This is a genomic window from Brucella cytisi (genome assembly GCF_038433355.1).
Classification (GTDB): Bacteria; Pseudomonadota; Alphaproteobacteria; order Rhizobiales; family Rhizobiaceae; genus Brucella; species Brucella cytisi.
In genome coordinates this window covers 1-57,671 of the sequence record NZ_JBCAUP010000010.1, presented here as the reverse complement: position 1 = coordinate 57,671, position 57,671 = coordinate 1, and the positions used below count along the sequence as shown (strand labels likewise).

Here is a 57,671-nt window from a genome sequence, read left to right as displayed (position 1 = left end):
GGTGTAACGGCGAATACCACCGAGAACTGGTATCTGAGATCAACTTTGGTTCGTGGAAGCGAACCGCCTGCTTCGACGGGGGGAACATCCGTTACGCCGGAAGAGCCCGAAACAACTGCGCCGCCATCCGCACTCGAGCAGCCTCCAGCGACTTTGCCTGTCGATCCGGATACAGAAACTCCGGTAACAGAAGATGCTTCCGCTCCCGATTCGCCTCCACCTCCCGTATCGGCGGAGGCTCCCAATCCACCCGACAATACGACGGGTCAACAACAGAATGTTGACCTTCCATTCGATGGAGCAGTTCCGCCTTCACCTGGCGCAACGAGGGTTAAGGGCGACGTGATTTCTCTCTATCGCAAGGAAGTGCCGGTTTATTCAGCTTTGCCGCCTGTGGCGGACCATCTGGCGCTTTCTACTCTCGGTACGTTTCATGAACGTCGGGGTGAGCAGGATTTGCTGAAAACTGCCGGATATCTGCCTGCGAGCTGGGGCAGGGTCTTCGGGCAGGATATTGATATGAAATGGCGGGGAACGGTTGCACCGGGTCTCGACGGAAAGCTCTTTGGTATTCAGGCGGGACAGGATATTCTGGGTCGCGAGACGGATGGCGGACATTTTGACCGCTTCGGTCTGTTTTTCGGTTATGCCCGCGCAACAGGTGATATCACCGGGCAAGCTCTTGGCTGGAACGATCTCGCTGTTGGCGATCTCGAAGTTACGGGTACGAGTTTCGGCGGGTACTGGACTCATATCGGGCCGCAAGGCTGGTATCTCGACGCCATACTTATGGGAACGTGGTTCGGTGGTGATGCAACCTCGAATGAAGGTCAGAGTATTGACCTCGACGGGCATGGGGTTACGGCTTCGCTCGAAGGAGGCTATCCTGTCGCCCTGAGCGAAAGCTGGACACTGGAGCCGCAGGCGCAACTGATCTGGCAGCATCTCTCGCTTGATGATCAGGCCGATCGTTATTCCTCGGTAGCGTTTGATACAGATGATGCGTGGACGGGCCGGATCGGGTTCAGATTGCAGGGTGAACAAGAAACTTCGGTCGGAAAATTACGGCCATATCTGAAAGCCAATCTCTGGCAGAATTTTTCATCGGATCAGACTGTACGTTTTGCCACCGATCCGATTGTGACTGATCTCAAGGGCACATCGCTGGAACTGGGTGGCGGGCTGACCTTGGACATTACCGAGAAAGCCAGTTTGTTTGCGACTGCGGACTACACGACCAATCTTGGTGGCGAACGCAACCGGATATGGGAGGGTAACTTGGGGCTGAATATAAAATGGTGAAGGCAATGGCGATCGGAAATGATCGCCGAAATGACAGAGGAGGGAACAACGGTAATGGGTAGACGTGCATACGAAAAGCTCGCGAGAATCTGTGCATCCCTAAACACATCCGAGCAGGAGCTGGCCCACTCTCTCGGTATTTCGCGAGTTGCGCTGAAAGCGATAGATCGCACTGATGCGCCGCTTTATCTTCGATTGGCATTGGCCGCTCTGGTATCGGAAATGGATCCGGATCAAGTGCTGAACTCCAAACGAGGGAGCTCAGAAATGGAAGCACCTCGTCAGCTCCTGTCGGTGAGGTGATCATCAAAAGTTATGGGTTTCAAAGGTGTTGTGGTGGCAAAATCTTTCGCCTTGCTTCTTTTGATTGGACTGTTCTGTTTCCCGCAATTGGCTGCCGCGTCCTGCACGCGTGCAGCCGGTGCTGCGGATATGATGACGCAGCGCCAGCTTTCGGCACTGCGCGCGCTGGAACGCAGCCGTGGTTGCAAGGGTGGCGACGAACGCGGCGGTTTTTTCAATCCTTGCCGCGATCTTTCTCAAAGAATAGCTGAAATACAGCGGCAGCTTTCATCCAGTTCGCTTTCTTCCCGATCATGCGTAGAACAACCGACTGCCAGTCCGGCAGCAAAAGTGAAACTTGACCGTCCCAAAGTTGCGTCTGTCGCAACGAACGACAAGCCATGGGTGCCGAATGGTATCAAAGGCGCTCTGACTTATTGCGTGCGTTTGTCGGATGGTTATCTTTTCCCAGCTCCGCATTCACAGTTTCAGAAGTCCGACAGCGTGACGGAAACAATGGCACAATGCCGTTTTATTTGTCAGGGGGAGAATGTCGATCTCTACGTTCTGAATGATCCGAACGGCGAAACGGCCGATATGGTGTCGGTCTCGAACGGTAAGCCCTATGTCGAGTTGTCTACCGCATATAACTATCAGGGAAGCGGTGATTTCAGAAGATGCAACTGGGCCGGTTATGTCGACAAGATCAGTGAGCTGCGGGCCAGTAGCAAGGGTGGTCGCGCGCTCAAAAATGTCGTTGTTCCCATGCCAGATGCTCGACCGAGTCGTAATGATGACGTAGCTGCTTCAGCGGCGTCTTTTGCTCCCATAACAGACCGTAGTGTACGTGTTGTCGGCCCTGCCTTCATTTTTGATGACGGCGCGGGAAACATGAAGCTTACTGCACACTGACGGTGATGAACCAAATCCTCAAGTTCAATTTGAATGAGACGTGTCGCGATTGGGACTGAACCGCTCGCTTTCCGTCTGTAACCTCCCTGAAACGGGCGTTGTCAATTTGCGTCCGGAGACCATCGATCATTGCATTGTTTGAAATCTGTCAGTGTTGTTCGACCTGGAGGAGGTAGACATGAGCAAGAACCGTGGCGTCGTTTATTTGCGGCCCGGGACAGTCGAAGTGCGCGATATTGAAGATCCAGCGTTAGCGGCACCGGACGGGAGGAAGCTGGACCACGCCGTTATATTGAAGGTAATCTCGACAAATATTTGTGGTTCCGACCAGCATATGGTTCGCGGACGCACGACTGCGATGCCCGGTCTCGTGCTGGGGCATGAAATTACCGGTGAAATTATTGAAAAAGGCAGTGATGTCGAGATGCTCGATGTGGGCGACATCGTTTCAGTCCCGTTCAATGTCGCTTGTGGTCGCTGCCGCTGCTGCAAATCCCAGGACACAGGTGTTTGTTTGACGGTCAACCCGTCGCGTGCCGGTGGCGCCTATGGATATGTTGATATGGGAGGCTGGATTGGTGGGCAGGCCCGCTATGTCATGGTGCCCTATGCCGATTTCAATCTGCTCAAGTTCCCCGATCGCGAGCAGGCGATGGAAAAAATCCGCGACCTGACGATGCTTTCTGACATCTTGCCCACCGGCTTTCACGGTGCGGTGAAAGCCGGCGTCGGGGTTGGTTCGGTTGTATATGTCGCGGGTGCGGGACCGGTGGGGCTTGCTGCTGCGGCATCCGCTCGCATTCTGGGCGCTGCGGTCGTTATGGTCGGTGACTTCAACAAGGAACGGCTCGATCACGCGCGGAAAGTGGGCTTCGAACCAATCGATCTTTCGGCAAGTGATCGTCTCGGCGACATGATTGCAGAGGTCACAGGCAGCAACGAAGTGGATAGTGCTATTGATGCTGTTGGGTTCGAGGCGCGCGGTCATAGCGGTGGCGAGCAACCGGCGATCGTGCTGAACCAGATGATGGAGATAACTCGTCCCGCCGGGGCAATTGGTATTCCGGGGCTTTATGTCACCGAAGACCCTGGTGCTGTCGACAATGCTGCGAAACAAGGCAGCTTGTCGTTACGGTTTGGTCTCGGTTGGGCCAAGGCGCAGTCATTCCATACCGGACAGACACCCGTTCTGAAGTACAATCGCCAACTGATGCAGGCGATCCTGCATGGACGTCTGAATATCGCCGAGATCGTAAACGCTCAGGTCATTTCACTTGAGGACGCAGCGAAGGGCTATGAGAGCTTTGATCAGGGGGCGGCGAAGAAATTTGTTCTCGATCCGCATGGCCTTGTGAGCAAGGTGGCCTGATTCAAGTCGATTTCGAAATGCAGGAAGGGCGCTCTCACGAGCGCCCTTTTCGTTTGTGATTGCTTCAATCTGTAACGTTACAGATTCTTTGATCTTGAGTGTTTCATCCTGAATCTCTCACAAGATGAAACACGAAATGATACCTTCGCACGTAAAAATAGTTTTCAGGAAAGCTGTAGACAATCAATCAGTTAAACTCCGCCTGAGTGCTAAATCCCACTTGTCAGAAATTAAGGACTTGCAAGCGATATTGTTTTGAATACCATATCTGTAACGTTTCAGATTTGGGAGGATATGGAATGTTATCAGAAAGAGCAAAAGTTCTCGCCACATCCGTTTGTCTCGCTATGACAACGTTGACAATGGCAGATTCAGCTTCTGCGGCTAATCTTGAAGTTACGCATTGGTGGACATCTGGCGGTGAAGCGGCAGCTGTCAAAGTTCTCGCTGAAAAATATGATGCGCTCGGCGGCGACAAGTGGGTCGATGGGGCGATTGCCGGTAGCGGCGCTACGGCCCGCCCGATCATTATCAGCCGTATTCTCGGCGGTAATCCAATGGGAGCGACCCAGCTCAATCATGGACGGCAGGCTGAGGAACTGGTTCAGGGCGGATTGATGACGGATTTGACCGAGCTGGCCGAAAAGGAAGGCTGGGCCAACTTCATTCGCCCGAAGAGCCTCTTGGAATCCTGTACTTATGAAGGGCGCCTCTACTGTGTGCCGCTGAACATTCACTCGTGGGAATGGATGTGGATCAATCCGCAAGCCTTTCGCGAGGCCGGAACCGAACCTCCAAAGAACTGGAATGACCTTATAGCTGCAGCTCCCAAGCTGAAGGAAAAGAACATTGTGCCGTTGGCGACCGGTGACGGTTGGCAGGTGAATGGCATGCTGACTGTCCTGACAACTGCGATTGGCGGTAAGGACCTCTATCTAAAGGTCAATAAGGACAAGAACGCCGATGCGGCACGCGGTCCTGAAATGAAGAAGGTTTTTGAAGCGCTGGCTCAGGCGCGCTCACTGGCTGATCCGGGTTATGTGGGCCGTTCATGGAACGAGGCGACCAACATGGTGCTGACCGGCCGCGCCGGTACGCAGATCATGGGAGACTGGGCGCAAGGCGAGTTTGGGACAGCGGGCAAGGTTGCAGGCAAGGATTATGACTGCTTGCCAGGACTCGGCGTTCATCAATATCTGGATACTGGCGGTGATGCGATCTACTTCCCGAAGAACAAGGACCCGGAAGTCACCAAGGCACAGCTCAAGCTGGCAAGCATGCTCATTTCCAAGGAAACGCAGGTTGCCTTCAATCTGGCCAAGGGTTCGCTGCCGATCCGTGGCGATGTGGATCTCGATTCAGCCTCGAGCTGCATGCGTGCGGGTATCGATATTCTGAAGAACCCGGACAACATCGTTCCCTCTGTGGAGCAGTTGCGTGCGCCGGATACCCAAGGGCAAATCGAAAGTTTGGCTGCCGAGTTTTTCTCCAATCCAGACATGACGGTCGATGATATTCAGGAACGTTTTGCGGAGATTATCGAACAGGCGCAATAGTCACGTTCAAGTCCTGCGCTGTCGATGAGGACGACAGTACACGACACTCCGAGAACCGGAACAGGGAGGAGTATCATGGCCGTCATGGAAGAGGGCAATCGTGGAAAGCCGTTGGGAATATTTCGAAATCTGAATGCAAAGGTTGCAGCACTTCCGATGATCGCGACGGTTCTCGTGGTCTTCATTGGCTGCACGCTCTGGACGGTTGTTTATTCCTTCACGTCCTCCAAATCGCTGCCTATGTTGAATTTTGTCGGTTTCGATCAATATACGCGCCTGTTTTCTGCAACCCGCTGGCATGTGTCAGTCCGCAATCTGGCGATCTATGGCGTCCTCTGCATGGGCTTTTCCCTTGTGGCCGGGTTTGTCCTTGCTGCCCTGATGGACCAGAAAATCCGCTTCGAGAACACATTTCGCACGATTTTCCTCTATCCCTATGCCCTGTCGTTCATTGTGACGGGCCTTGTCTGGCAGTGGATTTTCAATCCGAAACTCGGACTGGAGAAAGTCATTCGCGATATCGGCTTCGACAATTTCCAGATGGCTATCCTGTCGAGCCGCACCTACGTCATCTATGCAATTGTCATTGCCGGGCTCTGGCAGATGACGGGGTTGGTCATGGTTCTGATGCTGGCCGGGCTGCGCAATGTCGATGATGAAATCTGGAAGGCTGCACGAGTTGACGGCATTCCGAAGTGGAAAGCCTATCTCTTCATCATCCTGCCGATGATGCGCCCTGTTCTGGTGACGACCGTCGTTCTTATCGCGACAGGCATTGTCAAACTATACGATCTGGTGGTTGCCATGACCAATGGCGGTCCCGGCATAGCGTCGGAAGTACCCGCAAAATACGTCTACGACTTCATGTTCGGCTGGGCCAATTTGGGGCAGGGACTTGCTGCTTCTACCGTCATGCTGACCACGGTTCTGATCATTCTCGTTCCTTGGACAATGCTGGAATATAGCCGAAGGAAAGCGCGATGACTGAAGCTGTCCTCAACAGGAAGAGGCCTGCCGAAACTGAGGCAGCCGCAGCTCAGGCTCGTCCGGCACAAAAGCGGGCTTCACAGCCGTGGGGTCGTAAGCCAAAACGGCGCTTTGCGCCCGCCACCATCATGCTCTACAGCATTTTGTTCGTTGCAGCTGTCTATTATCTGCTGCCGCTCTACGTGATGGTCGTCACATCCCTGAAAGGCATGCCTGAAATCCGGCTCGGTAACATCTTTTCACCACCAGTCGAGATCACATTTGAACCATGGGTCAAGGCATGGAGCCAGGCTTGCACCGGCCTTTATTGTGAAGGCATCAGCGCGGGTTTCTGGAATTCGATCAAGATCACCGTGCCGAGCGTGATCGTTTCCATCACCATCGCTTCAGTCAATGGTTACGCGCTGGCCAACTGGAAGTTCAAAGGATCGGAAATATTCTTTTCGGTCTTGTTGTTTGGGGCATTCATTCCGTATCAGGTCATGCTTTATCCCCTCGTGATCATAACCCGCGAGCTTGGTATATTCGGCACGCTGACCGGCGTTGTCTTCATCCATACCATCTTCGGTATGCCGATCTTGACGTTGTTGTTCCGCAACTATTTCGCCGGCCTGCCGCCGGAACTCTTCAAGGCAGCGCGTGTCGACGGAGCCGGGTTTTGGCGCATTTTCTTTCAGATCATGCTGCCGATGTCACTGCCGATCTTCGTGGTTGCAATCATTCTGCAGGTGACCGGTATCTGGAACGACTTTCTGTTTGGTGTGGTGTTTGCAGGAACGCAGAATTTTCCGATGACCGTCCAGCTGAACAATATCGTCAACTCCATGCAGGGCGTGAAGGAATACAACGTCAATATGGCCGCCACCATTCTAACCGGGGCCGTGCCATTGCTCGTCTATTTTGTTTCTGGTCGGTATTTTGTACGCGGCATTGCCGCTGGCGCAGTGAAAGGATGAATTCATGAACTCCAGCGTTTCCATCCAGGATCTGTCGCTCGGCTTCGGCTCGGTCAATGTGCTGCAAAATCTCAATCTGGAAATCGGGGAGGGCGAATTCCTCGTTCTTCTGGGGCCGTCCGGTTGCGGCAAGTCCACTCTGCTCAATTGTGTAGCGGGCCTTCTCGATATCTCCGAAGGCAGTATTTTCATCAAGGGGCGCAACGTTACGTGGGAAGAACCGAAAGATCGCGGCATCGGCATGGTGTTTCAGTCCTATGCGCTTTATCCGCAAATGACTGTTGAGAAGAACCTTTCCTTTGGTTTACGTGTTGCCGGGCTACCCAAAGGGGAGATTGATAAACGCATCAAACGCGCGGCCGAAATTCTGCAGATCGAACCCTTGTTGCAGCGCAAACCTTCGGCACTGTCCGGCGGACAACGTCAGCGTGTTGCGATCGGTCGCGCGCTGGTGCGCGATGTCGACGTGTTTTTGTTCGATGAACCGCTTTCCAATCTGGATGCAAAATTACGTTCTGAGCTGCGCGTTGAGATCAAGCGCCTTCACCAGAAACTCGGCAATACCATGATCTACGTCACGCACGACCAGATCGAAGCCCTGACATTGGCGGACCGCATCGCAGTCATGAAAGGTGGGGTGGTCCAACAACTGGCTGATCCGTCGACGATTTACAATCGCCCAAAGAACAGGTTCGTAGCGGGTTTTCTCGGCTCGCCGTCGATGAATTTCTTTACGGGAGAAATTAGGGCTACAAATGGCAAGCCAGTCTTCCATGTTGGAGAGACCGCCGTTCAGCTTGATGGATATGACGGTGGGCTGACACCCGGACGTAAGGCCACTCTCGGGGTTCGTCCTGAGCATACTAGACTTGATGTCGAAGATGGTTTTGAGGCGACCGTCGATCTGGACGAGCCGATGGGCGCCGACAGTTTGGTCTGGCTTCGCCTGAACGGACATTCGCTATCCGCACGGGTGGAAGCGGGTAAGCGCTATCGGGCAGGTGAGAAGGTCAGGATTGGTTTCAAGCCGGATGCCCTGTCGCTTTTCGATGCGCAAACGGAGGAGAGGCTTTAGATGAATAGCGAAGAACGCTCCCCTTAAGAGCCTCTCCTGCGAGAGGCGAAGCTATTGGCTTTCAATGGACGGCACGAGGGCTTGCCTCGGACTGTGCGAGGATTTTTTGCTCGCTAGAAAGCCCGACACAATTCTGGATAGAGTTCTGAGGACGAGGACATGAACGGATATTCCTATCAACTTTACAGCTCCCGCAACTTCCAACCGTTGGAACGCACGCTCACCATGCTGCGGGATCTCGGCTATCGTTGGGTGGAAGGCTATGGGGGGATTTATGGTGATCCTGTTCGATTAAAGAAGGACCTCGACGCATTGGGGCTTTCCATGCCTACCGGGCACTTTGGTCTGGATATGCTGGAGAACGAAGTCGACCGTGTTCTAGAGATTGCCAAGGTCGCCGATATGAAGGCTATTTTCTGCCCATATCTCGATGCAGACCGCCGCCCGGATAGTGTTGCCGGTTGGCGGGAGTTCGGAAAACGCCTTGCTATCGCTGGAGAGCATTATCGCAAGGCGGGCTACGCATTTGGCTGGCACAACCATGATTTCGAATTCCGCCCGTTGGCCGACGGTTCCGTGCCACAAGAACATATCCTCGATGCTGCGCCCGATCTTGCATGGGAGGCGGATATTGCGTGGATTATCAAAGGTGATGCCGACCCGCTTGAATGGATCAGGCGCTATGGCGACCGAATCCTTGCGGTCCATGTCAAAGATATCGCCTTAGCTGGTGAAAAAACCGACGAAGACGGCTGGGAAGACGTCGGGCATGGTACTGTGGACTGGGCTGAGTTGTTTACGGCTTTGCGCAAGACGCCTGTCCGCTATTTCATCATGGAACACGATAATCCGTCGGACGACACCCGATTTGCGAGCCGTTCCATCGAAACCGTAAAGAACTTCTGAGTTGGAGAACGAAATGACCAAGGCACTTGGTGTCGGCATTATCGGTTGTGGCAATATATCCGCTGCCTATCTGCGGCTGTCTCCCATGTTTCGAGGTATCGAAATAATAGCATGCGCCGATATAAATCCTGCTGCAGCAGAAGCGCGCGCAGACGAGTTTGGTGTAAAGGCGCAGACTATCGACGAGCTGCTTCAGAATGACGGCATTGATATCGTCGTCAACCTGACAGTTCCCGATGCTCATTATGCTGTCACGAAGCAAATTCTGGCCGCAGGCAAACATGCATACTCAGAAAAACCTTTGGTTCTCTCGATGGAGCAGGGGCTGGAACTGAAAGCGCTTGCCGATGGTCGCAACCTGAAAGTGGGGTGCGCGCCGGATACGTTTCTGGGTGGAGCCCATCAGCTTGCGCGGCGCGAAATCGATAATGGTAATGTCGGTCGCATCACCTCCGGTACATGCCATGTAATGAGCCACGGCATGGAGCATTGGCATCCGAATCCGGACTTTTTCTTCCGAAAGGGCGGTGGGCCGATCCTCGATCTTGGACCGTATTACATCGCCAATCTCGTTAATCTGATTGGCCCCGTGAAGCGCGTCGCCGCTTTGACTTCTGCAGCTACACCGACGCGGACGATTAGCTCTGAACCACGCAAGGGCGAAGCCATTCCAGTGGAGACGCCAACGACCATTCACGCATTATTGGAATTCGAACAGGGCGCAACAGTAACACTGTCAGCCAGTTGGGATGTCTGGGCGCATCGCCATGCGAACATGGAGTTGTATGGCACCGAAGGATCGCTCTACCTGCCCGATCCCAATTTTTTTGGCGGAGAAGTTCAAATGGCGAAGCCGGGCGAACCAGCAGAGCCAGTTAAAAATTGGGAGCATCCATTTGGCGTTGCCAATGAACAGCATTCTCAAGGTATGATGGCTAACTATAGAACGGCTGGTCTGGCAGATATGGCGGCTGCTATTCTGAATGGTCGCGATATACGTTGTTCACTGGAGCGTGCACTGCATGGGGTCGATGTCATGCTGGCTATTCTAAGATCAGGCGAGGAAAAGCGCTTCATCGACATCGAAACGCGTTGCACGCGCCCGGAAGCATTGAACATTAAAGCGGCTGAGGCTTTGTTGCTGCCAGTTGAAAATGGAAAGAAACGGGTGGCAAACTGACTTTGCATCGCTCCTCCCGAGCGATAGGAGGCTATTCCGGTCCTACGGGTCCGGAGTGGCCTCCGCCCATTTTATCCGATGGTCTGCAGGGACCTGACATCGATGCCGTTAATCCGACCCAGGATGGCTTTGCCAAGCTGCTGCCCGGCCAGCTTGAAACTTTCCTCGGCGACAATCAGCCCCGGGCGAAACCAATGCAAAATCTGCGTCGATTGTTTGGCTGCGACATCGACTTCATTACCGATACTCAATCCCGCATCTTCTACACCGGCAACAATTGCCAGAGCGGCTGCGCTGCCAGAGCAGATGATACCGTCCGGTCGATCAGGTCTTTTCATCAATTGAGCAATATGCTGTCGCAAATCCTCAAGCGGTGTATCGAGATCAACGTCTTCGAGCGGCGATCCACTACAGTGAAAGGCACGCAGACCTTCATAAAATCCACCTACCATATGCCGGTAATAGGTGAGATGCGCGGGTGGAGTCAGTAAAGCGAGTCGCTTTCGTCCGCGCGCCGCCAGTTTGCCAACCATATCCAGCGCGAAAGTGAAATTATCAAAGTCGTGAAAAGGGTGCTCAATGCCCGTATCAGTGCGACCATGGGTGGCGAACGGAAAATCATGTTCCGTCAGATAATGGACGCGTTGATCGTCCGGTTCTGTACGCGAGAAAATAATACCGTCAGCTGAGCCCGTTTCCACGATATAGCGGATCGGTTCGATTGGCGCCCGCGAATGAAAATAGGGCGTCAGAATGAGGTGGTATTGCGTTTCAGCCAGAACATCCGCGACACCATGAATGACCTGGCTGGTAAAGCCCATGATCTCATCTTGCGTATTGAGGACCAGCGCAATGACATTCGTCTTGCCGGTTCGAAGACGCACACCGGCACGATTGGGACGATAGCCGATCTGTCGGGCGATCAGTTGTACGCGTTTTCGTGTTTCCGGACCGATTTCCGGTGCATCCTTTAAAGCACGCGAAACCGTGGTCACGCCAAGGCCGGTCATGAATGCAATTGTCTTCAGCGTCGGACGTTCATTTTCAAAGAACGATTTGGCTGGATTTAGCGGCTTGGAAGCCTGCGGGCTCCGTTTTTCATTCATGCGTATTTCGTCCGGCAGCGAGGAACGATGTGTACGGAAAAAAGCTAGAATTCGCTTTATCTATCAATAGCTTATTTTAACGTACTTGTCATCTTTTATGATGTTGAATCAATATTTCCAGATACCATTTCGAACGGTTTTTATTGCGCTCCGCACGTACTCGCTGAGGCATGCTTTCCATCGTCTCGGTGCTTGTCATTGCCAGCGATAAGAACTTTTCCTTGAACGCTGTTTTGACTAGATTGTCATGAAGAAATTTCAGTATAATAGGACAATTCTGGATATGTCATGATGGAGTCGGTAGACGCATGTGGGAACCCATGTTGGAAATGCGCAAGGGCGTCACCAAGCACAGGCTTTTGACAGATAAAATTGTCGACGATATCGAGAAGGGCGTTCTTTTGCCCGCCACGCGCATGCCGACCCATCGCGATTTGGCGCACAAGCTCGGGCTTTCGGTGCAGACGGTCAGTATCAGCTACAAGGAGGCAGAACGGCGCGGTTATTTGCGTGGTGAGGTTGGCCGGGGAACCTATGTCTGCAACCGGGTGACGGAGCGGGCTGATCGCTTCATGCTTGATCGGGATCCCAGCGGGACGGCGGATCTTTCTATCATTCGGGCCGTCTATACAGAATCCCACGAGAATGCCTCGCGACGTCTGCTCGAAGAAATGAGCCAGTCGGACAATGCGAGCTTCATGCGTCCATGTCGACCTATTGCGGGGCTGGACCGACATCGCGCGGTCGCGCGCGACTGGCTGCGTGGCCTGTCGGTTGATGTTGATCCGGGCCGGATCATTATTACGAATGGCGCTGCTCATGGCTTGTTTCTGGCAGTCGCAGCGGTTGTGCAACCGGGTGAGGTGGTGCTGACGGAAAGCCTGACCGATCATGGCATCATAGGTCTTGCCAATGTGCTTGGCTTCACGCTGCGTGCGCTGCCGACGGATAGAGAAGGTATTCTGCCCGATGCCTTTGAAACTGCGTGCAGGGCGGGAGATGTAAGGGCGCTGGTGCTCATCCCGACGCTTGGCAATCCGACTAGTCATTTGATGGGCGCTGAAAGGCGCATTGCTGTCGCGGATATTGCCCGGCGATACGGCGTTTGTGTCATCGAGGATGAAGTCTACAAGCCGATCCTCGAAGAGCATCTGCCGTCAATGCCGGAACTGCTGCCAGAACTGGGCTTCTTCGTAACAAGCTTCACCAAGACGGTTATGACCGGCTTGCGGACAGGCTATCTTGTGGTGCCAGCGCATTATTCCATCCGCGTAACGTCGATTTTGCGCGTCACGAGCTGGAGCGGCGTCAATCTCGTTGCAGAGATGGCCAGCCGCTGGATCGAGGACGGAACGGCGACTGAGCTGCTGGATATTCAGCGTAGCGAATTGCGTTCAAGGCAGACATTGGTAGCCGACATTCTTGAACCTCACATTGCAGGCAGCAATCCGCTGTCGCTTTGTGCGTGGTTGAAGATCCCGCGCAACTGGTCGGAGGATGGTCTGGTCCGTGCTCTGGCAAGCAAGGGCGTTGCTGTCACACCTTCTGATCCATTCGTGGCGGGTGGTGAGCGGGGGGATGGGGGCATCCGCATCTGCCTCGGCGGAAGGCTTTCGCGATCTGCCTTGCAGACAGCTCTTGAAACTATTCGCGAAACCTTCGCGCAACTACCGCCGGTCTATGATGTCAGTTCTATAGCCTGAGTGCTATAGAACTGATTGCAGAAACTCTTTCGTCCGCTCTTCGGTCGGAGACTGGAATATCTGTTCTGGCGTGCCCTGTTCGCAGATGCGTCCCTTGTCGAAAAAACAGACACGATCAGACACTTCGCGTGCAAAGCGCATTTCATGAGTGACGAGGAGCATAGTCAGATCATGTTCTTGTGCCAGACTGCGAATGACCGCCAGAACTTCGCCGACAAGTTGCGGATCAAGTGCCGATGTGGGCTCGTCAAAGAGTAGAACACGCGGACGCATAGCCAATGAACGCGCAATCGCAACGCGTTGCTGCTGGCCACCTGAAAGCTGTGAAGGGTAGTGATCTTTTTTGTCTGTCAGGCCGACAAGAGCGAGAAGATCGAGTGCACGCGCCTCGGCTTCGTCCCGCTTCATACCGAGAACGTGAACCGGCGCTTCGATGATATTGCGCAGCACAGACATGTGCGGAAACAGATTGAAGCTCTGGAACACCATGCCAACATGCGATCTGATTTTACGCAAGTGGGCTTCACTCGCCCGAAACTGTCCTTTGCCGTTTGGTTGGTGATAGGACATATCTGCGAGTTCGAGCGTACCCTCCTGAAACGGCTCCAGTGTCATGAGAATACGGAGCACCGTTGATTTTCCCGATCCTGATGGACCGATCAGCGTTACTTTCTCGCCTGTCTTGACCGAGAAATTGAATTGATCCAGCACAGTCAGTGCGCCGAAACGCTTGGCTACGTCCTGAAAGCGGATAATTTCCTGGGTCATTTGAGGGCGATCCCGTTCTTTGGAAGTGTGCGTTCGAGCAGGCGTATGAGCGCCGAGCAGATAAGTGTCAGGATGAGGAAGATCAGGCCGACCATCGACAGCGGCACCAGATATTCGAAGGTGCGGTCGCCGATCAGATTGGCGAGGTTCAGCATGTCGACGATACTGACGACAGACAGAACCGGGGTCTCCTTCAGCATGGAGACGAGGTAGTTGCCCATGGCCGGGATGATCCGGGGTATGGCTTGCGGAATGACAATGTCGCGATAGGTGCGCCAAGGCGTAAGGTTCAGGGCGCGCGCTGCTTCCCATTGTCCGCGCGGAATGGCCTCTATACCTCCGCGGTAAACCTCCGACGTATAGGCTGAATATTGAAGGCCAAGCGCCAGAGCGCCGGTCAGGAAAGCAGGCAGAACAATGCCATAGACAGGTAGCACGTAATACAGGAAAAACAATTGCACCAGCAACGGCGTATCGCGCAAAAATTCCACAACGACCACGGTCGGCCAGGATATGATTTTGTATGGGCTGCGGCGCAGAAGCGCAAAGACAAGGCCGAGCACCAGTGCAATAGCAAAGCCGGTGGCTGCCGCTTTCAGGGTTACCGTCAGACCAATTGCCAGAATTGGCAGAATGGAAATCGCAAAGGAAAGCGTGGACGAGGTGTCCCATGCATAGCCGTAGATCATGCGAAACCTCCTGCCATTGTCTGGCGTTTCAGTCGTCGCTCAAGCCAGCGAATAGCGGAGGCGAGCACCAGAGCCATTGCAAAATAGCCGAGTAATGTCAGCGAGTAGATCGTTACATTGTCCAGCGTCAGATTGCGCAAACGCTGGGCCTGGAAAGTCAGATCGCTGATGGCGATAAGCGAGGCGAGTGCTGTATCTTTCAGATTATGAATAGCCAGATTGCCGAAAGCCGGCATCATCTCGACAACCGCCTGTGGCAGGACGATATGAAACAATGTGTGGCCTCTGCTGAAGTTGAGGGCTCTTGCGGCTTCATGTTGCGCTTCGGGAACAGCCTGTAAGGCACCACGCACGACCTCAGCACCATAAGCACCAATGTTAAGGCCAAGCCCCATAATTCCGGTCGTGATCGGATCGAATGAAATGCCGATCAATGGCAGGGCGTAATAGAGCCAGAACAATTGCACGAGCAGGGAAGTACCCCGGAATATCTCGATATAGATCACCGCAATCGTGGAAAGGATCGGCCCACCCGCAAAACGGGCAATGCCGGCAGCGAACGCCAGCAGGGTGCCGATAGCCATCGAACTGAGGGCAAGAACGACGGTGATTTGTGCGCCTTTGAAAAGGGCGGGAAGATACTCCGTCCAGTGCATATGGTCTTCTCCCGATAGAGATGAGACAAGGCCCGCCGAACCAATCATCATGGCACGGCGGGCGATAAAAGCGTTACTTTGCGTTGCAGAGGCTGGCCGTATCAACAGTCCGCGCCGCTTCGACGCTCTCTTCGCTAAGCCCATAGGTCATCAGGATTTTCTTGTAGTCATCGGTCTTCTTGAACTCGATGAGTTCCTTGTTGAAGGCGTCGTAGAATTCCTTGTCCTCTGGACGGAAGCTGAAAGCGCCGAAACTGCGCGCGGACTTGCCATCCACAACCGGGTCGGTAAACGGATGTGCCTGTTCCAGTTGTGGCGAATTTTCAACGAGCTTGGCCACTGTCAGCTCTGTTGCGGCATAGGCATCCGCACGACCGGTCTGAACCGTGGATGGAGCGTCAGCATTGCCCTGAATCATGACAATCTGCGATTCATCGATACCCATTCCATGCAGGAAATCGATCTGATCAGCACCCGAAACAATTGCGACTTTCAGAGACGGATCTTTCTTGATGTCGTCATAGGAATGAATGTTTTTTGGATTGCCTTTTGGCACCAGGAGACCTTCACCATAGCTGGAATTAGCGACCGTGAACTGAACCTGTTTGCAGCGGTCAGGCAAAACATTCTGCTCGGCGGCGACAAACTCAAAGCGTTTGGCCTTCAATCCGGGAATAAGCGAGCCGAATGGCGTAACCGTCCAATCTACTTCTTCAATTCCGAGTTTTTTGAAGATTGCTGCGGCAACGTCCGGGCCGATGCCTTTGGCTGCGCCACTCGCGTCCATATAACCATAGGGCACTTCGTTGGCAGTCGCTCCTCGCACAAAGCCCGCGCTTTTCAGATCATCAATGGTGACGGCCTGTGACGGCATTGTAAGAGCTGCAAATGCTGCCGCGGAAAGCAGAGCAGAAATCGTATGAAGTTTCATGCGCATGGTGTTCACTCCTCTTTATGGATGCCGGTTGTTTTCGGTCCGGCTTTTCAATTGGTTGGTACTGATTGATTTAAGACGAGGACGGCTCCTCGCTGATCGTGGCGATGACCGAAAGGCAATCACCCATCTTGATGAGACCCGGAAAATGCCGTGCCGCGAGAATTCCGTCGAGTGCGGCGCGGTACTCTTGCGGAGCTACGCCGGTGCGCGCCACATTATGAACGCGGGCAATGAGGTCGCCCGTGCGTATTTCCGCGCCAAGATCGACCAAAGGTTCAAGTAAGCCTTCGGTATCGGCAAAGCCGAAGCATTCCTGCGATGGCATATCGAGCCATGTCGTGGGTGAAAACTCCACTTCACCATGCAAAATGTCTGCGTGACGCAGAAGGTTGCGAATGCCGCGCTTGGCGATTGTTGCCGACCGTGCTGAAATCGTGCCACCGCCGGAAAGCTCGGTCGTCACAAACACCTTCCCGGCTTCCTCAGCGGTCGTGTCGTACATGCCTACAGCATCGATCTCTATCATTCGCATGGAAAAGGGGGCGGAGAATGCTTTGACGGCAGCAAAGCATTGGGCTTCCTGAGTTGCATCGGGCAGGGCATGTGCTGCGGCATAGGGCAGGAAATCGAGTGTTCGTCCGCCGGAATGAAAATCCATGACGATATCGGCTGCGGGCAGCAGATAGCGGGTGAAATAATCGGCGATCTTTTCAGTTACCGTGCCATCCGGGCGGCCGGGGAAACTACGATTGAGATTGCCTTTATCTATCGGCGATGTGCGTGTTCCCGCCATGAAAGCTGGAAAATTCATTGCAGGAACAATGATAACGCGTCCGTTGATCTCAGCCGGTTTCAGATTGGCGGCGAGATCGTAGAGTGCAACCGGCCCCTCATATTCATCACCGTGATTGCCACCCGTAAGAAGGGCGGTGGGGCCATCGCCATTGCGAATGACGCAGATGGGCAGCATCAGCGAGCCCCAGGCGGAATCGTCTCTGGACCAAGGTAGCCGCAAATGCCCGTGCTGTACGCCGTCGCGGTCAAGATCGACAGTCGGCGTGATCGGGGAGGGACGTGATGGAGGCGAGCTAAGCATCATCGCAGCGTCCTAATCCTTGACCACGAGCTTGCGTGGCACATTCGACAGGCATTCGACGCCGGTTTCGGTGATCACGATGCTCTCGGTAATCTCGAGCCCCATGGTTTCCAGCCAGAGACCTGTCATGAAGTGAAAGGTCATGCCGGGCTGCAATTCCGTGCGGTCGCCGGGACGCAGGCTCATGGTGCGTTCGCCCCAGTCCGGCGGATAGGACAGGCCGATTGAATAGCCGGTGCGGTTGTCCTTGATGATCCCGTATTTCTTCAAAACAGCGAAGAAGCCGTTGGCGATATCTTCGCAAGTGTTGCCGGGGCGAGCAACAGCAAGGCCCGCTTCCATACCTTCGAGCGTTGCCTTTTCTGCATCAAGAAAAGCCTGCGTCGGCTTGCCGAGAAATACAGTCCGCGACAGTGGACAATGATAACGCTTATAGCAACCCGCAATCTCGAAGAAGGTGCCTTCTCCGGTCTTCATCGGCGAATCGTTCCAGGTGAGATGCGGGGCGGAAGCATCAGGTCCAGAAGGCAACAGTGGCACGATGGCAGGATAATCGCCGCCGAAATCGTCAACGCCGCGCGTGCCTGCATCGTAGATTTCGGCAACCAGATCGCATTTTCGCATGCCCGGCTCGATTTTATCGACGATGCGCTGGTGCATGGCTTCCACGATGCGACCGGCTTTGCGCATATAGCCGATCTCGGTTGAACTCTTCACCGCCCGCTGCCAGTTGACGAGACCTTGCGCATCTTTGAACTGTGCATTGGGCAGATGCTTCTGCAGAGCATGGTGGGCCGCAGCAGTGTACCAGTAATTGTCGAACTCGACGGCTATCGTCTTGTTACCCCATCCCTTTTCCTCAAGGATTGAGGCCAGAAGGTCCATCGGGTGGCGTTCCAGCGATTGCACGTAATGGTCGGGATAGCCGATAATGTTGTCATGGCTGATCCACGCGGTGCGTTTAGCACCGTTGCCATCCTGACCACGACCATACCAGATCGGTTCGCCTTCCATCGAAAGCACAACGCATTGATGGACATAGAAGGACCAGCCATCATAACCGGTAAGCCAGTGCATGTTGGACGGGTCTGTGACGATGATGACATCGAAGCCTGCCTTCTCCATGTCGCGACGGGTTTTGGCTATCCGGTGATCATATTCCGTGCGGGTGAAGTTGAGTTCCACACTCATCGACTGGCTCCTGCAGTTTTGGTTGAATCGATTTTCGCGCCTGCGTCGCGCAGGCTGGCGCGCTCCGTCGCGAGATGGGCGATTGCAGTGTCTTGAACTCCGGTACCCGTGAGGTCGCAGAAGGTTATGTCCTCTGCCTTCCGCTGGAATGTGGGAGCATTGAGAACGATCTGGCCCAGTTCTGGAAAGACAGTATCCGCTGCAACAATCCCAGCCGAAATTGCGTGGTGCAGTTCGCCAAGCCTGCGTGTCTGGGAGAGGCTGTCAGCGACATAGATGATTGATCGCTGGAAAAGGGTGGGGTCGATCTCGTTCTTATGTTCGGCGTCCGATCCCATAGCAGTAACGTGCTGACCGGGTGCAAGCCATTCAGCCTTTATGAGTGGCGTTTCCGATGGCGTGGTCGTGACGATGATGTCAGTGCCAACACAAGCTTCCTTTGCATCTGCGATTGCCGTCACCGGTATTCCGAGCTTTTGGGTAAAGTTCTGCGCGGCTTTTTTCGCGCCATCGAAGTTGCGTGCCCAAATCCGCGCCTCGGTGATGGAGCGCACGAGTTTCAGCGCTTCGAGCTGCATTCCTGCCTGCATGCCCGCACCGATGATGGTGGCGATACGGGCATTTTCCCGCGCCAGATATTTTGCTGCGACAGCACCGGCAGCCGCTGTACGCACATCGGTCAGATAGCCATTATCCAGCAACAGTGCTTCGATAAGACCGGTCTTTGCCGAAAATTGGATCATCAGTCCGTTGGTGGATGGCAGGCCGATTGAAGGATTATTGAAGAAGCCCGGACTTATTTTGATGGCAAAGCTGTCTAGTCCAGGAATATAGGCCGTCTTTACATCGACTTCGCCACGCTCTGCAGGGATATCCAGCCGAAGAATGGGCGGCATGCTGACGCCGCCACTGGCGAGTGCCCGGAAAGCATCCTCCACGCACGCCACGCTTTCAAGGTCGAGGGCTATGATCTGTCGCAGATCAGCTTCGGTCAGAATTCTCATTTCAGCCATCAGCCTGCCCTCCGATAGCGGTCTTCCATGATTGCGCGGTGTTGTTCGGGATCGATATTGCCACCTGAGACTATGATGACGGTCGGTCCTGTCGGCTTGATCTTGCCACTCAACAAGGCGGCAATGCTGACGGCCGCAGCACCCTCTATGATTTCACCTTCCTGTGTCGCGGCGTGTCTGATCCCGGCTGCAATCTGCTCTTCATCAAGCAGGACTACGTCGTCCAGCAGCGAGCGGCACATTGAAAATGTCCAACGATTGTCGAGCCCAATGCCCCCGCCCAGTGAATCTGCAAGTGTCTCCAGTTCCTCGACATTGATCGGCTTACCGGCTTTGAAGCTGGCATCCATGGCTGCACCGCGAGACATGGAAATACCGATCACACGGCTATGGGGGTGCCGGGCTTTGACTGCTGCGGCGATGCCTGCAGCAAGTCCCCCACCTGAAAGAGGAATGAGAACAGTCTCGGTGTCCGGCTGGTCATCAGTGATTTCCAGACCAATTGTGCCCTGTCCGGCAATAATGCGCGGGTCATCGAATGGCGGAATGATGTTCATTCCTTCTTCGCGGGCCAGTCGCGTTACCTCGTCCATGGCGTCATCCTGTGAGTTCCCAACGATGCGCACATCCGCACCAAGATCGCGGATTGCATTGACCTTGTTGTGCGGCACGAGCGATGAGAGGCAAACGGTAGCGATCAACCCTTGTTCGGAAGCGGCATGCGCGAGAGCACGTCCATGATTGCCGGTAGATGCGGTCACGAGTCCGCGTTTGCGATCGTCGGGCGACAGGCTAAGAATAGCGTTGGTCGCACCACGCAGTTTGAAGCTGCCGGTCGTCTGTCGATTTTCCAGTTTCAGATAAACCGGAGTTCCGGTAAGTTCGCTCAGATATTCTGAGCGTGTCTGCGGCGTTCTCACGACGAGACCTTTCAGCCGGTCGCGCGCTGCTTCGATTTCCTCAAGACCAATCATTTCAATAGTCATTCTTGGCACGCCGCCGCCTCTCATAGCGTCATGGCAATGGGGAAGGCAGCGTTGAGTTTTGTCGAACGCTGCAATGAATGAGCGGACAGAAAGCGCAATAATACGCCACGCGCGAAACCGTAAGGCCGCATCCTCGTTCCCCATATGTTTGATTTTTTTCTTGGCTCTATGTGTGAAAGACCTATAGGATCATGTCAATAATTATATTGAATCATTACAATTTTGATCTGTCACGACTTTTCGATGTCGGAGCCTTGTCAGCGGCGCAGGGGCGTGCCAATGAGAACAGGAATGTTTGCAGATGCTGGATCAACAGAATGAAAGCCGCCTTGAAGCTCGACGCCGTCGATTTGCGTATTCTCGAAGCCGTTCAGGAGAATGCGCGGATCACCAAGCTTGCCTTGGCGGAGAAGGTCGGGCTTTCTGCGACACCCTGCTGGCTGCGACTGCGCAAGCTGGAAGAGGCGGGGATTGTCACGGGCTATCATGCACGCATCGCCTACCGTAAAATTGCTCCCATCGCGAATGTCATTGTGCAGATCACTCTGGGCAATCATCGTCAAAGCGATTTTGACCGGTTCGAAAGAGCTGTCACAGCAGTAGCCGAAATCGTGTCCTGCTGGTCGGTTGGCGGTGGGGTGGACTATTTTCTGATGATCGTGGCGCGCGACATTGATGGCTATCAACGTCTGATTGACCGTCTTCTGGACCAGAATATCGGCATAGAACGCTACTTCACCTATATCGTGACCAAGCTGGTCAAGGACGAGAAAGCGAGCGCACCTTTGTCGCTGTTCGGGGAAGTCGCAGACTAGCCCAAACAGACTGTCTGGCTTTCAAATTTAGTCCAATTCGCATGTTCGTCGGGCTGCCTTTGGTCCGAATCCAGGGCTATCCTGTGACAAACTTCTTCCTGAATTGGGAGAAGAACAATGAACGCCGTTCTGGATCATCCGATACAACATGACGGGCTTGGCAGGCTGCGCGATAAGCATCTTTTTCGCGAGCTTGGCTATATTGATGGACGCTGGTTTGCGGGACGAAAGGCCGAAACCTTCCCTGTTCTCGATCCTGCAACTGGTCAGCGGCTTGCCCGTGTGGCTAGTCTTGGCGAAGCTGACACGACGCTCGCGATCGATGCCGCAGTAAAGGCCTTTTCGACCTGGCGTGATAAGCTGCCCCAGGAACGATCTGCGGTCTTGCGGCGTTGGTTCGAGCTGGTCATGGCAAATCGCGAAGATCTCGCATTGCTGATGACGCTGGAGCAGGGCAAGCCGCTGGCGGAATCACGCGGCGAGATCGATTATGGCGCGTCTTTCATCGAATGGTTTGCAGAAGAGGCCAAGCGTATTAACGGCGAAACCATAGCGAGCCATCTCCAAAATGCCGAGATGCTTGTGCGCCGCGAGGCGTTGGGTGTCGTAGCACTTGTTACTCCATGGAATTTTCCGCATGCCATGATCACACGCAAGGCGGCTGCAGCGATTGCCGCCGGTTGCCCGGTCGTCGTGCATCCGTCTTCAGAAACACCGCTTTCCGCGCTTGCCTTGGCCGAGCTGGCCGAACGAGCTGGGATGCCTGTGGGTATCTTCAATGTGGTGACTGGCAAGGCCGCGCCTATCGTCGATGTATTGTGCCGCGACGAGCGTGTACGGGCGCTGAGCTTCACCGGCTCGACGGAAATCGGCAAGCTGATCGCTACCAAATGTGCGAATACGATGAAACGGCTTGTCATGGAGCTTGGCGGACATGCACCTTTAATCATCTTCGATGACGCCGATGTCGAGCGGGCGGTCGATGTTGCTATGGCTGCCAAATTTGCGACCTCTGGTCAGGATTGCCTTGCTGCAAACCGTATCTTTGTTCAGCGCGGCATTCTGAAAGCGTTCACAAAGGCTTTTGCAGCGCGCATTGCGGCGCTGAAGGTCGGCAATGGGATTAATCCGACGGTGGAGATTGGGCCTCTGATGCACAGCCGGGCGCTGGACAAGGTCGAAGAGCACGTGCGGGACGCTGAAAAGCGAGGCAGTAAGGTACTCGTCGGCGGCAACCGACTGGGAGAGAACTCGCTTTTCTTTGAGCCGACCTTGCTGGTCGATGCGCCTGACGATGCGGCGATTATGCACGAAGAGACATTCGGACCGGTAGCTGCCGTCACGGTTTTTGACGATGAGGACGAAGTCATCGCCCGCGCCAATGCCACACAATATGGTCTCGTTGCCTATGTTGTAACGGCGAATGGCGCCCGGCAGCTCCGTATGGGGCGCGCACTCGAATATGGAATGGTAGCCATCAACCGCGCGAAAATTACCGGCGCACCGATCCCCTTTGGCGGCTGGAAGCAATCCGGTCTTGGCCGCGAAGGCTCCCATCAGGGCATCGAAGCCTTCACCGAACTCAAGTATCTCTGCATCGATACCGCCGCGTGAAAGCGTGGCGACAGGAAAGGAACACAACCATGTTGAATAATAGCAATGAACTGACCGCTTGGGATCGGGATCATTTCTTTCATCCGTCCACGCATATGGGTATGCATGCCCGTGGTGAAACGCCAACGCGCGTGCTGGAAGGCGGCGAGGGCGTGTATATTGCCGACGTGAATGGCCGGAAGAGCCTTGATGCCTTCGCAGGTCTTTATTGCGTCAATGTTGGTTATGGCCGCACGGAAATTGCGGATGCGATTGCAGAACAGGCGCGCAAACTTGCCTATTATCATGCCTATGTCGGCCATGGCACCGAAGTGTCCATCACGCTTGCCAAGATGATCATCGACCGTGCACCAGACCATATGAGCCGCGTCTATTTTGGTCTTTCCGGTTCGGATGCCAACGAAACCAACATCAAGCTGATCTGGTATTACAACAATATTCTTGGCCGCCCTGAAAAGAAGAAGATCATTTCTCGTTGGCGTGGATATCATGGTTCGGGTGTGATGACGGGCAGCATGACAGGGCTTGCGACCTTCCACAACGCCTTTGACCTGCCGCGTGCGCCTATCCTGCATACGGAATCCCCTTATTATTTCCGTCGCGCGGACCGCTCGATGAGCGAAGAGCAGTTTTCGCAACATTGCGCCGACAAGCTCGAGGAAATGATCCTTGCGGAAGGCCCGGAGACAATCGCAGCCTTCATTGGTGAACCTGTTCTGGGCACCGGCGGTATCGTTCCGCCACCTGCTGGCTATTGGCAGAAGATTCAGGCTGTTCTTGATCGCTACGATATTCTGCTCGTTGCCGATGAGGTCGTTACCGGCTTCGGCCGTCTTGGCAGCATGTTTGGTTCCGACCATTACGGCATGAAGCCAGATCTGATTACCATCGCCAAGGGATTAACCTCGGCCTATGCACCGCTTTCCGGCTCGATTGTATCGGACCGCATGTGGCAGGTGCTGGTTCAGGGATCGGACAAGATGGGGCCAATTGGCCATGGCTGGACCTATTCTGCCCATCCGATCTGCGCTGCAGCAGGCGTAGCCAATCTCAAGCTCATCGACGAGTTGAAACTGGTTGAAAATGCCGGCTCCACAGGCGCCTATTTCCGCAAGGCACTGCAGGATGCTCTTGGCGATCACAAGCATGTCGGCGAAGTTCGCGGCGAAGGTCTGATGGCGGCAATCGAATTCGTGGAAGATCGCGACGACCGCAAATTCTTCGATCCTTCGCTGAAGATCGGCGCACAGGTTTCAACGGCACTTCTTGCCAACGGCGTTATCGCTCGCGCTATGCCTGAAGGCGATATTCTCGGATTTGCTCCACCACTCTGCCTGACGCGTGAAGAAGCAGACAAGGTTGTTGCCGCGACGAAAAAGGCAGTTGCGACCGTCTTTGCTTGAGCCAGTAAAAGCCGTGGCTGTCGGATATTCAATGTCTGACAGCCACGGCTTTTCTCTTTGTTCGCCAGAACAGAAATGTCGCCTTGTCGAAGCGGTTCCATTCGCCATATGTGTTGGTGAGGCATTGAGGAACCATTCCTATGACGACGATTGGCTTGAAGCGTATTTATGAAGCTCCTTCACCGAACGATGGCTACCGTGTACTCGTGGATCGTGTTTGGCCGCGCGGTATGACAAAGGAGAAGGCGGATATAGATCTTTGGGCCAAAGATATTGCCCCGACCGCCAATCTTCGCAAATGGTTCTGCCATGATCCGGCGAAATGGAATGATTTTCAGATAAAATATCGCGAAGAGTTGGAAGGTAACAAGCCAACACTGAAGGATTTGATCGCGACCGCCAAGGCAAGAGGTGGGCGACTAACGCTCTTATATGGCGCGAAAGACGAAGAGCATAATCAAGCTGTCGTCTTGCATGAATTCATGCAAACTCTGTAGACGGCCTCAAAGAGTGCCACAACCGTGGCACTCTTTGGTATTCAATCTCAAAATCACCACTTGGTGTGGACCTTGAGTAGCGCTTTACGCCCTTCACCATAGCCGCAGACATAAATGCCCTGACAACCAGCGACATAGTTCTTGTCGAACAGATTGGTGACGTTGAGGTCGACCCCCCAATTGTCTTTTTCGTAACCGAGCTTCAGGTCGGCAAGCGCCACAGCTGGCACCTTGAGTGTATTTTCCTCATCGGCATAAGAGGAACCGAGGTAGCGTACACCGCCGCCGAGCGTCACCCCTTGAAAAGCACCGTCTGGCACTTTGTACTCGACAAAGACGGAGGCCTGTTGTTCCGGCAAGAGGTAAGGACGATTGCCGATAATATCGGGGTTGCTGTCATTCTCTTTGATTTTCAGGTCGTAGGCAGTAACCGAAGCAGTCACTTTCCAAGCATCGGTGATATTGGCCTGAACTTCCAGTTCGAAACCGCGCGAGTTGACCTTGCCAAGCTGCTCACGCGCGAAGCTGGAGCCAGTGAGGGCATTCTCCTTGGTCAAATCAAACAGTGAAGCGGTGATCAAGCCGTCGAACAATTCCGGACGGTATTTGACGCCCACTTCATACTGTGTTCCCGTCTCCGGTTGAGCATAGCTGCCATCTGCCAGCGTTTCGATGATCGGATTGAAGAAGGTCGCGACGCTGACATAAGGCGTTATGCCATTGTCGAACTCGTAGCCCAGTCCAGCGCGGCCTGAAGCTTTGCCCTTGTTATATTCGTAGCTCGGCAATCCTGCCGCGTCAGTTTTGACATAGTCGTAGCGACCGTTGAATGTTGCGATCCAGCCGTCGCCGAACTCTACTCGATCCTGTGCGTAAATGCCGATCTGGTGACGTCGCAGATCCTGATCGATATAAGGGTCGAACATCGGGCCCTGTGGTTCACCATATATCGGATTGAAACCATCGATAACAGTCGCCCCGCCGGTCTGCTGCATCTGTTCAATACGGAAATAACGGTACTCGACACCAAACAGAAGATTGTGTGTCAGAGCATCGGTCTCGACTGTTCCCTCAAGCTGGTTGTCGGCAAGGAAGGTATTGACCGTCGTATCGTGCCTGAAATTGATGCGCGCAATGTTCGGATTTCCTGGTGCCGGCTGCGGCAAGAAACCTTCATAACCATAGGCGTAAAGGGTGTGTTCTTTCACATGTGAAAAACCATAGCGAACGTTCTGCCGTACAGTCCAGTCATTGTCGAACTGATGCTCGAATTCATAGCCGATGGAGGCCTGCTCGCGCTCGTAGGAATCAATGTCGGGCTCGGTGAAATTTCGCTTGCGCGAAATCTTGCCGAACTCGGTTGGAACGACAGTGCCATAGTAGGGAAGAAAGCCTCCGCCATCGTGGGTCAGATCAAGATGGGTATAGTTGCCGAGAATGGTCAGCTTCGTCGCTTCGTCCGGCTTGTATTCAATGCTTGGCGAGATGACGCCGCGAAATTCCTTGGCGAAGTCTGTATAATTATTGCCACCCTGAATCTTGCCGTTCACACGGTAATTGACCGTATCGCTGGCTTTGTCGCCGATGTCGAAGCCAAGATAGGCATTACCGTAACTATTGACGCCCGTTTCTAGATATCGCAACCGCTCGTCGGTCGGACGCTTGCTGATATAGTTGACAATGCCGCCCGGATTGGACCCGCCGTAAAGGGCAGACGATGCACCACGCAGAACGTCGATACGTTCAATGCCAAAGCTATCGATCAGGAAACCACCGAAGCCGTAGCTGAAGTTCTGCAAACCGTCGAGATAGGTGCCGTATTGGGTGGCTTCGAAACCGCGAATATAGAGCCAGTCGGTATCGTTATCGACACCGAAAGGCTGTCCGAGCACACCTGGCGTATAGCGCAATGCTTCGTCCAGCTTTTGCGCGCCGATGGCATCCATCTGCTTGCGCCCTACAACTGATACGGATTGTGGAATCTTTTCGATGGCAACGCTGTCTTTCGAGCCGGTTGTCGTTGCTGTTGGAACAAAGCCGTTTACCGGCGCAACACCCTCATCACTACGACCATTTCTCGTCTGTACGACAACCGTGTCAAGGCGAACCGTATTGTTAGCCTCTTGCGCATAGGTTGTCGAAACCGGCAGAAACGCAAATGCTGCGTTGCCGGCCAGCAGCATCAGGAAGTGTTGCTTTATCGATGTGGTCATTCGGTGCAAGCCCCTTGAGAAATCCTATATCTGACCCAACTTGCCAACGTCCGATAAGACAACAGCCAGGTACGGCGAATGCGTCAGCGCTGCAACGCATTGCGAATTAATATGAGTATTTACATCAAGATATTGCTAGAAGATTGTTCGTTATTTCGCCCAATTGAATGATCTTTGGCTAATGTAAAATGTCCTCAAATATCGCTCGCGCTGGGTTTACTGTTGGTGTTGTCTGACCCAGGCGGCAGGCGTAGTGCCGGTCAGTTTCTTGAAAACACGGGTGAAATGCGCCTGATCGGCGAAGCCCGTGAGAGCTGCGATATGGGGTAAGGAGACGTTTGGTTGCAGAAGCAGCATCTGCGCTTGATCAATGCGCTTCCGCATCTGCCAGGCGTGCGGTGAAACGCCTGTCGAGGCCTTGAAGGCGCTGCAGAAATAGGATTCGGACAATCCGGTGAGCGTTGCCAGTTCTTGAAGGCGGATAACGCGCGCGTAATTATCCTCCATGAATTCAGTCACGCGGCGAAGCTGTCGCGGTGAAAGCTTGCTGTTAAGCGTCCTTTGTTTCAGCTGCGCTTCAAAGAGTTCTGTTACAAGTGCGGTTAGCAGACCCTCTCCATAAAGGTCATGCATCGGCGCTTTTGAAATGCATTCTTCGGCCAGCAAGGAACCAATCTGTTCGATCTTCGAGTTCGAAAAGAACAGGCGAGGCTTTTCGATGCTACTTTTGTCCAGTACGTGACCGAAGCGTTGTTGTAGGGCAGTAATATCGAAATGCAGATCGAGATGCTTTAGTTTTCCCGGACGTGTTACGCGGCTCCAGATCGTCATGCCAGCAGGGACGTAGCAAAGCCTTTGCCGCGGTTGAACACTCGCCAGCGTATGGTTGGTTTGTTCGGGGCGGATTGCCAGTTCCCCTCGGCTTTCAAGCACAAGAAAAAGGCGCGGCGCTTCCGAAACATACTCTCCGCGTGCGCCTGGTCCGCAATCGACCGACCATACGTCGGCGATTGCGCCACTCCAAACGCGATAATGGAGATCGTCCAGTAAGCTGACGTCTTCAATGTGACTTTTCATATGCGGATGGAAGCCCAAACTCTTCTTCCCGATGATGTTTCTCAAAACATGTATATCTTTCTCATATTTTGCTATCAACCTTCGATGAACTGCTTTATTGCAGGGCAGATATCTAGGTCCTGACCCTAGAGTTGACCAAAATCAGGAATGAGAATGATGACCTCCGCTCTGTTCGAACTCGAGAATGTCACCTTTTCAGCCGCCGGGCGCATCCTGTTGCAACCGCTGACGATGTCGATACCGGTGGGAAGTCTGACAGCGCTTATCGGGCATAATGGTTCAGGCAAATCAACACTTCTGAAAATTTTGGCTCGGCAGCAGCCAGCGTCCGGCGGGATTGTACGCTTTGCGGGTAAGGCGCTTGGTGATTGGGGTGACCGTGAGTTTGCGCGCAAGCTTGCCTATCTGCCACAGCAGACTGCACCTGCGGCAGGCATGCTGGTCAAGGAACTTGTCGCTTTGGGGCGCTACCCCTGGCACGGTGCTCTAGGGCGCTTCGGCGCAACGGATCGTCAGAAGGTGGAAGAAGCCATCGAACTGACCGGGATCGGAGCCTTCGCGGACCGATTGGTCGACACCCTTCGGGCGGTGAGCGTCAGCGCGTCTGGCTCGCCATGCTGGTTGCTCAGGATGCGGAATGCCTTCTGCTTGATGAACCGACTTCGGCGCTGGATATCGCGCACCAGATCGAAGTTCTCTCGCTTGTGCGTAAGCTGTCACACGAAAAGGACCTGAGCGTCTTCGTCGTCTTGCATGATGTCAATATGGCCGCACGCTTTTGCGATGAAGTGTTTGCACTCCACAGCGGCAGATTGATCGCACAATCCACGCCTAAGGGAATTATGGTGCCGGAACGCCTGGAGGAAATCTATGGCATTCCGATGGAAGTTATGCGGCACACTTCTACGGGACAGTTGATCGCTTCGCCGCGATAGGCTGTCAGTCCCTACCTTCTTCGGGCGCTCCTAACGGAAACAGATGACGGAATGGTCGCGCTTCGTCGAGTGCGCTGGCATAGCTCGGCCGTGCAAGCAGACGTTTGCGATAGGTCCACACATTGGCGAATTTTTCGGGAATGGCATAGGTCCAGTCTGCGTAGAGCAGGGCAGGCGCCGCAGCGCAGTCGGCAAGGCTGAAATCATCGCCCGAGACCCATTTGCGCCCTTCCATATGTCGATCCAGAAACGCATAGGCTGTATCGAAGGCTGCTCGCCAGCGATTGCCCCCGTCGTCATGCTCGCGACCAAGTGCGATATAGACGAGGCGTTGCTGCGGGTAGTTTATGTAATTATCGAAGAAACGATCCCACATTCTCACGTCCGCGCTGACAAGCGGGTCTGATGGGATTAGTTGTCTGGTGTGGGGATAGGCAGCGTCGAGATACTCGATGATACCGGTCGCTTCAAACACCAGTTTTCCATTATGCGTTAGCACGGGGAATTTACCGAAGGGCCAAAGGGCGTTGAACTCGCTCGCTACCGGTTCCGTACCATCAAGCATTCTTGCTTCGAAAGCTATGTCCTTTTCATAGAAGGCGGTTATCGCCTTCTGGCAGTACGACGAAAAGGGATGAAGGTAGAGTTTCAAGGTCATCGTGGTCCTCCCAGACAGATGGCAGATGAACTTCAATCGCCGTTGGTGCGATAGTCCGCGCGATTGATGCCATGACGTTGCATCTTATCGTAAAAGGTCTTTCGCGGAATACCGAGCGCCTCAATGGTTTCCTGAACATTGCCATTATGGGCGGCAAGCGTTTCGCGGATGAGCGTTTCTTCGTAGCGCTCGAGCCGTTTTGGAAGTGTTTCTTGATTGCCGACCATCGATTGCAGCAAGTGAGCCGGTTTCGCAACGCCAAGCGCTACGCGGTCGGCAAAATGTGCCAATTCGCGGACATTTCCCGGCCAGCTATGGTTCATGAGATGTCGGTGTGTCGCTGCATCGATAGCGGGCACATCGCGATTGAAGCGTTTCGACGCTCGCGTCAGGAAATGTGCAAAAAGCAACGGAATGTCGTCCCGTCTTTCTCTCAGCGGCGGGATGGAAAGCGTGACGACATTCAGCCGGTAATAGAGGTCCTCACGGAAGTCGCCTCTCTGGGTGGGGTCACCGAGGTCGATCTTTGCTGCAGCCACAACCCGCAGATCGACGGGGCGAACCTCATTCGTACCGAGTGGTGTGATTTCGCGCATCTCAAGGACGCGCAGCAGTTTCACTTGTGTTGCTGCAGGCATGCTTTCAATTTCATCGAGAAACAGCGTACCACCACTTGCATGTTCAACCCGTCCGAGCCGCTTTTTCTGAGCTCCCGTAAAGGCACCTGCCTCGTGACCGAACAGTTCGCTTTCAATCACCGTTTCGGGCAAGGCTCCGCAGTTGAGCGCTACGAAATTGCCTTTGCGGCGGTGGCCCCAGTTGTGCAGCAACTGTGCGACGACTTCCTTGCCACTGCCAGTTTCACCAGCCACGAGCACATCAACATCCGTATCGGCTATATCGCGCAAGGTACGGCGCAGATTTTCCATCGCCGGTGTCTGGCCGATCAACGGCAGATCGCCCTCCACATTCTCGGCGGCTTCGCGCAAGGCGCGGTTTTCAACGATAAGTTGTCTCTTTTCCCATGCACGACGGATGCTGTGCACGAGCCTGTCGGCTGCAAACGGCTTGGCGATGAAATCATAGGCACCGTCCTGAATGGCTTGCACCGCCATCGGAATATCACCGTGGCCAGTAATCAGGATTACTGGCAAATCGGGGTCAATGGCTTTGATCCGGGCAAAGAATTGGAGACCGTCGATCTGCGGCATGCGGACATCGGTAACGACAACGCCATCATACTCAAAAGTAACGCTGTTCAACGCATCCAGTGCGCTTGGAAAATCAGCAACCTCGAAACCGGCAAGCTCAAGCGTTTGACGAGTGGCGCGGCGGAGCGCCTTGTCATCGTCGACAAGAATAACGGAGGGTGACTTGTCCATCATGCTTTTCTCAGTTCGATGCGGAAAGATGTGCCTGCGGCATTACTGTCGGCGGAGATGGCCCCGCCATAGTCAGTGACGATCTCCTTGACGATCACAAGACCTAGACCGAGACCTTTTTCCTTCGATGTATTGAAAGGCGAAAACAGATTGTCGCGAATATGCTGCGGCATACCCGGTCCATTGTCGGAAACCAATATGACGACTTTGTCACGATCTACATGAGTACGGACATCAATTTTTCCATCATTCTGTTTTAAATCAATGGCTTCCAGTGCATTCTGGAACAGGTTGATGAAAACCTGTTCCAGCCGGATTGAATGACCGATAACTTGCAGTTCCGGCGGTGGTAGTGCGATATCGAGCTGATCCATGCGCCCGGAGAACCTGCTTCGCAGCAGTACCAGCGCACCCGAAATGACCTGACTGAGCGAAGTCGGCTCGGAAGGAGTGCGTCCCTTGCGGGCAAGTGCTTTAAGGTCGCCCGTGATTGTACCTATGCGGTCTGTTAATGCGGCGATTTCACTGAGGTTTTCGGTTGCGTCGGAAAGGCGTTTCCGTTCGATGAAGGTTTTTGCGTTGTCTGCATAGGCGCGAATGGTTGCGACGGGCTGGTTGATTTCATGCGCCACGCCAGCCGCTACTTGCCCCATGATAGCCAGGCGATTGGCGTGCACGAGGTCCTGCTGCACCCCTTGCAGCATTGTTTCGGTGCGACGATGGTCGCTGATCTCAGCTTGCAGTCTGTCGCGTGCCAGACTGAGATCGCGGGTGCGCTCTTCCACGCGTTCTTCCAGTTCCATCTGTGTACGCTGTGCATTGGCGATGCGTGTCGCGATTTTCTGCCTGCGACGTAGAAGAAGTCCGGCAACCGTTGCGATAGCTGAAAGGATGATAAAGGTGAACAACCGGGCTTCTCGAATGGCGGAAGGTATCTGCGGGCGAATTGGCGCGAGACTGTACATCTGCCAGGGAGTGGAAGGCACGATCGAACGGATCGCGAGAAAGTCGGTATTGCGCGCATTGCCGGGCAGCAGCGCATCAATCAACTGTACATCCTCGCCGTCAATTGACTTGATCGACAGGGGCAAGGGTTTAAGTGGCGCGTCACCAAACTGCAGGCTATCGCGGATAAACTGAAGCTGCTCCTGATTGATCGAGCCAATGGTCATGAAACGCCAGGACGGCAAGCTTGTAATTAGAACGATATTGCGTTCATCCGTCACGAAGGTCGGTCGTCCGGCATTGTTCCAGTCACTTTCCAGCCTGTCGAACTCCAGCTTGACAACGATCACCCCCAACGGACCGCTCGGGCCGTCGATGCGACGGGATATGTAAAGACCTGGGCGATTGCTGACATTGCCGAGCGCAAAGTACTCTGCATCCCCGTTTTTCAAAGCGTTGTGAAAATAGGGGCGAAACTTGTAGTCGTTGCCGACAAAACTTGTTGGTCCGCGCCAGTTGCTTGCCGCGATGGCAATGCCGTCCATGCCGACAAGATAAATGACGGCCGCTTGCGTCCCATCCGCCAATGCTTCGAGTTTCTCATTCAAGGGATCGATTGTTGGGGCTGTTTTGTCCAGTAATGCAGATTCCAGCGCCTTGTCCTTTGACAGCACCAGAGGCAAAGCACGTTGCTTGTCGAGAACAGCGCGCAACAGTGCAGTGTTGAGGTTGGCATCGATCCTTGTCTGCTCGCTTAATGCGAGGACGGCCTTGTCTCGTGCCATGTCGCCGACGACCCAGAATGCAAGCGCGAAAACCGCAGCCCAAAACAATCCGAACAACGCCCAGATCCGTCGGTTGATGTTTGTGGGTCGGGTGCGGCTGTCCGCTGGGGAGGGGTTCGAACTCATTGCTCTCATTGTGCAATATTTCACACAAATTGGAAATAAAATTGTGCGGATAATCACACTTCTGCTAGATTTACTTCGACGCAAAAACTCACAAATTTAAAGAAAACAACATGTTAGTGAGTCATCTCCAAACTGGCACGGACATTGCAATCAATCAGTTCAGCAGCGGCTGGGACCGTTGGAATTCGAGACTGAAGGCTTGGGAGGCTGGACAGGTTCCGGACTGAGCCGAACGGAGGACACTATGATTGCAGTACCGACAGGTGCCGCGGCTGCGCCGCGCGGCCCAATTCCCTTCTACAAGCATCTTTATGTACAGGTATTGGTGGCTATTGCTGCCGGTATTCTGCTTGGCCATTTTTATCCCGAGCTGGGCACGCAGTTGAAGCCGCTTGGCGATGCGTTCATCAAGCTCGTGAAGATGATTATCGCGCCTGTCATCTTCCTGACCGTTGCAACCGGCATCGCCGGAATGACCGATATGAAAAAGGTCGGTCGCGTTGCCGGTAAGGCCATGATCTACTTCCTAACCTTCTCGACGCTTGCCTTGATTATTGGACTCATCGTCGCCAACGTCGTACAGCCGGGCGCCGGGATGCACATCGACCCGGCTTCGCTTGATCCGAAGGCCGTTGCCAACTACGCCGCCAAGGCACATGAGCAGACCATCACCGGCTTTCTGAGTAACATCATCCCGACAACGATTGTTGGAGCATTCGCAGACGGCGACATTCTGCAGGTGCTGTTCTTCTCGGTTCTGTTTGGTATTGCGCTGGCTCTGGTCGGCGACAAGGGCAAGCCTGTCACCGATTTTCTTCATGTCCTGACAGCACCCGTTTTCAAGCTGGTTTCGATCCTCATGAAGGCCGCTCCAATCGGGGCTTTCGGTGCCATGGCATTCACCATCGGCAAATACGGCATAGGCTCGATCGCCAATCTCGCGCTTTTGATCGGCACATTCTATCTCACGGCCCTGCTGTTCGTGCTTGTCGTTCTGGGAGCAGTCGCCCGTTACAATGGCTTCTCAATCCTCGCTCTCATTCGCTACATCAAGGAAGAGCTGCTGCTGGTTCTGGGCACATCTTCGTCTGAAGCCGCACTTCCCGCGCTGATGGACAAGATGGAGAAGGCTGGCTGCAAGCGCTCTGTCGTTGGCCTCGTCATTCCGACGGGTTATTCGTTCAACCTCGACGGCACAAATATCTATATGACGCTGGCAGCCCTCTTCATCGCGCAGGCAACGGATATTCCACTGTCACTGAGTGATCAGATACTGCTTCTACTCGTGGCAATGCTGAGCTCCAAGGGTGCAGCAGGCATTACGGGTGCCGGTTTCATCACGCTAGCAGCTACGCTGTCCGTTGTTCCAGCCGTTCCAGTCGCGGGCATGGCCCTGATCCTCGGTATCGACCGCTTCATGTCAGAATGTCGCGCGCTGACCAATCTCGTTGGCAATGCGGTCGCAACCATCGTTGTGGCACGTTGGGAAAATGAACTCGACACCGACAAGTTGGCCGCAGCGATGAACGGAACGCCCGTTGTCACAGACCTTGTGCCGCAGCTGGAACCTGCTGAATAACGGCATATCAGACAGTAAGAGAAACGGCCCGCTTCTGGCGGGCCGTCTTCCATCTAGCGCTCTACAGGTTTGCCTTGCGTTATCAACCGGGCGCTATGCTGGCCGGAGATGTAAGTCCAGAGCCAGCTCCAGGCGACAGCGGCACGGCTTCGCGTTCCAATAAGGAAGAAGATGTGCGCAATGCCCCAGAACCACCAGGCGATTAGCCCCTTAAGCTTGAAGCGACCCATATCAACCACAGCGGCGCCTCTGCCGATGGTCGCAAGATTGCCCTGATGCTTATAACGGAATGGCATCGGTGGGGTCTTTCCTTCAATGCGACTTTTGATGACCTTGGCAACATAGGCACCTTGCTGCTTGGCGGCAGGGGCAATACCCGGAACCGGCTTGCCGTCCGGTCCCTCGACCCACGCCGTATCACCAATGACGAAGATATCCTCATGGCCAGGTACATTGAGGTTGGATAACACCTTCACGCGCCCTGCTCGGTCACTCTCGGCGTTGAGCCACGTTGCGGCTGGAGAGGCAGCCACGCCTGCTGCCCAGATTGCCGTCCGGCATGGAATGAACTCTTCGCCGACAGTCACGCCCTCGGCTGTGATGTCCTTGACCGGAATTCCGAGCCGTACTTCCACCCCCAGTTTTTCGAGCGCTTTCAACGCATAATTGGACAGGTCTTCTGGAAACGCCGCCAGAACGCGCGGACCGGCTTCAAGCAGCATCACGCGTGTCTGCCGCGTGTCTATATTGCGAAACTCCGGCCATATGGTTTGTTTGGCCAACTCAGCGATAATGCCTGCTAGTTCAACGCCCGTCGGTCCGCCACCGACGATGGCAAATGTCAACAACGCTTGCCGCTTTGCTTCATCGCTTTCACGTTCTGCACGCTCAAAGGCGAGAAGCAGGCGACGGCGAATGGTGGTTGCGTCCTCAAGCGCCTTCAGTCCGGGGGCCAACGCTTCCCATTGATCGTTACCGAAATAGGCGTGTCGTGCTCCGGTGGCGATTACGAGCATGTCGTACGAAATTTCGGTGCCGTTTTCGAGCAGCACCTGACGGTGCTCGCTGTCAACATCGGTGACTGTGCCCAATAGCGTGGTCACTTCCTTGCGATCTTTGAACAGATGCCGGATCGGCCAGGCAATTTCGGACGTGGCGAGAATGGTTGTTGCAACCTGATAGAGAAGCGGCTGGAACAGGTGATGATTACGCTGATCGATCAGCGTGATTCGCACGTCGACGTTTCTAAGGTCGTGGATCAGTTGCAATCCGCCAAAACCGGCGCCGACGACAACGAGATGGGGGGCTCGCTTTTCACTCATTACTTCAGCCTGCTTTCATTCTTAAAATGCCCGTCAATCACCCCGTTGCAAGAGGAGGATCGTCGTCAGACATATTTTATGTCTGTGTCCTGTTTTTTCCAGACATCTTATCCCGATATTGATCGATTTTAAGGTTTCATCACAGAACGATGTAAAGAGATTGTCTCCGTTCTAGAATAGAACAATTCCAGAAAGCACTTTCACCTTTTTGAGCGATCTTGGCTTTGCTGTCATTTCTTTTAACATTTTGTGTTTTTGGCCTCTTGTCTTTGGTGTTTCCGCTCTAGCTAACCCTAGGTTGTTATCGGAGCTTGGAGGGACGGATGCATTGGCTTCAGGCAATATTTCAGCAGGCACCCGAAATTGCTTTGTTCCTTTCCCTGGCCGGCGGGTATGCGATCGGCAAGATACACTTCGGCAAGTTCCAGTTAGGAGGAGTTGCCGGGTCACTGCTTGTCGCGGTGATAATCAGCCAGGTGGGCGTTCAGATCGATAATGGGGTGAAGGCTCTGCTCTTCGCCCTTTTTATTTATGCGGTCGGTTTCGAAAGTGGTCCGCAATTCTTTAGATCACTCGGGCGGCAATCCTTGCGTGAGATCGCAATGGCCGCGGTGCTCGCCATCAGCGGTCTCGCGACCGTCGTCATCATGGCGCGCATATTCGGTTTGGACAAAGGTCTTGCGGCGGGTATCGCAGCAGGTGGGCTGACGCAATCTGCAATCATCGGAACGGCAAGTTCGGCCATTTCCAAGCTTGGTCTGGCAGCTGACGAAGTACAGCGATTGCAGGCCAATGTCGCTGTTGGATATGCTGTGACCTATATTTTCGGTTCCTTCGGAGCGATCATTGTCTGCGTCAATCTGCTGCCGAAATTCATGGGACGCACTATCCGCGACGATGCCATCAAGGCGGAAGCCGAACTGTTGGCTGGCATAAGGGTCTTGGGGCAGGGCGAAAGCGAAGCAGCTCCTGATCTTGTGGGGCGCATCTATAAGGTGGAACAGGCATCAGGAAAGACCGTGGCCCAGATTGAGGCGATGACCTCTGTTGAAGACGCCATAACCATTGAACGGGTCAAACGTGCTGGCAAGATCATCGGCGTCGCACCCAATCTCCATCTGGAAAGGGACGACATCGTTCTTGTGGCCGGCAGGCGCTCAGGCGTTGTCGCTTCTGGCAACAAGATCGGCACCGAATTGCAATCTTCTGAAGGCATGGATGTCGTCGTGCAAATCCGTGACGTGACGATCACTTCACCGGATTATGTCGGCAAGACCGTTGCTGCGATCAAGGAGAATATAAGCTCTGAACTGCGCCACGGCGTCTATGTTATCGGCGTCAAACGTGCCGACAAGCCTTTGCCGCTGCAACCTGATACGGTCATCAGTGCTGGCGATGTCGTTTCACTCTACGGAACCGATCAGGATTTGCAGCGTGCGGCGAAGTCTATCGGTCCGGTGATCGTTCCAAGCGATAAGACCGATTTCGTGTTCCATGGCCTCGGTATCGCTTTCGGTCTTCTGATCGGTCTGGCTGTCGTGCGCATTGGTTCGATACCGCTGACACTTGGCAGCGGCGGCGGAGCGCTTCTGTCAGGTCTGCTCTTCGGTTGGTATCGCAGCCGGAACATGACCATCGGCAACATGCCGACGGGTGCCTCCACATTGCTGCGCGATTTGGGCCTCGCTGGCTTTGTTGCAGTTGTCGGCCTCCAGTCAGGTCTGCAGGCCGTGCAGACAATTATCAGCAGCGGTCTCACCATTTTCCTGATCGGTGTGGTCGTAACCATTCTGCCGCTGATCATCACGATGTTCTTTGGCCGTTACGTGCTGAAATATGACAATGTGGCTATATTTGCTGGCGCTCTTTCCGGGTCGCGCAGCGCAAATCCTGCCTTCGGCGAAGTGCTCGACAAGGCAGGCAATTCCATTCCTACCACCCCGTTCGCAATCACCTATGCGCTTGCCAATGTCTTTTTGACATTGCTCGGGCCGTTGGTGGTCGCTTTCTCCTGAGGAGTAGATCATGGCGAAGACTGATTATAGCAAATATGCAAAGCTAAGCCCGTTCGAACTCAAGGATGCACTGATCCAGCTGGCTTCAAGCAAAGCTGATCTGACCATGCTGAACGCCGGGCGCGGCAATCCGAATTTTCTGGCTACCCTACCGCGTCGTGCCTTTCTGCGACTAGGGCTATTTGCAGTCGCAGAAGCCGAACTTTCCTATTCCTATATGTCGACAAGCGTGGGCGGTTTGCCGAAAGTCGAGGGAATTGAAGGGCGTTTCCAGAGATTTCTCTCTGAGAATGGCGACCAACCCGGGGTGAAGTTTCTCGGGCGTGCACTGTCTTATGTGCGTGATCAGCTGGGCCTTTCCCCATCAGAATATCTGCATGAAATGGTGGAAGGCATTCTTGGGTGTAACTATCCGGTTCCGCCGCGCATGCTGAAGATCAGCGAAGAGATCGTGAAGCATTATCTCGTGCGCGAGATGATCGGCGGTTACATGAGTTCCGATAAACTCGATATATTCGCGGTCGAAGGCGGAACTGCTGCCATGACCTATATTTTCGACACGCTGAAACAGAACAAGATACTTGATGAAGGCGATACAGTCGCCATCGGTATGCCAGCTTTCACGCCCTACATCGAAATACCGGAACTGAACAATTATCGGTTGAAAGAAGTGCACATCAATGCCGACCCGCATCAGGGCTGGCAATATCCCGAAGCGGAGCTGAACAAGCTGCTCGACAAGTCGGTCAAGGTCTTCTTCCTGATCAATCCGAGCAACCCGCCGTCGGTCAAGATGGATCAACGCGGCCTTGAGCAAATCGCGCGGATCGTCAAGGAAAAGCGTCCCGATCTCATGATCTTGACGGATGACGTCTACGGCACTTTTGCAGATGACTTTAAGTCGCTCTTTGCGATCTGCCCTTACAATACAATGCTCGTCTATTCTTTTTCCAAGTACTTCGGAGCAACCGGCTGGCGTCTTGGTGTTGTCGCCATGCAGAAGGACAATCTTCTGGATGAAAAGCTCAAGAACCTCCCGTCTTCGGCGAAGAAGGAAATGAATGAGCGCTATTCCTCACTAACGCCGGATGTCTCAAAACTGAAGTTTATTGACAGGCTTGTTGCCGACAGCCGCACTGTCGCGCTTAACCACACGGCAGGGCTATCAACGCCGCAGCAAGTGCAGATGGTTCTGTTCTCGCTTTTCGGTCTGATGGACGAAAAGGATTCCTACAAGGCCGAACTCAAGAAGTTGATCCGTCACCGTGAAGCGGCGCTTTACCGCGAGCTTGGGCTGGAACCACAGTCCGACGAGAATGAAGTCGATTATTATACGCTGCTCGATCTGGAAGATATCGTTCGCCGCCTCTATGGCGATGATTTCGCGGCCTGGGTGAAGAAGAATATCTCTCCAACAGAATTGCTTTTCCGTATCGCAGATGAAACCGGCATTGTTTTGCTTCCGGGCACTGGCTTCGGTACTTTGCAGCCTGCAGGGCGTATCTCGCTGGCGAACCTCAATGAGTATGAATATGCCGCTATCGGGCGTTCGCTCCGGCGTATGGCGGAAGAGGTTTACAACAAGGAATTCAAGCCAAAGAAGAAAAACAAATAAGTTGTTGGGCAGGGGCGCGAAAAGCACCCCTTCAGCCATTAAACTGACGACAGAACCAGCAAGTCGCGGCGGACGTCATCACCGTTGCCGCTTATGAGCTGCTTCTCGATATCCGCATGTGTAGCCTTCCATATCGGCACCGCTGCAGCAAGAGCTGCTTTTCCCTCAGGCGTGAGTTGCAATAAACGCTCGCGCCTGTCCTTCGGGTTGATAACGATCTCCACCCAACCTTGCCGTTGCAATGGCTTCAACGCTGCGGTCAAAGTCGTCTGATCCATGGCCAACAGTTCTGCCACCGGCTTCATTGGCGGCGGTGATGGGCGATTGAGCGACATCATCAGCGAGAATTGACCGTTGGTCAGCCCAACTGGACGCAGAGCGTCGTCAAAGCGGCGGGCGAGCGCACGTGCGGCGCGCTGAACATGCAAGCAAAGGCAGGTATCACGAACCAGAAGTGTTGTTTCAAAAGGTACATCGAGGCTATTTGACATGATTTATTAATATTGATATCAATGTAAATCGTCAAGCGGGAACATTGATATCTGGGCATAGACAGGGAGCAAAAGCCGGAGGAGGGCTTGCACCATGAATGAGGTTGTATCCCGAGAAGTTTGGCTTGAGGCGCGCCGTGCGCTTCTGGCAAGTGAAAAAGAAGCCACTCATCTGCGCGACAAGGTCAATCGTGAGCGGCAGGCACTGCCATGGGTGAAGGTTGATAAGGATTATGCATTCGATACGCCTTCGGGTCGGAAGTCGCTTTCCGAACTGTTCGACGGGCGTAGCCAGTTGCTGGTCTACCATTTCATGTTCGGACCCGACTGGGATCAAGGTTGCACAGGATGTTCGTTCCTTGCTGACAATCTTGATGGCGCCGTGACACATCTCAACAATCACGACGTCACGCTAATTGCCGTTTCGCGCGGACCGCTGGCAAAGCTGCAAGCTTACCAAAGGCGGATGGGTTGGCATTTTCCATGGATTTCGTCAGAAGGCAGTGATTTTAATTTCGATTACCACGTCTCCTTTACGAAGGATGAGCTCGAGAATAACCGCGTTTTCTACAATTTCGACAAGCTGGCTGCTGAAGATGCTTTTGATGAGCTGCCCGGCATGAGCGCTTTCTACAAGGACGACAGCGGTGCCATCTATCACACCTATTCCAGTTATGCCCGAGGCATCGAGGAGTGGATAGGCACTTTGATGATCCTCGACCGAGCCCCCAAGGGTCGGAATGAAAATGGCACGATGCATTTCGTCAAACGGCATGATGAGTATGAAGCACAGGCTTCCAAGCACAGCTGCTGCGGCTGATCATTCAACCGTGAAATAAATCCAAGGGAGTACTTTCAATGAAAAACGGCTCTTCTCCGTTCGTCTGGTATGAACTTATGACAACAGATGCTGACAACGCACAGGATTTTTATACAAAAGTTGTCGGCTGGACAGCGAAAGATGCCGGGGTTCCCGGCATGAAATATACATTGTTCGAAGTGCCCGGATGCATGATTGCAGGCATGATGTCGATGGCGGATATGTCAAAGGAAGATTGCGGAGGCGAACCCGGCTGGATCGGTTATGTCGGTGTCGCAAATGCAGACGAATATGCCAAAAAGGTTGAAGCTGAAGGTGGCAAGGTGCTCAGAGCAGCGCAGGATATCCCGGACATTGGACGGTTTGCGATCGTTTCGGACCCGCAAGGTGGTATCTTTGCACTTTTTGAACCGAAAGACGACATGCCGCCACCGGCTGACTTCGGTTCGCGCAAACCGGGGCATCCGGGTTGGCATGAACTGTATGCTCAAAACTGCGAGACGGTATTTTCGTTCTATGAGAAAGTTTTCGGCTGGAAGCTCTCACGCAATTTCGACATGGGGCCTATGGGCAATTACAAGGTGTTCAGTGTCGATGGCGCCGATCACGGCGGTATCATGACCGCACCTCCCGGCACTCCGGTTGGCTGGGGTTTCTACTTCATGGTCGATGGCGTGAAGAATGCTGCCAGCCGGGTCAAGTCTCTCGGCGGAGCGGTTTTGCAAGAGCCGATGGAAGTGCCGAACGGCGAATGGGTTGTTCAATGCAAGGATCCGCAAGGTGTGAACATCTCGCTCGTGGAGCCAAAACCGTAGGATAATTGCGTCTTGTGATTGACTGCCGATACATTTGCGATGATTGGTTGGACCATCGAAACGTATCGGCGGAAGATCGATCATGCACGACAGAAGGATGCGTCAGTCTCGGCAGGCAGGTACTGTTTTTGCCGCGGATGTTGGCGGGTCCTTCATTCGGCTGGCCCGCTCGGCACGTCCGGGACACATCGAACTTCTTGAAAAGTTGCCGACCCCTGCAAAAAGTTGGGATGGGTTCGGGAGCGCATTGGAAACTGCGCTTCGAACCCACGCATCGGATGAGGCGGGGCCACTTGCACTTTCCATCGCTGGATTGGTTGATCCAGTAACAAGTTCCGCTTTCTCGGCGAACATTCCTTGCATCACCGATCACAGATTAAGTCTTGAACTCGGCGAGCGATTGGAGCGACAGGTAATCGCCGCCAATGATGCTGATTGTCTGGCCCTTGCAGAAGCTATCGAAGGGGCTGGTAAGGGGCACGACATAGTTTTTTGCGCAGTGCTGGGCACAGGTGTTGGCGGCGGACTTGTTATCGACGGTCGATTGGTTCGCGGTAAAGCCGGTTTGACTGGCGAATGGGGGCATGGCCCGATCCTCAACACATGTGTAGAAATAGACGGACAAACAGTGTCGGTTCCTCGCTTCGATTGTGGCTGCGGTCAGAGCGGTTGCGTCGATACGATTGGCGGCGCGCGCGGGATCGAAAAACTGCACCAGTTTTTGAACGGTATAGATGCGAGTAGCCATGCGGTCCTGCAGGAATGGCTGGAAGACAGACCGGAGGCGAGACGGACGATTACCGCTTATCTCCAGCTGGTTGCCGATCCGCTTGCAGCCGTCGTCAACATAACAGGCACGTCGATTATTCCGGTTGGTGGTGGACTTGCTACTGCTTCCGAATTGATCTCCGCACTTGATACGGCCGTCAGGGCCAGAATTTTGCGGAAAATGAACCAGCCATTGGTCGTTCCGGGTGTATTCGGCAGTGATGGCGGTTTGGTTGGGGCCGCAATATTGGGGCATCAGACGTGAGCGTGTTACTTGAAGTCTGCGTAGATAGCGCCGAAGGGTTGCGGTCGGCAATAGAAGGTGGTGTGGATCGTATCGAGCTCTGTTCTGCGCTTGAGCTTGGTGGTTTGACGCCTTCGCTGGGATTGATGGAGCTTGCCTCGAAAGCGCCAATCCCGGTTTACGCAATGATCAGACCGCGCGCGGGCAATTTCTGCTTTTCGACAGAAGATGAAGCCATCATGGTGTCGGATATTCGTAATGCCAGAAATGCCGGTTTGGCCGGTGTTGTCATTGGAGCTTCGCTGAGCGACGGTTCTCTTGATGTCGCCATGTTGGAAAGACTGGTTGCAGAAGCAAAAGGCCTTGGAACGACGCTTCATCGCGCATTCGATCTCGTTCCGAATATGGAGATTGCCGTACAGCAAGCAATTGCACTCGACTTCGAGCGCATTCTGACGTCTGGTCTGTCACAAACTGCGGAAAAGGGGTTGGATAATCTGCGGGTGCTGGCTGAGTTGGCTGGTGGCCGAATCCGCATCATGCCCGGCAGCGGCGTCAACGCGGAGAATGCGAGACGGATCGTGGAGGCAACGGGCGCGACAGAGATTCATGCTTCATGCCGTGTCCCGGTCGAAGAGAAGGATTCTCGTGCTATCGCTTTCGGTTTTGCCGCAGAACAATCATTTCGGACATCAGCTCAGCGTGTAAGCGCGTTGAAAGCCGCCTTAGAAAAAATTTGAAGGACGTTCATTCCAAATTTTGTAAGTCGCTGAGTGCAACATTCATAAACTGATCGGCAAAAGAAATGGAAATTTCTCATACACTTTAAGGCGACACTTAAACCCTATTGCCACCCCGAAAGAGTTTGAGTAGAAGTGACATCACATCAAGAGTTGGGGAGACGCCCAACGCCAACCTGCCTCTCCGGGCAAGGTGGTACTCTCTGTAAAGAGAGGATGTGGCCAAACCGGCAAATATACGGATAAAGCCACTCGCGTCCTCCCCCAACATAAACTAGGGACCGACGCGACATGCCGATTAAAATTCCTGACGATCTGCCAGCAACCAGTGTTCTCCAGGCCGAGGGCGTCATGGTCATGCGCGAAGCAGATGCCATTCGTCAGGATATTCGTCCGCTGAAGATCGGCCTTCTCAATCTGATGCCGAACAAGGTCACGACAGAGACGCAAATTGCGCGTCTGCTTGGCGCGACACCGCTGCAGGTCGAGCTAACTCTTGTTCGTATCACCAACCATGTGGCGCGCCATACGCCTGCCGATCACATGTTGTCGTTCTACCAGCCGTGGGAAGAGGTGCGGGACCAACGCTTTGACGGTTTTGTCATCACCGGTGCTCCGGTCGAACGCCTCGAGTTCGAGGAAGTCACCTATTGGGATGAGATGCAGCGTGTCTTCGATTGGACGCAGACCCATGTGCACCGGTCACTGAATATATGTTGGGCCGCACAGGCTGCCGTCCATCATTTCCACGGCATGGGCAAGTACGAGCTGCCGGGCAAGGCGTCAGGCGTCTATAGCCAGCGCAACCTTGCGCCGTCGTCTCCCTACCTTCGTGGCTTTTCGGATGATTTCAAAATCCCGGTTTCACGTTGGACCGAAGTGCGCAAGAGCGACATTCCAGCCGAGAGTGAGCTGAAGGTTTTGGTCGATAGTCCGGAAACGGGCCTTTGCCTGCTGGACGATCCACGTCATCGCGCGCTGCATATGTTCAATCACGTGGAGTACGACACAACGTCGCTTGCCGATGAGTATTTCCGCGACATTCAGGCTCAGCCTGAAACAAAGGTTCCAGCCAACTATTTCCCCGGAGATGACGCGACGCGCCAGCCGGAAAACCGCTGGCGCAGCCACGCACATCTTCTGTTTGGAAACTGGATCAACGAGATGTATCAATCGACGCCTTACAACCTGCAAAATATCGGGAAGCGTTAAGGGCACACAGTAAGGAAAGCGCGACCAGAATGCATCCGATCCACGGCAGGGCTTGCAAGTTCCAGTGCCGTAAAGCAAGTCCGCCCGTGGCCGTGCCAAGCGCTACGCCTATGTGCATGGCAGATAGATTGATCCCGACACCGGCATCTGCCGTTGCGGGATCGGTCGTGATGAGAAAGCTCTGAACGACCGGAGATATCATCCAACTTATACAAGCCCAGATCATCAGTACCGCGCCGAAAATAGTGCTGGACCCTGTTGCAAGCGGTATCGTTGCTAACGCAGTCAGATAGAGAAGTGGCGTCAGCTCGATAGCCAACCTTGGTGAAAGCTTGTCGACGAGCAGTCCGCCGAGATAACCGCCTGTCATTCCGGCCACGCCGAACGCCACCATCGCCCAGATGACTTTCTGTGAAGAGATGTGGACAGCCTCCAGAAGATAGGGTGACAGATAGGCGAACAAGACGAAATGACCGCCGATCATCAGGATGGAAACCAATTGTGCTGATACCAGCCGGAAGGATTTCAGGTGCGGCATATAAGGTGGCAAGCCACGCAGGCTTCGTCCTGCACGAGGCAGGGAAAGCAACGACAGGAGCAGCACCAAAGCTGCCGCCAGTGCCAGGCACAGGAAGACCGCACGCCAGCCCAGCCAATCGTTGACAATCATTCCCGTGGGGACACCGGCCACCATCGATCCGCTTATACCCATGAATATGATCCCGATGGCGCGTCCGCGCATTGCGGGACTAACCAGCTCTGTCGCCAGCATGGTGGCAATCAGGCAGACGACGGCACTTGCGGAGGCCATGCCGATGCGCGCGATAAACAGGACAGCATAATTGGGGCTAATGCTCGCGATGATATTGCTTGCGATGAAAACGCCCAAGGCGAAGACGAGGACGGCTTTCCGTTCGAAGCGCGTTGTTAGAACGAATGCCAGTGGTGCTGTGAGAGCGAAGGTAATCGAGAAGATTGATGTCAGCTGCCCGGCGGCACTGACTGAGACATTCAAACCGGGTGCGATGCCCGGAAGAATGCCGACAATAATGTTCTCGGCGGTGCCGGTAACGAAGGTAGCCAGCACCAGCACAAATAACCGGATGTCCATATTTGCCATTCCCTTTCATGGTAACACCATGCGGGCAGCAAATGGCCCGGCATGGCGATATTGCATGCCGGGTTTCGAGGCAAAGCTTCGGTTATCCCTGATATAACTTCATAACATCCAAACTGGCTTCTGGCCAGTTTCTCGCTGTTTAGCTGGCGGCACGCGCCAGCCATCTGTGCCAGTCGTCCTCTGAGCCGTGGAAAACGTTCAGGTCAATCTTACCGTTCACACCCTGCGACAGACCCGACCCAGAATACTGCCAGAAGGTCCATGGGCGACCCGGATAGACCTTCGACGGATGCTGGGCAACGGCACGCAGCCAGAATGGATAGTTGGTGAAGGCACCTTTCAGGTTATCGTCATAGAAGTCCGGAGCTGTATAGATGATTGGCCGCTTGCCATAATGCTGCTCCAGCCTGTCCATGAAGACCTGCATCTTTTCCCGCACCTGCGCCGGAGAAGGCCGACGCTTGCAGGAGGAATCGCCGTTCCATTCTACGTCGATGACAGGTGGAAGCGCATCGGCTTCCTTTGGAACATTGCGGATGAACCAATCGGCCTGCTGGCTTGCCACGCGGCACCAGTAGAAAAAGTGGTATGCGCCGCGTTTGATGCCCGCTGCTTTCGCTTCGCGCCAGTTCTTGCGGAACATGGGATCGAGGTGGTCGCCGCCGTCGGTCGCCTTGATATAGGCGAAGTTTGCACCTTGCGTGCGCAGTCTCACCCAATCGATATCACCCTGCCAGCGGGAGACGTCCACACCGTGCACTGCCAGCTTGCGCGGCGATGAGCGTCCAAAATTGATTGGTTTCGCATCACGAAAGCGGTGGCTGTAGACTTTCGATCGTTCCTGTGGTGCGAGGCGCACCGGCGGATAGGCTGCGACTTCCGGCTTTGGAACAGAGATGCGCGCCTGGGGGCGTTCCTGCAACTGCGGTTGCGGTGTAACGGGAGCAGGCGGCTCGGCCTTGAACGGACCCGCATCCGGAATGGGGCCGGCCCAAGCTAGAACTTCTTCCTGTTCAGCAGCTGGCATCGGCTGAAGTGCGCTCGCCATTTCGCTCAAGGGGGCGGGCGGAACCGGGCGAGCCACCGAACTTGTGGTCTCAGCCGATGTCTTCGACTGGAGCATAATGCTGTCGATGCCCGAACTTGACGTACAGCCCGTCAAAGCGGCGCAGGCAAGGGCAATGACTGATACAACCGAAGAACGCATGAGCACCCGTAACGCAAAACAAATGGGCTGCAACGCTCCCTCCGAGCTAATTGCTAATCAAAGCTTACCGGGAAATGCTGAATCCAAAGTTTACGAAATTGCTAATGCACATTCTCTAATTCGATTGTTCGAGAATTTTTATCAGCGCTGTTGCCGAATTCTCCAATGCAGTTTCATCAAATCCTGAGAATCCGAGGATAAGCCCCTGACGTGGCGTCAGTTTTGTATAGAGCGTTGATAGCGGATGAGCCTCGATACCAGCATCTGCAAGAATAGTGGCAAGGCGCGTATCGCTTTTCCCGTCTGGCAAAGCCAGCAGCAATGAAAGCCCGGCAGGAGGGGCTTCAATTCGAAAAAACGTCGGATCTCCGGGAGCGAGCGCTGCAATCAGTTTACGCCGCCGCGATGCATGTATGCGCCGCATGCGCCTGATGTGCTGTGCAAAGGCTCCCGTTTCGATAAAACTGGCCAATGCCGGTTGGGCCAAGGGCGATGGCGCTGGGAATAAGGTTTGTCGCAGCGCCCTGAATCGAGTGGTCATGTGCGACGGTACAATCAGAAAACCGAGCCGCAGGAGTGGCGAAAAGACCTTGGAGAAACTTCCGATATAAAGGATGCGATCTGGATCAAGCGACATCAGGGATGGCAATGGCTGGCCGACATAACGGTGCTCGCTGTCATAATCGTCCTCGATGATGATGGCGTCGCGTTCCCTTGCCCAGGCAAGCAGCTCCAGACGGCGCCCTAATGGCATGGTCACGCCTGTCGGGTGGTGCCGTGCCGGTGTGACAAACGCTCCACGCGCATTGTTGGCCTTGTCTCGCGCGGTCGAAACATCGAGGCCTCCGCCATCAATGGGGACGGGAATGATGTCGAGGCCATTGACGCCAAGGATCTTGCGCGCGGGCGGATAGCCCGGTTCCTCCATCCACAGTCTGTCACCCGGTACAAACAGGGCCTCCCGAATGAGGGAAAGAGCGTCTGCGCTGCCGCCGGTAATGATAATCTGCTCTGGTGACACAATCATCCCGCGCCACTCGTGCAAATGACGGGCCAGTGAAGATCGCAAAAGATGAAAGCCGAACACATCGTCACTGCTTAGCAGCTCAGGGGATGGGTTGCGCCAGATGCGCCCGAGCAGCTTCCCCCACTCGTCGTGTGGGAAATGATCACTATCAAATACACCAAGATGAAAAGGTTTGGCTTCCTCGTGATGTAACTGCGGCTGGACTATCGCGTCGAGGGGCGCATGGTCGACTGTCAGGCTGGTGTCGGGAAGTTCGGCGGTGACATGGGTTCCGGAACCTTGACGTCCTTCGAGATAGCCCTCGGCAATCAACTGGTCGAATGCCGCGAGAACGGTTGTTCGTGACAGGCCAAGTTCCAGAGATAAGGCGCGGGTAGACGGCAATCTTGAATCGGGTTTCAGGCGTCCGGCTAAAACCGCTTGTCTTATCTGATCAACCAGTTGGGCGGTCAGCGAGACATCGCTGGAGCGATCAATCCCGAATTCTGGAAGTGTATTCGAAATTGGCATTATATTATTCTCTTAAAGTGGCTATTTTCTCAAAGCCACTATGACGGCAGTTTGGCCGAATATAAAGGAGAAAAATCGCCCATGACGACAGCCCCTTCTGAACGCAGCCGTGTAAAACGCTTGCATGAGCGCGGTGCCTATGACGCAGCCACGGTTCACGCAATCATCGATGCGCAGCCTCTGGCGCATGTGGCCTATGTGTTCAACGGAACGCCCTATGTCACGCCTACGCTGGTCTGGCGTGAAGGCGATTTCATTTACTGGCACGGATCATCCGCCAGTCGTATGCTGGAAAGTTGCGACGAAGCAGAAGTGTGCGTAAGCTTTACGTTGCTCGACGGGCTGGTTCTCGCTCGCTCGGCGTTTCATCACTCCTGCAATTACCGTTCGGTCATGGCTTTCGGGACAGCGCGCAAAGTTTCGGACATCGCGGTGAAGCAACATCACTTGCGCAGCTTCGTAAACGGCCTTTTTCCGGGGCGCTGGGAAGGCCTGCGGCCGATGATGGCAAAGGAGCTGAAGGCCACCATGCTTCTGGAACTGGAACTGAATGAAGCGTCAGCAAAGGTTCGTTCCGGTCCGCCGAAGGATGACGATGCCGATTATGCCCTGCCAATTTGGGCAGGCGTCATTCCCATGACCACCCAGATGGGCGCGCCGGTGGATGACGGTCGTATTCTGCCGGGTGTTGCTGCGCCGGATGCCATCATGCAGTTCGGTTATGTGGCTGAAGCGGCGGAATAGGCAGCCGAAGGTTCAGGCGGGTCCGAGAAAGATGTGTGTCTCGGATTTCGCGATCCCGTCCATGGCGCGGATACCTGTTACCAGCCGGTGAAATTCATTCATGTTGGGGACTTCGATCTCGGCGATCAGGTCCCACGTACCATTCGTGGTGTTCACCGCCGAAAAGCCGGGGTTCTTGCGTAAAGTCGCTATCACGCTTTTGATGTTTCTCCCGGTCAATTCGATCATCATGATGCCGCGGATCATGTCGGTGGCACCATGATCCTTCAATCTGACTGTAAAGCCTGCAATGACGCCTGATGCGATCAGGCGTTCCATCCGGCTTTGGATCGTGCCCCGCGCCACACCCAAAATGCTGGCGAGAGTCGGAATGGACGCACGCGCATTGATGCGCAGTTCAGATATTAATCGTTGATCCAGATCATCCATCACCACACCGCCATTTGACGATTTCGTCGGTTTGATTGCGTTTATCGCAGATTGTTGGACATTTCTATACAGAATTGACGTTTTCGTTGATCCTTTGCTCCGTTAGCGTGCTTGAAAACAAACAAGTCGGATAAGCAAGCAACGCAACCGGCAAGGGGAATTTCGGAGGTGGATCGATGGGGCTTTTCTTTCTCCCGCTCCTGGGTAACCAGAGCATATCGTTCTTGCCTGTTCCGAATCTGTTTTCCCAAGAAATTTGCCGTCGCCCGTCGGGCGTCGACGATCTGGAAAGATGCGTCCAGCCGGGCGCTCGGAACAGGCATCGCCCATGATCGCGACACGATCACTTAGGAGAAAATGAAATGAAAACCCTTCTGTCTTCGCTCATTGCCGCTGGCGTCGGCGCGCTGATGATGCTCGCTCCTGCTCATGCGGACGACCTCGAAAAGGTCAAGCAAAGCGGCGAATTGCGCATCGGCATGAGCGGTGTTTTCCCGCCATTCAGTTTTGTTGATGGTCAGAACCAGGTGGTCGGTTTCGACGTCGATATCGGCACCGAAATTGCCAAGCGCCTTGATGTAAAGCCGGTTGTCGTGACCACCGCTTTCGACGGCATCATTGCAGGCCTGCGCGCAGGCAAGTTCGATGTGGTCGTCGGCAGCATGAGCATCACGCCGGAACGCGAAAAGGCTGTCGATTTCGCAGGCCCTTACTATCGCGGTGGCCGTGGAATTTTCGTGACGGAAGCCTCGCCGGTGAAGTCCATGGACGAACTGAAACGTGGCAAGACCATTGCCGTGACGCTTGGCGAAACCAGCGACAAGTGGGCGCGCGAGCAGGGCGGCTGGACCGTCCGTACCTATAAGGGCATCCCGGAACTGCTGCTTGAGCTTCGTTCAGGTCGCGTGGACGCCATTGCATCGGATGACATTCCGATCCTGATCGCCATCAAGGAAAGCGGCGAAAAGGTTCGTCAGCTCGATACGCCTGAACTTCAGGGCGTCGACAATGTCGGCATCGCTCTGCGCAAGGGTAACCCTGAGCTTAAGGATGCGATCAACAAGGCTCTCGACGACATGAAAGCGGACGGCACCTACGAGAAAATCTCGACCAAGTGGATCGGTCGCGACATCCGCTAACCGCATGAAACCCCGAGCCGGGACAACTATTAACGCAATTGTCCCGGCAACATTTCTTTCCGGCTTGGTTTTCCAGACAGGAAAGGGGAGATAATGAACTTCTCTTTGATGGTGGAGGTCTTTCCATATTTTTTGGAGGCCGCCCTGGTTACCGTCGAAATATCGGCGCTTGCCATTTTGATCGGGTTGAGCGTCGGTGCGCTTGCCACATCTGCAAAACTATCGCGTTTCTGGCCGTTGCGTTTTATCGGTACGGCCTATGTCAGCGTTTTTCGCGGCACACCATGCCTTCTGCAGCTTTTCGTTCTCTATTTCGGCGGCCCACAGATCGGCATCAATCTTGAGCCGTTTGCAGCCGGTGCCATCGGTCTCGGTCTTAATATCGGCGCATATTACGCCGAAGCAATGCGAGGCGCCATTCTGACGGTCGATACCGGGCAGAACGAAGCCGCCCGTTCCATTGGCTTCAGCAACGGACAGTCGATGCGCTTTGTGGTGTTGCCGCAGGCAGCGCGGCTCATGATCCGTTCGCTCGGTGTCAATACAGTCATGCTGATCAAGGGGTCTGCTCTCGTTTCCGCGATTTCCGTGGTCGAACTGACTTACACGGCTCAACGTTTCATCGGCTCGACCTATCGTCCGTTTGAAATCTTCGGCATCGCCGCGGCCATCTACATGGTCCTCATTTATATCGTTGCACGCTTCGTCGATTTCCTCGAAGCCCGCTATGCACTCAAATAGGCGGTGATCCCATGCAACTCGATTTCTCTATCGTCCCGCCCTATACTGAACTTCTGATGACCGGCATCTGGTGGACGCTCATCATCGCCGTGTCCTCATCCATCGTCAGCTTCTTCGGCGGTATCGCTTTTGCCTTGCTCGTTCTCTATGGCAACTGGCTGGTGCGTTACCCTGTCCGTTTCTTCATCTGGCTGTTCATGGGCACGCCGCTGCTTCTGCAGCTGTTCCTGCTCTATTACGGCCTGTCGCAGATCGGCATCAACATTCCAGCCGTATGGACTGGCATCATCGGCCTTGGCCTGCATTTTGCGGTCTATAATTCGGATATCTTCCGCACCGCGATCCTGACTGTCGATCCGGGGCAGAATGAAGGTGCCCGTTCGCTGGGTTTCGGCAGCGGTCAGACGCTGCGCTACATCATCGTGCCGCAGGCCGTCCGCAATGCGTTGCCACAGGTGGGCAACAATCTGATTGCGCTTTTGAAGGACACGGCGCTCGTGTCGGTAATCGGTATTACCGAGTTGGTTCACGCTTCGCAGCAGGCGATCAGCGAAACCTACAGCCCGTTTGAATTCTACATCACTGCCGCAGTGATCTTCTACGTACTCAATCTCATCCTGGAAGCCGGATTGCACTGGATGGAAAAGAAAGTCGAGGCTTACCGATGAGCAACAGCAAACCCATGGTGGAAGTGCGCGACGTCCACAAGTCTTATGGCGCGCTCGAAGTTCTCAAGGGCATCAACCTGTCTGTTGAACGCGGCCAGATTATCGCCATTATCGGGCCGTCCGGTTCCGGCAAAAGTACTTTGCTGCGCTCCATCAACCATCTGGAAACGGTCAACTCAGGCCAGATATTGCTGGACGGCGTGCAGGTAAATCAGTCGCTGAGCGGACGTTCTTTCGAGCGGCATATCAATGCCGTGCGACAGCAGATGGGCATGGTTTTCCAGCACTTCAATCTGTTTCCGCATCTCAATGTCATGGAAAACATCACACTCGGACCCATCAAGTTGAAGGGCAAGAGCAAGCAGGAAGCGCAGGAGCTGGCCGTTTCTCTTTTGAAGAAGGTCGGTCTTGTCGATAAGGCGTCAATGTATCCGTCGCGTCTGTCGGGCGGGCAGAAACAGCGCGTGGCTATTGCCCGTGCACTGGCGATGCAGCCGAAAGTCATGCTGTTCGACGAGGCGACTTCTGCGCTCGATCCGGAACTGGTCGAGGAAGTCAATCAGGTCATGAAACAGCTCGCGCAGGAACACATGACCATGCTGATCGTGACCCACGAAATGCGTTTTGCCGCCGAAGTTTCAGACAAGGTTCTGTTCATGGACAAGGGCGTCGTGGTCGAAGAAGGCAAGCCGGACGTGATCTTCACCAATCCGGAAAATGAAAGAACGAGAGCGTTCCTGCGAAAGCATCTCAACCAGTAAGTCGACGTTTAAACCAGATTTGAAAACCCGCCTGTGCCTTCCCCAAGGCACGGAGACGGGGAACTATTGAGCGAGGAAAAACCGTGGCATCCCCAAATGAATGGAACCCGACAGAACGGGTGCGAGAACTCTCCTATCGCATGGTGAGATGGCCGAGCGAAACGGGAACACCTGACGAGGCATCGTTCGGGCTGAAGCTGGCTGAGCTTTTGCGCGAGATCCCCTATTTCCAAAAGAACCCTGACGATATTGCCGTCATCGACAGTCACGGCTCGCCGATGACCAAGAATGTTATCGCCGTAGTGCGCGGCGCCGGGCGACGAACCCTGGCTCTGGCGGGGCACTTCGATGTGGTGGAAACTGCAAATTATCGCGATCTGAAACATCTTGCTTTCGAGCCGGATGCTTTGCTGGAAGCTCTTCTGGCCGATCTTACCAGCCGTCCGCTTGCACCGAACGAGGAAAAGGCGCTCGCCGACTTCCAGAGCGGAAATTACATTCCCGGTCGGGGCATGCTCGACATGAAAAGCGGTGTTGCAGCCGGTATCGCAACGTTGGAACATTTCTCGCAGCGGGTAGATCGCGAAGGCAATCTGATTTTGTTTGCGACACCTGACGAAGAGCGTGGTTCGCGAGGAATGCGCAGCCTGCGCGATGCGTTGCCGGAACTTGCCGAACGCTGGGGCCTCGATATCGTTGCCGGTATCAATCTTGACGCAACGAGCGATCAGGGTGACGGTGCGGAAGGCCGAGCCATCTATCGGGGCACAATCGGCAAGCAGCTTCCCTTTGCTTTTGTGGTCGGACAGCCGTCTCATGCGAGCTATCCGTTTGAAGGTGTCAGCGCGCATCTCATTGCATCGGAAATCATGCGGGCGGTGGAAGCCAATGCAGCCCTTTGCGACACGGCGGATGGCGAAGTTTCGCCACCTCCAATCTGCCTTGAAGCGCGGGATTTTCGCGGCGGTTATGAAGTGACCACGCCGGAACGGACGTGGATTGCTTTCAACTGGCTGACCCATTCCGTCTCGCCAGATGCTTTGTTCCAGCGGTTCAAGGCAATTGTCGGTGAGGCGCTGGATCGGGCAATCACGCACTTCAATGTGGAGGCGGAGCGCTTTACAAAGCTGGTTGGCAGCGATGCAGATGCCAATCACAAGGGCAGAATTCTGACCACGGCCGAGTTGCGCGACGAAGTCCGGCGTATTGGTGGTGATGCGGCACTGGAACGGATAGCGGCACTGGAAGCTGAAATTTCAAGAAGCGATAACCCGCTTCTTATCACGCGGGAACTCGTCAACGCCATGGTTGCCGAGGCACGCATTACAGGCCCAACGGTCATTGTCGGCTTCGGAAGTCTCGTCTATCCTCACGTTCGCATGGGTGTCGAAACGGCCGAAGAACAGCGTTTTACAGAAGCTCTGGAAACCGCACGCCTGGATGCGGAGCGCCAGTTCGAAACGACGATCCGGTATCGCGAAATCTTCGCCGGTATTTCAGATATGAGCTTCTTCGGTCATATTCCTGACGCGACGGATAGTGAAGTCATCGCGGCCAACACACCAGCGGCTCAATTTATCGATCGCGCCAATCCGAAAGCACTTTCCTATCCGGTGGTGAATATCGGCCCGTGGGGCCGCGAGTATCATCAGCGGTTGGAGCGGGTCTACGCGCCCTATGCCTTCACGGTACTGCCACAGTTTCTCAACGGCATCGCTACGCGCTTCCTGAAGTCTTAGCGGTTCGCGAATAGCGGCGCGATGTCCTTCACTTTGCCTGATTAACGGTTATAGCGATCATGTGGAGGACATCGTCAGCGCTGCACCCGCGTGAGAGGTCATTAGCGGGTTTGGCGAGGCCCTGAAGCACAGGGCCTATGGCCTGCGCCCCACCAATACGCTGGGCGATCTTGTAGCCGATATTGGCGGCTTCGAGATTGGGGAACACAAAGACGTTGGCATTGCCCTTGAGCGGTGAATCCGGCGATTTGGCATGGCTGATTGCCTCGACGAATGCCGTGTCGAACTGTAATTCTCCATCGATGCACAGAGCAGGCTTGCGCTCCCGCACCGTCCGGGTTGCCTGAACGACCTTTGATACGCGCTCATGCGCAGCACTGCCGCCGGTGGAGAAGGACAACATGGCAACGGCCGCATCTTTTTCCGTGAGCTGGCGATATGAATCGGCCGACTGTATGGCGATATCGGCAAGTTGCGCGGAATCCGGTTCCACCACGAGGCCGCAATCGGCAAAGACGAAAGCGCCTTTCTTCTGATGATGAGACTGGCACAGCAGCATCAGGAAGAAGCTTGAGACGAGTGATGCGCCTTCGGCCTTACCAATGATCTGCAGGGCATGACGCACCACATCGGCAGTCGTTGCAACTGCGCCAGCCACCGTCCCGTCCGAATCGCCTTCGCGTACCATCATGGCGGCGAAGCCGAGTGGCGTCTTCACGATTGCCTCAGCCTGCTCTTCCGTCATGCCTTTGGCCTGACGCAGCCGATAGAGTTTTTGCGCATAATCCGCGCTTTTGTCCGATACTACTGGATTTATGATCGCGATCTTTGAGCCGTCAATCTGCCTGCTGATGACGCTTTCGGAGCCCAGAAGCGTAATGCGGGCAATGGCTTCACGTTCGGCACGCAGCGCCGCATCGATGATACGCGGATCTTCGCCCTCGGCCAGCACGATGTGACGTGGCCTCGAACGGGCTTTCTCAAAAATCTTTTCCAACGGCAGCATGGCGCAATCTCTTCAAAAGGCCGGGAGTTGCGCTCCCGGCCTGATCACTGACGGACTGGTTCAGACGGGCATTTGCTGGCACATGTCGGCCTTGTCGATGCCGGCCACGACAACGGGCTTCTTCATCGCATCACGGCGGAATGGTTCGCCCAGTTCCTGATTGAGCACGACTTCGATGAAGGTGGTCACCCCCTTGGCCTGCTCGTCGATTGCCGTCTGCAAGGCTTCGGTCAGCGCCTGCTGGCTATCGACGGTCACGCCTTTCAGGCCGCAGCCATCCGCCACCTTGGCGTAGCTCAGGTTCGGATTGAGCTCGGTGCCGACGAAGTTGTTGTCGTACCACAGTGTCGTGTTGCGCTTTTCGGCACCCCACTGATAGTTGCGGAAGATGACCATGGTGATCGCAGGCCAGCCCTTGCGACCGATGGAGGTCATCTCGTTCATGGATATGCCGAACGCGCCGTCGCCTGCAAAGCCGACCACTGGCGTGTCAGGCTGGCCGATCTTGGCGCCGACGATGGACGGGAAGCCATAACCGCAGGGGCCGAACATGCCCGGTGCCAGATATTTGCGTCCGTGTTCGAAGCTTGGATAGGCGTTCCCGATGGCGCAGTTATTGCCGATGTCGGTGGACATGATGGCGTTCTTCGGCATTCCAGCCTGTATGGCACGCCATGCCTGCCGCGGCGACATGCGGTCCTTCTCGCGCTCGCGCGCACCGGCATTCCAATGCGTGCCCGGATCGTCATCCTCATGATCCATCGAGGAAAGCTGCTGCAACCAGGCGGATTTGCGCTGATGGATGAGCTGCTTGCGCTCGTCGCGACCGGCATTGCCCGCATTGGCTCCCATCTGGTCGAGAATCTGCTGCGCAACCTGCCTGGCATCGCCGCAAATGCCGACCGATATCTTCTTGGTGAGGCCGATACGATCAGGATTGATGTCGACCTGAATGATCTTTGCATCCTTCGGCCAATAATCGATGCCATAGCCGGGCAGGGTCGAGAACGGATTGAGACGGGTACCGAGCGCCAGGACCACATCGGCCCTGGAGATCAGCTCCATCGCGGCCTTGGAGCCATTGTAGCCGAGTGGACCGGCGGACAGTGGATGGGTACCGGGAAAGGCATCATTATGCTGATAGCCGCAGCAGACCGGCGCATCGAGCCTTTCGGCAAGCGCGATGGATTCAGGGATCGCACCGCCGATAACGACACCGGCCCCGTTAAGGATGACCGGGAATTTCGCATTGGTGAGAAGCTTTGCAGCCTCGGCAATGGCATCGCGTCCGCCGCTCGGGCGTTCCAGCCGGACGATCTGTGGCAGGTCGACGTCGATGACCTGAGTCCAGAAGTCACGGGGAACGTTGATCTGTGCCGGTGCACAGCCGCGCCATGCCTTCTCGATCACGCGGTTCAGCACTTCGGGAATGCGGGTCGCATCGCGCACTTCTTCCTGATAGCAGACCATCTCTTCGAACAGCGACATCTGGTCAACTTCCTGAAAACCGCCCTGACCGATGGTCTTGTTGGCAGCCTGTGGAGAGACAAGCAGCATCGGCGTGTGGTTCCAGTAAGCAGTCTTGATGGCAGTCACGAAGCCGGTTACGCCGGGCCCGTTCTGAGCAATCGCCATACCCATCTTGCCCGTCACGCGGGTATAACCGTCGCAGATCAGCGCCGCATTCGTCTCATGGGCGCAATCCCAGAAGGTAATGCCCGCCTTCGGAAACAAATCCGATACCGGCATCATCGCGGAGCCGATGATCCCGAATGCATGTTCTATCCCATGCATCTGCAAAACCTTAACAAATGCTTCTTCCGTCGTCATTTTCATGGC

50 protein-coding genes, 1 pseudogene and 1 riboswitch (1 of these 52 running past the window's edge) are annotated in these 57,671 nt (G+C 54.5%); of the genes and pseudogenes, 29 read left to right on the top strand and 22 right to left on the bottom strand.

Annotated elements, in window-relative coordinates:
• The 9 genes from AAE521_RS10695 to AAE521_RS10655 all read left to right on the top strand — a co-directional run.
• A protein-coding gene (locus AAE521_RS10695) for an autotransporter domain-containing protein (RefSeq protein WP_342061302.1) crosses the window boundary here: on the top strand, positions 1–1,302 show its final stretch. 1,428 nt of this gene lie to the left of the window's left edge; the window shows 1,302 of its 2,730 coding nt (coding positions 1,429–2,730); its start codon lies beyond the left edge, outside the window; it ends in the stop codon at positions 1,300–1,302.
• A gap of 336 nt (positions 1,303–1,638) precedes the next feature.
• Positions 1,639–2,496, top strand: a complete 858-nt coding sequence (locus AAE521_RS10690) for a DUF2865 domain-containing protein (RefSeq protein WP_342061301.1) — start codon at positions 1,639–1,641, stop codon at positions 2,494–2,496.
• Positions 2,497–2,674: 178 nt separating this feature from the next.
• On the top strand, positions 2,675–3,865 hold the full coding sequence (fdhA, locus tag AAE521_RS10685) for a formaldehyde dehydrogenase, glutathione-independent (protein ID WP_029927596.1): 1,191 nt from the start codon (positions 2,675–2,677) through the stop codon (positions 3,863–3,865).
• Between the two features lie 299 nt (positions 3,866–4,164).
• Positions 4,165–5,421 (top strand): ABC transporter substrate-binding protein, encoded by a 1,257-nt coding sequence (locus AAE521_RS10680; RefSeq protein ID WP_374864502.1) that lies wholly within the window; start codon positions 4,165–4,167, stop codon positions 5,419–5,421.
• 75 nt (positions 5,422–5,496) lie between these two features.
• Positions 5,497–6,405 carry a carbohydrate ABC transporter permease gene (locus AAE521_RS10675; protein WP_342061299.1) on the top strand — a complete coding sequence of 303 codons (909 nt, stop codon included), beginning with the start codon at positions 5,497–5,499 and terminating at the stop codon, positions 6,403–6,405.
• Positions 6,402–7,364, top strand: coding sequence for a carbohydrate ABC transporter permease (locus AAE521_RS10670; protein ID WP_071630823.1), 963 nt, complete (start codon positions 6,402–6,404; stop codon positions 7,362–7,364). The genes AAE521_RS10675 and AAE521_RS10670 overlap by 4 nt, the downstream gene beginning before the upstream one ends.
• A 4-nt stretch (positions 7,365–7,368) precedes the next feature.
• Positions 7,369–8,439, top strand: a complete 1,071-nt coding sequence (locus AAE521_RS10665; RefSeq protein WP_342061298.1) for an ABC transporter ATP-binding protein — start codon at positions 7,369–7,371, stop codon at positions 8,437–8,439.
• Between the two features lie 159 nt (positions 8,440–8,598).
• Positions 8,599–9,345: a sugar phosphate isomerase/epimerase family protein gene (locus AAE521_RS10660; protein ID WP_342061297.1), complete on the top strand. Its 747-nt coding sequence runs from the start codon at positions 8,599–8,601 to the stop codon at positions 9,343–9,345.
• A gap of 13 nt (positions 9,346–9,358) precedes the next feature.
• Positions 9,359–10,525, top strand: a complete 1,167-nt coding sequence (locus AAE521_RS10655; protein ID WP_342061296.1) for a Gfo/Idh/MocA family protein — start codon at positions 9,359–9,361, stop codon at positions 10,523–10,525.
• Positions 10,526–10,596: 71 nt separating this feature from the next.
• Here AAE521_RS10655 and AAE521_RS10650 read toward each other — a convergent pair whose 3' ends face one another.
• Entirely contained in the window at positions 10,597–11,631 is a 1,035-nt protein-coding gene (locus AAE521_RS10650) for a LacI family transcriptional regulator (RefSeq protein ID WP_342061295.1), read from the bottom strand.
• 308 nt (positions 11,632–11,939) lie between these two features.
• On the opposite strand from AAE521_RS10650, the gene ehuR reads away from it, so the two are divergent.
• Positions 11,940–13,334 carry a MocR-like ectoine utilization transcription factor EhuR gene (ehuR, locus tag AAE521_RS10645; protein ID WP_342061294.1) on the top strand — a complete coding sequence of 465 codons (1,395 nt, stop codon included), beginning with the start codon at positions 11,940–11,942 and terminating at the stop codon, positions 13,332–13,334.
• Between the two features lie 3 nt (positions 13,335–13,337).
• On the opposite strand, the gene ehuA is transcribed toward ehuR, so the two are convergent.
• From ehuA to eutB, 8 genes are all read right to left on the bottom strand, one after another.
• The gene (gene ehuA / locus AAE521_RS10640; RefSeq protein WP_029927582.1) at positions 13,338–14,102 is read right to left on the bottom strand and encodes an ectoine/hydroxyectoine ABC transporter ATP-binding protein EhuA; all 765 of its coding nucleotides are present in this window, start codon (positions 14,100–14,102) and stop codon (positions 13,338–13,340) included.
• Positions 14,099–14,791, bottom strand: a complete 693-nt coding sequence (gene ehuD, locus AAE521_RS10635; protein ID WP_010658662.1) for an ectoine/hydroxyectoine ABC transporter permease subunit EhuD — start codon at positions 14,789–14,791, stop codon at positions 14,099–14,101. Before ehuD ends, ehuA begins: the two co-directional genes overlap by 4 nt.
• Positions 14,788–15,447, bottom strand: coding sequence for an ectoine/hydroxyectoine ABC transporter permease subunit EhuC (gene ehuC, locus AAE521_RS10630; RefSeq protein ID WP_010658663.1), 660 nt, complete (start codon positions 15,445–15,447; stop codon positions 14,788–14,790). The genes ehuD and ehuC overlap by 4 nt, the downstream gene beginning before the upstream one ends.
• Positions 15,448–15,520: 73 nt before the next feature.
• Complete coding sequence (ehuB, locus tag AAE521_RS10625; protein WP_342061293.1) at positions 15,521–16,384, bottom strand: ectoine/hydroxyectoine ABC transporter substrate-binding protein EhuB; 864 nt, start codon at positions 16,382–16,384, stop codon at positions 15,521–15,523.
• Positions 16,385–16,454: 70 nt separating this feature from the next.
• Entirely contained in the window at positions 16,455–17,483 is a 1,029-nt protein-coding gene (gene doeB / locus AAE521_RS10620) for a N(2)-acetyl-L-2,4-diaminobutanoate deacetylase DoeB (RefSeq protein ID WP_342061292.1), read from the bottom strand.
• 9 nt (positions 17,484–17,492) lie between these two features.
• A complete protein-coding gene (doeA, locus tag AAE521_RS10615) occupies positions 17,493–18,671 on the bottom strand; it encodes an ectoine hydrolase DoeA (RefSeq protein ID WP_342061291.1) in 1,179 nt (392 codons plus the stop codon).
• Positions 18,668–19,684: a cyclodeaminase gene (locus tag AAE521_RS10610; RefSeq protein ID WP_342061290.1), complete on the bottom strand. Its 1,017-nt coding sequence runs from the start codon at positions 19,682–19,684 to the stop codon at positions 18,668–18,670. The genes doeA and AAE521_RS10610 overlap by 4 nt, the downstream gene beginning before the upstream one ends.
• Positions 19,684–20,670, bottom strand: a complete 987-nt coding sequence (gene eutB, locus AAE521_RS10605) for a hydroxyectoine utilization dehydratase EutB (protein WP_342061289.1) — start codon at positions 20,668–20,670, stop codon at positions 19,684–19,686. The genes AAE521_RS10610 and eutB overlap by 1 nt, the downstream gene beginning before the upstream one ends.
• A 329-nt stretch (positions 20,671–20,999) precedes the next feature.
• On the opposite strand from eutB, the gene AAE521_RS10600 reads away from it, so the two are divergent.
• From AAE521_RS10600 to AAE521_RS10585, 4 genes are all read left to right on the top strand, one after another.
• Positions 21,000–21,485: an Lrp/AsnC family transcriptional regulator gene (locus AAE521_RS10600; RefSeq protein WP_342061387.1), complete on the top strand. Its 486-nt coding sequence runs from the start codon at positions 21,000–21,002 to the stop codon at positions 21,483–21,485.
• Between the two features lie 117 nt (positions 21,486–21,602).
• Positions 21,603–23,099 (top strand): NAD-dependent succinate-semialdehyde dehydrogenase, encoded by a 1,497-nt coding sequence (locus AAE521_RS10595; RefSeq protein WP_342061288.1) that lies wholly within the window; start codon positions 21,603–21,605, stop codon positions 23,097–23,099.
• Positions 23,100–23,128: 29 nt separating this feature from the next.
• Complete coding sequence (locus tag AAE521_RS10590) at positions 23,129–24,502, top strand: aspartate aminotransferase family protein (protein WP_342061287.1); 1,374 nt, start codon at positions 23,129–23,131, stop codon at positions 24,500–24,502.
• 140 nt (positions 24,503–24,642) lie between these two features.
• Positions 24,643–24,999, top strand: a complete 357-nt coding sequence (locus tag AAE521_RS10585; RefSeq protein WP_342061286.1) for a DUF488 domain-containing protein — start codon at positions 24,643–24,645, stop codon at positions 24,997–24,999.
• Between the two features lie 53 nt (positions 25,000–25,052).
• On the opposite strand, the gene AAE521_RS10580 is transcribed toward AAE521_RS10585, so the two are convergent.
• Positions 25,053–27,212, bottom strand: coding sequence for a TonB-dependent siderophore receptor (locus tag AAE521_RS10580; RefSeq protein ID WP_342061285.1), 2,160 nt, complete (start codon positions 27,210–27,212; stop codon positions 25,053–25,055).
• 216 nt (positions 27,213–27,428) lie between these two features.
• Positions 27,429–28,289 (bottom strand): helix-turn-helix domain-containing protein, encoded by an 861-nt coding sequence (locus tag AAE521_RS10575; RefSeq protein WP_235817513.1) that lies wholly within the window; start codon positions 28,287–28,289, stop codon positions 27,429–27,431.
• Positions 28,290–28,445: 156 nt separating this feature from the next.
• On the opposite strand from AAE521_RS10575, the pseudogene AAE521_RS10570 reads away from it, so the two are divergent.
• Positions 28,446–29,224, top strand: a pseudogene (locus AAE521_RS10570) (ATP-binding cassette domain-containing protein).
• 4 nt (positions 29,225–29,228) lie between these two features.
• Here AAE521_RS10570 and AAE521_RS10565 read toward each other — a convergent pair.
• The 3 genes from AAE521_RS10565 to AAE521_RS10555 are packed head-to-tail and all read right to left on the bottom strand — an operon-like array spanning position 29,229 to position 33,129.
• Positions 29,229–29,882, bottom strand: a complete 654-nt coding sequence (locus AAE521_RS10565; RefSeq protein WP_342061284.1) for a glutathione S-transferase family protein — start codon at positions 29,880–29,882, stop codon at positions 29,229–29,231.
• A 32-nt stretch (positions 29,883–29,914) separates the two neighbouring features.
• Positions 29,915–31,264 carry a sigma-54-dependent transcriptional regulator gene (locus tag AAE521_RS10560; RefSeq protein WP_071630956.1) on the bottom strand — a complete coding sequence of 450 codons (1,350 nt, stop codon included), beginning with the start codon at positions 31,262–31,264 and terminating at the stop codon, positions 29,915–29,917.
• Positions 31,264–33,129: an ATP-binding protein gene (locus AAE521_RS10555; RefSeq protein ID WP_374864500.1), complete on the bottom strand. Its 1,866-nt coding sequence runs from the start codon at positions 33,127–33,129 to the stop codon at positions 31,264–31,266. Before AAE521_RS10555 ends, AAE521_RS10560 begins: the two co-directional genes overlap by 1 nt.
• A gap of 235 nt (positions 33,130–33,364) precedes the next feature.
• Here AAE521_RS10555 and AAE521_RS10550 point away from each other — a divergent pair, with 235 nt between their 5' ends.
• A complete protein-coding gene (locus AAE521_RS10550) occupies positions 33,365–34,699 on the top strand; it encodes a dicarboxylate/amino acid:cation symporter (RefSeq protein WP_012092900.1) in 1,335 nt (444 codons plus the stop codon).
• 53 nt (positions 34,700–34,752) lie between these two features.
• Here AAE521_RS10550 and AAE521_RS10545 read toward each other — a convergent pair whose 3' ends face one another.
• Positions 34,753–36,021, bottom strand: a complete 1,269-nt coding sequence (locus tag AAE521_RS10545) for an NAD(P)/FAD-dependent oxidoreductase (protein ID WP_071630805.1) — start codon at positions 36,019–36,021, stop codon at positions 34,753–34,755.
• 323 nt (positions 36,022–36,344) lie between these two features.
• Here AAE521_RS10545 and aspT point away from each other — a divergent pair, with 323 nt between their 5' ends.
• Both aspT and AAE521_RS10535 read left to right on the top strand, forming a co-directional pair.
• Positions 36,345–38,036: an aspartate-alanine antiporter gene (gene aspT / locus AAE521_RS10540; protein ID WP_071630804.1), complete on the top strand. Its 1,692-nt coding sequence runs from the start codon at positions 36,345–36,347 to the stop codon at positions 38,034–38,036.
• Between the two features lie 10 nt (positions 38,037–38,046).
• Complete coding sequence (locus tag AAE521_RS10535; protein WP_342061282.1) at positions 38,047–39,651, top strand: bifunctional aspartate transaminase/aspartate 4-decarboxylase; 1,605 nt, start codon at positions 38,047–38,049, stop codon at positions 39,649–39,651.
• A gap of 38 nt (positions 39,652–39,689) precedes the next feature.
• Here AAE521_RS10535 and AAE521_RS10530 read toward each other — a convergent pair whose 3' ends face one another.
• Entirely contained in the window at positions 39,690–40,142 is a 453-nt protein-coding gene (locus tag AAE521_RS10530) for a MarR family winged helix-turn-helix transcriptional regulator (RefSeq protein WP_071630802.1), read from the bottom strand.
• A gap of 94 nt (positions 40,143–40,236) precedes the next feature.
• Here AAE521_RS10530 and AAE521_RS10525 point away from each other — a divergent pair, with 94 nt between their 5' ends.
• The 5 genes from AAE521_RS10525 to metA all read left to right on the top strand — a co-directional run bounded on the left by AAE521_RS10525 (position 40,237) and on the right by metA (position 44,741).
• Entirely contained in the window at positions 40,237–40,962 is a 726-nt protein-coding gene (locus AAE521_RS10525; protein ID WP_071630801.1) for a DUF899 domain-containing protein, read from the top strand.
• A gap of 38 nt (positions 40,963–41,000) precedes the next feature.
• A complete protein-coding gene (locus tag AAE521_RS10520) occupies positions 41,001–41,777 on the top strand; it encodes a VOC family protein (protein ID WP_071630800.1) in 777 nt (258 codons plus the stop codon).
• Between the two features lie 82 nt (positions 41,778–41,859).
• Positions 41,860–42,810, top strand: a complete 951-nt coding sequence (locus tag AAE521_RS10515) for an ROK family protein (RefSeq protein WP_342061281.1) — start codon at positions 41,860–41,862, stop codon at positions 42,808–42,810.
• The gene (locus tag AAE521_RS10510) at positions 42,807–43,529 is read left to right on the top strand and encodes a copper homeostasis protein CutC (RefSeq protein ID WP_071630798.1); all 723 of its coding nucleotides are present in this window, start codon (positions 42,807–42,809) and stop codon (positions 43,527–43,529) included. Before AAE521_RS10515 ends, AAE521_RS10510 begins: the two co-directional genes overlap by 4 nt.
• Before the next feature lie 138 nt (positions 43,530–43,667).
• A riboswitch (SAM-I-IV-variant riboswitch) is annotated at positions 43,668–43,777 on the top strand.
• Between the two features lie 43 nt (positions 43,778–43,820).
• Positions 43,821–44,741 carry a homoserine O-acetyltransferase MetA gene (metA, locus tag AAE521_RS10505; RefSeq protein ID WP_071630797.1) on the top strand — a complete coding sequence of 307 codons (921 nt, stop codon included), beginning with the start codon at positions 43,821–43,823 and terminating at the stop codon, positions 44,739–44,741.
• On the opposite strand, the gene AAE521_RS10500 is transcribed toward metA, so the two are convergent.
• From AAE521_RS10500 to pdxR, 3 genes are all read right to left on the bottom strand, one after another.
• Positions 44,686–45,852, bottom strand: coding sequence for an MFS transporter (locus tag AAE521_RS10500; RefSeq protein WP_342061280.1), 1,167 nt, complete (start codon positions 45,850–45,852; stop codon positions 44,686–44,688). The two genes, metA and AAE521_RS10500, sit on opposite strands and share 56 nt — an antisense overlap.
• 148 nt (positions 45,853–46,000) lie before the next feature.
• On the bottom strand, positions 46,001–47,068 hold the full coding sequence (locus tag AAE521_RS10495) for a glycoside hydrolase family 25 protein (protein ID WP_342061279.1): 1,068 nt from the start codon (positions 47,066–47,068) through the stop codon (positions 46,001–46,003).
• A gap of 115 nt (positions 47,069–47,183) precedes the next feature.
• Positions 47,184–48,605 (bottom strand): MocR-like pyridoxine biosynthesis transcription factor PdxR, encoded by a 1,422-nt coding sequence (gene pdxR / locus AAE521_RS10490; protein WP_342061278.1) that lies wholly within the window; start codon positions 48,603–48,605, stop codon positions 47,184–47,186.
• An 81-nt stretch (positions 48,606–48,686) separates the two neighbouring features.
• On the opposite strand from pdxR, the gene AAE521_RS10485 reads away from it, so the two are divergent.
• The gene (locus AAE521_RS10485; RefSeq protein ID WP_342061277.1) at positions 48,687–49,349 is read left to right on the top strand and encodes a pyridoxamine 5'-phosphate oxidase family protein; all 663 of its coding nucleotides are present in this window, start codon (positions 48,687–48,689) and stop codon (positions 49,347–49,349) included.
• Between the two features lie 12 nt (positions 49,350–49,361).
• On the opposite strand, the gene AAE521_RS10480 is transcribed toward AAE521_RS10485, so the two are convergent.
• On the bottom strand, positions 49,362–49,778 hold the full coding sequence (locus AAE521_RS10480; protein WP_010658693.1) for an Lrp/AsnC family transcriptional regulator: 417 nt from the start codon (positions 49,776–49,778) through the stop codon (positions 49,362–49,364).
• Between the two features lie 362 nt (positions 49,779–50,140).
• On the opposite strand from AAE521_RS10480, the gene AAE521_RS10475 reads away from it, so the two are divergent.
• The 5 genes from AAE521_RS10475 (at position 50,141) to AAE521_RS10455 (ending at position 54,826) form a co-directional block, all read left to right on the top strand.
• Complete coding sequence (locus AAE521_RS10475; RefSeq protein ID WP_071630794.1) at positions 50,141–50,917, top strand: ABC transporter substrate-binding protein; 777 nt, start codon at positions 50,141–50,143, stop codon at positions 50,915–50,917.
• A 93-nt stretch (positions 50,918–51,010) separates the two neighbouring features.
• Positions 51,011–51,658 carry an amino acid ABC transporter permease gene (locus AAE521_RS10470; RefSeq protein WP_012092914.1) on the top strand — a complete coding sequence of 216 codons (648 nt, stop codon included), beginning with the start codon at positions 51,011–51,013 and terminating at the stop codon, positions 51,656–51,658.
• 11 nt (positions 51,659–51,669) lie between these two features.
• The gene (locus AAE521_RS10465) at positions 51,670–52,326 is read left to right on the top strand and encodes an amino acid ABC transporter permease (protein ID WP_010658696.1); all 657 of its coding nucleotides are present in this window, start codon (positions 51,670–51,672) and stop codon (positions 52,324–52,326) included.
• Positions 52,323–53,087, top strand: a complete 765-nt coding sequence (locus tag AAE521_RS10460) for an amino acid ABC transporter ATP-binding protein (protein ID WP_071630793.1) — start codon at positions 52,323–52,325, stop codon at positions 53,085–53,087. The genes AAE521_RS10465 and AAE521_RS10460 overlap by 4 nt, the downstream gene beginning before the upstream one ends.
• Before the next feature lie 140 nt (positions 53,088–53,227).
• Positions 53,228–54,826, top strand: a complete 1,599-nt coding sequence (locus AAE521_RS10455; RefSeq protein WP_084094012.1) for a M20/M25/M40 family metallo-hydrolase — start codon at positions 53,228–53,230, stop codon at positions 54,824–54,826.
• Between the two features lie 28 nt (positions 54,827–54,854).
• Here AAE521_RS10455 and pta read toward each other — a convergent pair whose 3' ends face one another.
• Positions 54,855–55,832, bottom strand: coding sequence for a phosphate acetyltransferase (pta, locus tag AAE521_RS10450; protein ID WP_342061276.1), 978 nt, complete (start codon positions 55,830–55,832; stop codon positions 54,855–54,857).
• Between the two features lie 60 nt (positions 55,833–55,892).
• Positions 55,893–57,668: a sulfoacetaldehyde acetyltransferase gene (gene xsc, locus AAE521_RS10445; RefSeq protein WP_342060206.1), complete on the bottom strand. Its 1,776-nt coding sequence runs from the start codon at positions 57,666–57,668 to the stop codon at positions 55,893–55,895.
• Positions 57,669–57,671: the final 3 nt, after the last annotated feature.

Bases quoted from the DNA above. Each gene is read 5' to 3' on its own strand.
- AAE521_RS10550 (WP_012092900.1), top strand. From the start codon at position 33,365: ATGATTGCAGTACCGACAGGTGCCGCGGCTGCGCCGCGCGGCCCAATT.
- AAE521_RS10610 (WP_342061290.1), bottom strand. From the start codon at position 19,684: ATGGCTGAAATGAGAATTCTGACCGAAGCTGATCTGCGACAGATCATA.
- AAE521_RS10525 (WP_071630801.1), top strand. From the start codon at position 40,237: ATGAATGAGGTTGTATCCCGAGAAGTTTGGCTTGAGGCGCGCCGTGCG.
- AAE521_RS10590 (WP_342061287.1), top strand. From the start codon at position 23,129: ATGTTGAATAATAGCAATGAACTGACCGCTTGGGATCGGGATCATTTC.
- AAE521_RS10515 (WP_342061281.1), top strand. From the start codon at position 41,860: ATGCACGACAGAAGGATGCGTCAGTCTCGGCAGGCAGGTACTGTTTTT.
- AAE521_RS10475 (WP_071630794.1), top strand. From the start codon at position 50,141: ATGAAAACCCTTCTGTCTTCGCTCATTGCCGCTGGCGTCGGCGCGCTG.
- AAE521_RS10680 (WP_374864502.1), top strand. From the start codon at position 4,165: ATGTTATCAGAAAGAGCAAAAGTTCTCGCCACATCCGTTTGTCTCGCT.
- AAE521_RS10545 (WP_071630805.1), bottom strand. From the start codon at position 36,021: ATGAGTGAAAAGCGAGCCCCCCATCTCGTTGTCGTCGGCGCCGGTTTT.
- AAE521_RS10500 (WP_342061280.1), bottom strand. From the start codon at position 45,852: ATGGACATCCGGTTATTTGTGCTGGTGCTGGCTACCTTCGTTACCGGC.
- fdhA (WP_029927596.1), top strand. From the start codon at position 2,675: ATGAGCAAGAACCGTGGCGTCGTTTATTTGCGGCCCGGGACAGTCGAA.
- metA (WP_071630797.1), top strand. From the start codon at position 43,821: ATGCCGATTAAAATTCCTGACGATCTGCCAGCAACCAGTGTTCTCCAG.
- aspT (WP_071630804.1), top strand. From the start codon at position 36,345: ATGCATTGGCTTCAGGCAATATTTCAGCAGGCACCCGAAATTGCTTTG.
- AAE521_RS10555 (WP_374864500.1), bottom strand. From the start codon at position 33,129: ATGAGAGCAATGAGTTCGAACCCCTCCCCAGCGGACAGCCGCACCCGA.
- AAE521_RS10675 (WP_342061299.1), top strand. From the start codon at position 5,497: ATGGCCGTCATGGAAGAGGGCAATCGTGGAAAGCCGTTGGGAATATTT.
- eutB (WP_342061289.1), bottom strand. From the start codon at position 20,670: ATGACTATTGAAATGATTGGTCTTGAGGAAATCGAAGCAGCGCGCGAC.
- AAE521_RS10665 (WP_342061298.1), top strand. From the start codon at position 7,369: ATGAACTCCAGCGTTTCCATCCAGGATCTGTCGCTCGGCTTCGGCTCG.
- AAE521_RS10460 (WP_071630793.1), top strand. From the start codon at position 52,323: ATGAGCAACAGCAAACCCATGGTGGAAGTGCGCGACGTCCACAAGTCT.
- AAE521_RS10530 (WP_071630802.1), bottom strand. From the start codon at position 40,142: ATGTCAAATAGCCTCGATGTACCTTTTGAAACAACACTTCTGGTTCGT.
- AAE521_RS10660 (WP_342061297.1), top strand. From the start codon at position 8,599: ATGAACGGATATTCCTATCAACTTTACAGCTCCCGCAACTTCCAACCG.
- AAE521_RS10670 (WP_071630823.1), top strand. From the start codon at position 6,402: ATGACTGAAGCTGTCCTCAACAGGAAGAGGCCTGCCGAAACTGAGGCA.
- AAE521_RS10495 (WP_342061279.1), bottom strand. From the start codon at position 47,068: ATGCGTTCTTCGGTTGTATCAGTCATTGCCCTTGCCTGCGCCGCTTTG.
- xsc (WP_342060206.1), bottom strand. From the start codon at position 57,668: ATGAAAATGACGACGGAAGAAGCATTTGTTAAGGTTTTGCAGATGCAT.
- AAE521_RS10520 (WP_071630800.1), top strand. From the start codon at position 41,001: ATGAAAAACGGCTCTTCTCCGTTCGTCTGGTATGAACTTATGACAACA.
- pta (WP_342061276.1), bottom strand. From the start codon at position 55,832: ATGCTGCCGTTGGAAAAGATTTTTGAGAAAGCCCGTTCGAGGCCACGT.
- pdxR (WP_342061278.1), bottom strand. From the start codon at position 48,605: ATGCCAATTTCGAATACACTTCCAGAATTCGGGATTGATCGCTCCAGC.
- AAE521_RS10575 (WP_235817513.1), bottom strand. From the start codon at position 28,289: ATGAAAAGTCACATTGAAGACGTCAGCTTACTGGACGATCTCCATTAT.
- ehuR (WP_342061294.1), top strand. From the start codon at position 11,940: ATGTGGGAACCCATGTTGGAAATGCGCAAGGGCGTCACCAAGCACAGG.
- AAE521_RS10535 (WP_342061282.1), top strand. From the start codon at position 38,047: ATGGCGAAGACTGATTATAGCAAATATGCAAAGCTAAGCCCGTTCGAA.
- AAE521_RS10650 (WP_342061295.1), bottom strand. From the start codon at position 11,631: ATGAATGAAAAACGGAGCCCGCAGGCTTCCAAGCCGCTAAATCCAGCC.
- ehuC (WP_010658663.1), bottom strand. From the start codon at position 15,447: ATGCACTGGACGGAGTATCTTCCCGCCCTTTTCAAAGGCGCACAAATC.
- AAE521_RS10485 (WP_342061277.1), top strand. From the start codon at position 48,687: ATGACGACAGCCCCTTCTGAACGCAGCCGTGTAAAACGCTTGCATGAG.
- AAE521_RS10465 (WP_010658696.1), top strand. From the start codon at position 51,670: ATGCAACTCGATTTCTCTATCGTCCCGCCCTATACTGAACTTCTGATG.
- doeA (WP_342061291.1), bottom strand. From the start codon at position 18,671: ATGAGTGTGGAACTCAACTTCACCCGCACGGAATATGATCACCGGATA.
- ehuD (WP_010658662.1), bottom strand. From the start codon at position 14,791: ATGATCTACGGCTATGCATGGGACACCTCGTCCACGCTTTCCTTTGCG.
- doeB (WP_342061292.1), bottom strand. From the start codon at position 17,483: ATGATGCTTAGCTCGCCTCCATCACGTCCCTCCCCGATCACGCCGACT.
- AAE521_RS10595 (WP_342061288.1), top strand. From the start codon at position 21,603: ATGAACGCCGTTCTGGATCATCCGATACAACATGACGGGCTTGGCAGG.
- ehuA (WP_029927582.1), bottom strand. From the start codon at position 14,102: ATGACCCAGGAAATTATCCGCTTTCAGGACGTAGCCAAGCGTTTCGGC.
- AAE521_RS10480 (WP_010658693.1), bottom strand. From the start codon at position 49,778: ATGGATGATCTGGATCAACGATTAATATCTGAACTGCGCATCAATGCG.
- AAE521_RS10470 (WP_012092914.1), top strand. From the start codon at position 51,011: ATGAACTTCTCTTTGATGGTGGAGGTCTTTCCATATTTTTTGGAGGCC.
- AAE521_RS10560 (WP_071630956.1), bottom strand. From the start codon at position 31,264: ATGGACAAGTCACCCTCCGTTATTCTTGTCGACGATGACAAGGCGCTC.
- AAE521_RS10580 (WP_342061285.1), bottom strand. From the start codon at position 27,212: ATGACCACATCGATAAAGCAACACTTCCTGATGCTGCTGGCCGGCAAC.
- ehuB (WP_342061293.1), bottom strand. From the start codon at position 16,384: ATGCGCATGAAACTTCATACGATTTCTGCTCTGCTTTCCGCGGCAGCA.
- AAE521_RS10655 (WP_342061296.1), top strand. From the start codon at position 9,359: ATGACCAAGGCACTTGGTGTCGGCATTATCGGTTGTGGCAATATATCC.
- AAE521_RS10585 (WP_342061286.1), top strand. From the start codon at position 24,643: ATGACGACGATTGGCTTGAAGCGTATTTATGAAGCTCCTTCACCGAAC.
- AAE521_RS10455 (WP_084094012.1), top strand. From the start codon at position 53,228: ATGGTGAGATGGCCGAGCGAAACGGGAACACCTGACGAGGCATCGTTC.
- AAE521_RS10565 (WP_342061284.1), bottom strand. From the start codon at position 29,882: ATGACCTTGAAACTCTACCTTCATCCCTTTTCGTCGTACTGCCAGAAG.